Origin of the sequence: Actinomyces dentalis DSM 19115, assembly GCF_000429225.1 — a bacterium.
GTDB classification, from domain to species: Bacteria; Actinomycetota; Actinomycetes; order Actinomycetales; family Actinomycetaceae; genus Actinomyces; species Actinomyces dentalis.
In genome coordinates, this window is record NZ_AUBL01000033.1 from 1 (window position 1) to 50,444 (window position 50,444).

General features: G+C 72.2%; 28 protein-coding genes and 1 pseudogene. 23 read left to right on the forward strand and 6 right to left on the reverse strand.

Annotated features, from left to right (window positions below; translation table 11 throughout):
* Both G446_RS20985 and G446_RS0108450 read left to right on the forward strand, forming a co-directional pair.
* Positions 1-639: pseudogene (locus G446_RS20985) on the forward strand (hypothetical protein); the annotation flags it as partial.
* Positions 639-3,092: an FtsX-like permease family protein gene (locus G446_RS0108450; RefSeq protein WP_026409829.1), complete on the forward strand. Its 2,454-nt coding sequence runs from the start codon at positions 639-641 to the stop codon at positions 3,090-3,092. The pseudogene G446_RS20985 and the gene G446_RS0108450, both read left to right, overlap by 1 nt.
* 929 nt (positions 3,093-4,021) lie before the next feature.
* Here G446_RS0108450 and G446_RS16855 read toward each other — a convergent pair.
* Complete coding sequence (locus G446_RS16855; RefSeq protein WP_084779100.1) at positions 4,022-5,143, reverse strand: DUF418 domain-containing protein; 1,122 nt, start codon at positions 5,141-5,143, stop codon at positions 4,022-4,024.
* A 293-nt stretch (positions 5,144-5,436) separates the two neighbouring features.
* On the reverse strand, positions 5,437-7,923 hold the full coding sequence (locus G446_RS21330; protein ID WP_026409830.1) for an ABC transporter permease: 2,487 nt from the start codon (positions 7,921-7,923) through the stop codon (positions 5,437-5,439).
* A gap of 1,138 nt (positions 7,924-9,061) precedes the next feature.
* Between G446_RS21330 and G446_RS19950 the strand changes: the two genes are divergently transcribed.
* Together G446_RS19950 and G446_RS19290 are read left to right on the forward strand one after the other, a co-directional pair.
* Positions 9,062-9,805, forward strand: coding sequence for a diacylglycerol/polyprenol kinase family protein (locus G446_RS19950; protein WP_156916585.1), 744 nt, complete (start codon positions 9,062-9,064; stop codon positions 9,803-9,805).
* A 42-nt stretch (positions 9,806-9,847) separates the two neighbouring features.
* Positions 9,848-10,486 carry a cation efflux transmembrane domain-containing protein gene (locus G446_RS19290; protein WP_084779101.1) on the forward strand — a complete coding sequence of 213 codons (639 nt, stop codon included), beginning with the start codon at positions 9,848-9,850 and terminating at the stop codon, positions 10,484-10,486.
* A 199-nt stretch (positions 10,487-10,685) separates the two neighbouring features.
* On the opposite strand, the gene G446_RS16870 is transcribed toward G446_RS19290, so the two are convergent.
* From G446_RS16870 to G446_RS0108485, 3 genes are read right to left on the reverse strand one after another with little or no spacing between them, the layout of a single operon-like run.
* A complete protein-coding gene (locus tag G446_RS16870; RefSeq protein ID WP_051285806.1) occupies positions 10,686-11,513 on the reverse strand; it encodes a response regulator transcription factor in 828 nt (275 codons plus the stop codon).
* Positions 11,510-13,132, reverse strand: a complete 1,623-nt coding sequence (locus G446_RS16875; protein WP_051285808.1) for a sensor histidine kinase — start codon at positions 13,130-13,132, stop codon at positions 11,510-11,512. Before G446_RS16875 ends, G446_RS16870 begins: the two co-directional genes overlap by 4 nt.
* Positions 13,133-13,140: 8 nt before the next feature.
* A complete protein-coding gene (locus tag G446_RS0108485; protein WP_026409832.1) occupies positions 13,141-14,352 on the reverse strand; it encodes a Fic family protein in 1,212 nt (403 codons plus the stop codon).
* Positions 14,353-14,561: 209 nt separating this feature from the next.
* Here G446_RS0108485 and G446_RS16880 point away from each other — a divergent pair, with 209 nt between their 5' ends.
* From G446_RS16880 to G446_RS16890, 6 genes are all read left to right on the forward strand, one after another.
* Complete coding sequence (locus tag G446_RS16880; protein WP_084779102.1) at positions 14,562-15,593, forward strand: ABC transporter ATP-binding protein; 1,032 nt, start codon at positions 14,562-14,564, stop codon at positions 15,591-15,593.
* A complete protein-coding gene (locus G446_RS0108495) occupies positions 15,593-18,061 on the forward strand; it encodes an FtsX-like permease family protein (protein WP_026409833.1) in 2,469 nt (822 codons plus the stop codon). Before G446_RS16880 ends, G446_RS0108495 begins: the two co-directional genes overlap by 1 nt.
* Before the next feature lie 279 nt (positions 18,062-18,340).
* A complete protein-coding gene (locus G446_RS16885; protein WP_084779103.1) occupies positions 18,341-20,344 on the forward strand; it encodes a prolyl oligopeptidase family serine peptidase in 2,004 nt (667 codons plus the stop codon).
* A gap of 67 nt (positions 20,345-20,411) precedes the next feature.
* A complete protein-coding gene (locus tag G446_RS0108505; protein WP_156916586.1) occupies positions 20,412-21,011 on the forward strand; it encodes a hypothetical protein in 600 nt (199 codons plus the stop codon).
* Positions 21,012-21,108: 97 nt separating this feature from the next.
* Positions 21,109-21,489: a hypothetical protein gene (locus G446_RS20320; protein WP_026409835.1), complete on the forward strand. Its 381-nt coding sequence runs from the start codon at positions 21,109-21,111 to the stop codon at positions 21,487-21,489.
* Complete coding sequence (locus G446_RS16890; protein ID WP_169721278.1) at positions 21,483-22,781, forward strand: S8 family serine peptidase; 1,299 nt, start codon at positions 21,483-21,485, stop codon at positions 22,779-22,781. The genes G446_RS20320 and G446_RS16890 overlap by 7 nt, the downstream gene beginning before the upstream one ends.
* Before the next feature lie 939 nt (positions 22,782-23,720).
* Here G446_RS16890 and G446_RS0108525 read toward each other — a convergent pair.
* The gene (locus G446_RS0108525; protein ID WP_245574648.1) at positions 23,721-24,344 is read right to left on the reverse strand and encodes a response regulator; all 624 of its coding nucleotides are present in this window, start codon (positions 24,342-24,344) and stop codon (positions 23,721-23,723) included.
* Positions 24,345-24,662: 318 nt separating this feature from the next.
* Here G446_RS0108525 and G446_RS16895 point away from each other — a divergent pair, with 318 nt between their 5' ends.
* The 13 genes from G446_RS16895 to G446_RS18770 form a co-directional block, all read left to right on the forward strand.
* Positions 24,663-25,856, forward strand: coding sequence for a sensor histidine kinase (locus G446_RS16895; RefSeq protein WP_051285810.1), 1,194 nt, complete (start codon positions 24,663-24,665; stop codon positions 25,854-25,856).
* A 425-nt stretch (positions 25,857-26,281) separates the two neighbouring features.
* The gene (locus tag G446_RS0108535; RefSeq protein WP_026409838.1) at positions 26,282-27,466 is read left to right on the forward strand and encodes an AI-2E family transporter; all 1,185 of its coding nucleotides are present in this window, start codon (positions 26,282-26,284) and stop codon (positions 27,464-27,466) included.
* Positions 27,467-27,651: 185 nt separating this feature from the next.
* On the forward strand, positions 27,652-33,780 hold the full coding sequence (locus G446_RS16900; protein WP_156916588.1) for an Ig-like domain-containing protein: 6,129 nt from the start codon (positions 27,652-27,654) through the stop codon (positions 33,778-33,780).
* A 42-nt stretch (positions 33,781-33,822) separates the two neighbouring features.
* Complete coding sequence (locus tag G446_RS0108545) at positions 33,823-34,788, forward strand: AAA family ATPase (RefSeq protein WP_026409839.1); 966 nt, start codon at positions 33,823-33,825, stop codon at positions 34,786-34,788.
* 156 nt (positions 34,789-34,944) lie between these two features.
* Positions 34,945-36,297, forward strand: a complete 1,353-nt coding sequence (locus G446_RS16905; protein ID WP_051285814.1) for a DUF58 domain-containing protein — start codon at positions 34,945-34,947, stop codon at positions 36,295-36,297.
* The gene (locus G446_RS20995; RefSeq protein ID WP_051285816.1) at positions 36,294-38,774 is read left to right on the forward strand and encodes a transglutaminase TgpA family protein; all 2,481 of its coding nucleotides are present in this window, start codon (positions 36,294-36,296) and stop codon (positions 38,772-38,774) included. Before G446_RS16905 ends, G446_RS20995 begins: the two co-directional genes overlap by 4 nt.
* Positions 38,771-40,162, forward strand: coding sequence for an RDD family protein (locus G446_RS0108560; protein WP_026409840.1), 1,392 nt, complete (start codon positions 38,771-38,773; stop codon positions 40,160-40,162). The genes G446_RS20995 and G446_RS0108560 overlap by 4 nt, the downstream gene beginning before the upstream one ends.
* Positions 40,163-40,169: 7 nt before the next feature.
* Positions 40,170-41,093: a PP2C family protein-serine/threonine phosphatase gene (locus G446_RS16915; RefSeq protein WP_051285818.1), complete on the forward strand. Its 924-nt coding sequence runs from the start codon at positions 40,170-40,172 to the stop codon at positions 41,091-41,093.
* Positions 41,090-42,697: an FHA domain-containing protein gene (locus G446_RS19960; RefSeq protein ID WP_026409841.1), complete on the forward strand. Its 1,608-nt coding sequence runs from the start codon at positions 41,090-41,092 to the stop codon at positions 42,695-42,697. The genes G446_RS16915 and G446_RS19960 overlap by 4 nt, the downstream gene beginning before the upstream one ends.
* Positions 42,690-44,351, forward strand: coding sequence for a serine/threonine-protein kinase (locus G446_RS0108575; RefSeq protein ID WP_026409842.1), 1,662 nt, complete (start codon positions 42,690-42,692; stop codon positions 44,349-44,351). The genes G446_RS19960 and G446_RS0108575 overlap by 8 nt, the downstream gene beginning before the upstream one ends.
* Positions 44,348-45,172 (forward strand): FHA domain-containing protein, encoded by an 825-nt coding sequence (locus tag G446_RS16920; protein WP_245574649.1) that lies wholly within the window; start codon positions 44,348-44,350, stop codon positions 45,170-45,172. The genes G446_RS0108575 and G446_RS16920 overlap by 4 nt, the downstream gene beginning before the upstream one ends.
* A complete protein-coding gene (locus G446_RS0108585; RefSeq protein WP_026409843.1) occupies positions 45,169-49,644 on the forward strand; it encodes a type VII secretion EssC family protein in 4,476 nt (1,491 codons plus the stop codon). The genes G446_RS16920 and G446_RS0108585 overlap by 4 nt, the downstream gene beginning before the upstream one ends.
* Positions 49,645-49,815: 171 nt before the next feature.
* Positions 49,816-50,444 (forward strand): hypothetical protein (locus G446_RS18770; protein ID WP_211228274.1); only part of this gene is annotated, 629 nt, incomplete at its 3' end.

A 50,444-nucleotide genomic window follows, 5' to 3' on the forward strand; every position in this document is an offset into this window, starting at 1 on the left:
GCCCTGGGGGCCATGTGCCGCAACCTGGGCCAGACCGTGGTCATGGTCACCCACGACGAGAACGCCGCCGCCGCCACCAACCGCATCATCCGCCTCACAGACGGACGCATCACCACAGACAACCCCACCACCCACACCGCACACCACCACGCAGCCCCGGCCGGCGCCCGCCACGGCGCGCCCGCCGGCCCGGACGCCCCGGCGGCCGCCCCCGGTCCCGACCCCGCCGAGCCCCCGGCGCCGGCGGCCGCCCCCGGTCCCGGCCCGGCCGGGGACTTCCGGGCCACCGTGCCCGTACCCGCGCGCAGACCCGCCGCCCGAGGCGGCCGCACCGCCCAGTCCCCGGCGGCGCCGGGCGCCTTCACCGTGCCCGTGGCCACGACTCCCCCGCGCACCAGCACCGCCCGGCCCCCGGCCGGCCCGGACGGGGGCCCGGTCGGCGGCGCGACCGCGCGACTGGCCCCCGCCCCGCCGGCGCGCACCGCCCCGCCGGTGCGCAGGACCACCCGCGCCCCCGGCGCCACCCACTACCCCGCCGCCCCGGGTCGCCCCGCCACCGCCTCCTACTTCCCGGCCCCCCGGGCCGGCGCCGCAACCACCGGCCCCGCCGGCCCCCTCCAGACCAGGAGGATGCACTGATGCCCTCCCTGCTCGACGCCCGCCGCACCGCCGCCGCCCTGGTGGCGGTGGCCCTGAGCGCGGCCCTGATCGCCTTCGCCTTCATCGTCTCCGACTCCTTCACCACCCAGCTCACCGCCGCCGCCCGCGCCTCGGTGGGCGACGCCGACGTCGTCGTCCTGCCCCAGCGCGGCGAGGACCTGCCCGAGAGCACCGCGCAGAACATCGCCGCCGCACCGGGCGTTAAGAGCGTGCGGCCCTATATCGAGGAGCACGCGTTCCTCGACCGGAACGGCGCCGGCGACGTCCACGTCTTCGTCCTGGACGCGCCGGGCGCGAGCGCGAACGTCACCGAGGGGCGCCTGCCCGCCTCGACCGGCGAGATCGCCATCTCGAGCGCCCTCGCGCAGACGGAGGGCATAAGCGTCGGGGACTCGATACCCCTGAGGTCCCTGGGAACCGATAGGCGGTCCGCCTCCGCCGTCACGGCGAGCGTCGTGGGCGTCATCGCGCCGACGGCGGCCATGACCCGCAACGACCCGCAGGACTCCTACGTCTTCGCCACCGCCGACGAGCGCGCAGCCCTGGGCCTGAACTCGACCCCCGCCGTCCTCTACGTCACCGGCGACGGAACCTCCGCCGCCGGCCTCCTGGACTCGGTGACGAGGGCGGCCGGCGGCGCCCAGGTCTACACCGCCGACGACATCGTCGCCATGCGCGCCGCGAACGGCCAGTCGGGGGTTTCGGCGACATTGACCCTGCTGGGGATCCTCGGTCCGGTGTGCGCGGTGGTGGCTGCCATCGTCATCGCCACGACCTTCACCACCCTGGTGGCCCGCCAGACCCGCACCACCGGCCTGCTGCGCTGCATCGGCGCCTCGCGCCGCCAGGTCATGGGCGCCGTGCTGCGCACCGCCGCCCTCACCGGGGTTCTCGGCTCCATCCTCGGCGCCGGGCTCGGGACCGGGGCCGCCGCGCTCCTTGTGCGCTCCGGCGTCGTCGACGGCCTCGGGTCGCAGTACCTGACCATCACCCCCGCCTCCCTGGCCCTGGCCGTCGGACTGTCCGCCCTGGTCACCCTCATCGCGGTTCTCCGACCGACCCGCCGCGCCGCCCGCGTCTCGCCCCTGGTCGCCCTGACCGGCGTCGTCGCCGACGACCGCACCCTGGGCCGACGCCGCCTCATCACCGCGGTACTCGGCGTCCTCCTCATTCTCGCCGGCGCCGCCCTGACCGGCGTCGCGGTCCTCATAGGGGTGCCCGAGATCACGGCCGTCGGCGCCGTCGTCCTGACCCTGGGCATCCTCGCCGCCCTGCCGCTGCTGGTGGTCGGCGCCTCCCGGCTCATCGGGCGCCTGGCGGGCGCCGAGCGCCACCCCGTCCTCCAGCTCGCGGCCCGCAACCTGGAGCGCAACCCCGGCCGGGCGAGCGCGACCACGGCCGCCCTGCTCGTCTCCGTCGGCGTCGCCACCACGATGGTGGTGGGCATGGCCACCGTGGCGGCCTCCATGAGCGGCTACCTGGCCTCCAGCAACCCCGTCGACATTACCGTTCAGTCCGTTGCTCCCGACGACGACGCGGCCGCGCTCACCAGCAGGATCGAGCAGGTCGACGGCGTCAGGACAGCCGTACTCGTCCCCGAGCTCACCGTCCGGGCCGACTCCTCCGCCGGTTCGGATGACCTGATTCTCCACGCGGTCGACGAGGCGGCCGTCGCCCCCATCATCCGCTCCCACGCGGGCCTGGAGGGGCTGAACGACGGCACCCTCGTCGTCGGCGAGGCCAACGAGCTGCCCGAAGGGAGCCAGGTCACCCTCACCGGACCGGCGGGTGCCGTCACTCTGAGCGTCCACGTCGAGAAGAGCGGTCTCGGCCCGGTCATCACCCCCGCCGTCGCCCACCGGCTCGCGGGGGACGCCCCCACCGCCCGCGCCCTGTGGGCGCGCACCAGCGGCGACGGGTCCGACGCCGCCCCGGCCGCCCGCGTCCGCGAGGCCCTGCGCGGCACAGGCCTCGTCGTCACCGCCTCGGTCGACGGTCGGACGGCCTTCGTCACCCTCATCCATCGCGCTACCCTCATCACCGCCGCGGTCCTCGGCCTGACCCTGCTCATCACCCTGTCCGGTCTGGCCAACACCACCGACGTGTCCGTCCTGGAGCGCACCCGCGAGATCGGGGTCCTGCGCGCCACCGGCACCGGGCGCGCACAGGTGCGGGGCCTGTTCCTCACCGAGGCCGTCCTCACCGCGGTTCTGGGCGGTCTCATCGGCACCGTCCTGGGGGCGGTGGTCGGGATCGCGGGTGTAACCGCTCTTATGGGGCCTGCGGGCGCCTCCAGTCTCGCCCCCGCCATCCCCTGGCTGGAGGTTCTGGGGATCCTCCTGGCCTCCGCCGCCGTCGGCGTCCTCGCCTCCCTGCGACCCGCCGGCCGGGCCGCCGCCATCGCCCCCGTCGCCGCCCTGGCCACCGACTGACGGCCGACTGACCGCCGCCCGGCCCCGGGCCGCCCCGGCGCAGGGATGCGCGCCTCGTATTCGGAGGCGGTTCCGGCCGGGGGCGGTGCGCGCGGTCGGTGGCTCATCGGGTGCGTTCGATGGAGTTCTTGGTCGGGTGGTCGTCGGGGTCGGTTCTCGCGGGTGGGTCGGGGCGGTCGGCGGTCCATCGGGTCCTGATTCTGGCGCTCTGGGAGGATCGTTCCGCCCCGCACCCCGCAGCGTTGGCTACACAACCGCGGAATCATGCGGGAACCGCCGAGCGCATCCGGGGTGCCGACCCGAACGATCCTCCCAGAGCGCCATTTCCCGCCTCGAGCGGTCTCCGCGGGAGTCTTCTCCGCGTCATCGGGTCGCGCGACACCTTCGAGCCGCCAAGCGGGGCGGCTCCTGCGCGTCCGGGGGGGCAGCGCGGACCGGTCCGGGGGCCGGGGTGCTCGCCGTGGCCGCCGTCCGTGCGGGGCCCGCGGCGGCGCAGGTTGTTCAAATCTGCCACAAAGGCCTGGATCTCGCCGGGGCGCCGAAAGAGAAACGTTGATATTCCGCGCTTCTTCTCGCCGCCGATCCCGCCGCGGCGGAGGTGATGGGCTGGTCAAGGTCGCCGACCTCGGGTGAGTCCCTTGGCGTGGGTTGTGCCGCGGGGTCCTGGCCGGCGGCCCCGGGGTCCGCGGAGGGCGCGTCGGGTCGTTTGCTACGCGCCTTCCTGTCCGCTGCGCTCCTTCACCCTCCGCTACGCCTCTTTTTCTCGTACAGTCAAGGAACGTAGCAGAGGAAGAAGGGCGTAGTAGACGCGAGTGCCGCCGGGCCGCCCGCACCCGCATTGCCGCCCGTTGAATAACTTCCGGGCCCGGGATCACCGCAGTGACCCCGGGCCCGGCATCGTATTCGTCGTCGCGCGATTCAGCCTGCGATCAGCCGGCCGTGACGGGTCGGCCGGGCCGCAGCGGGACGGTCGAGTCGCGGGAGGCCGGCCGAGCCGTGACGGGTTGACCGAACCGCGGCGGGACGGCCGAGTCGCGGGAGGCCGGGGTTGCGACGGGCCGGCCGGCCCGCAGCGGGACGATCCGCCACCAGGTCGCGCACCGCCACGCCCACTCCAGGGGACCGTAGGAGAAGCGGGACAGCCACAGGCGGCACGCGATCCACTGGACGGCCAGGACGGCCACGGCGACGACGAGCCCGGGCACCACGTCGAAGGCCGACCTCGACTCCGCGTGAAGCATCATCCCCGCGGGCACCATGACGAACGTCGCGGTGACATAGCAGGTCAGGGCCATGCGCCCCAGGGGCTCGAACGCCGCTCTGAGGACCCGGCGCACAGGAGTGCGCCACAGCAGCGCCAGGAGGCAGACGTACAGGCAGGCCATGACGCCCCCGGCGACCCCGCCGGCCACGAAGAACCTGGGGTCGCCGGGCTCCCCGGCCTGCCAGGGGATCGCGGCCGCGGTGGCCGCGGCGAACAGCAGCGCCGCCGCCCCGACGCGCCGGTCGGCGCGCTCGAGCAGGGCGGGCAGACCGTAGGCCTGGGCGGCCGAACCGAGGAGGAGCAGCCCGGGCAGGGACAGGTTGCCTCCTCCCGCCACGGCGTAGGCGCCGATGGTGGCCGCCAGACCGAGTCCCAGGCGCCAGGAGCGCGGCACTGCGAGGACGACGGGCAGGGCGAGGATTCCCATAATGGCGTACGCGAGCAGGATCTCGTCGGGGTAGAGGATGGAGTTGAGAAGCCCGATGATGACCAGGGCGCCCAGGCGGCGCAGCAGGATCTTCCAACCGGCCTCGCCGCGCCGGACGGCGGAGTCGATGACGAATCCCATGCTCATGCCGAACATGAAGGAGAAGATCGGGACGAAGCGGGTCGCCACGAGGAAGTACAGGGCGTTGGCGGCCGGCGGGATCACGGGGTGGACCAGGACGGGGCCGTGACGCCCCAGATGCATAATGTCGGCGGTATTGACCAGGAGAATGCCCGCAATGGCGAAACCGCGCAGGGCGTCGAGGAAATGGAATCGGATGGGGGCGGTGGAGGTGCTCATGGTGTCGACCGTAGGCGCCGACGGCGTCGGTCACACCGGTCCGGACCGATTTTCCACCCCGGGTTGCAAGGCCGCGGGAGCGTTGCCACCCGAGGGTGGCAACGCCGGGTCCGCCCCGCCCGCGGGCGCGTCACCCGATGGGCGGGCGGCCTTTTCGCCGAGAGGTGCACTTCGCACTCGAGAGCGCGGTTCCAACCGTCATTCTCGAGTGCGAAGTGCACGTCTCGGCGTCGAGGGGCCGCTGCGCGTGGTTCGCCGGGGCGTCCCGGGGCCGGGCGGCGGTCAGTCGGCCGTCAGTCGGTGGCCAGGGCGGCGACGGGGGCGATGGCGGCGGCCCGGCCCGCGGGTCGCAGGGAGGCGAGGACGCCGACGGCGGCGGAGGCCAGGAGGATCCCGATCAGTGCCGGCCAGGGGAGTTGCAGGTTGAGGCCCGAGCCGGCTTGCGTGCCCATGAGGGCGGACACGCCCGCCAGTCCGATGGCCGCCCCCAGGGCGACGCCGATGAGGCCGCCCAGGAGGGCGGTGAGGACGGCCTCGGCGAGGAACAGGCCCCGCACCTGCGCGCGCCCGGTGCCGGTGGCCCGCAGGACGCCGATCTCGCGGGTGCGCTCCAGGACGGACACGTCGGTGGTGTTGGCCAGGCCGGACAGGGTGATGAGCAGGGTCAGACCGAGGACAGCTCCAATGACCACCGTCACCCGCTGGATCTGCTGGGAGAAGGCGGTGCGCCCGTCGGCCGAGCCGCTCACGAGCAGCCCGGTGCCGCGCAGGGCCTCGCGGACGCGGGCGGCCGGGGCGGCGTCGGAGCCGTCGCCGCTGGTGCGCGCCCACAGGGCGCGGGCGGTGGGGGCGTCCCCGACGAGTCGGTGGGCGACGGCGGGGGTGATGACCGGGCCGAAGCCGCCCTCCTCGACGTGGACCGTGAGCTCGGCGCTGCCCGCCGGTCCGGTGAGGGTCGCCTTCGAGCCCTCGGCCAGGTGGTAGATGCCGCCGACGATGAGAGTGCCGTCGTCCAGTCCCTCCAGGCCGTGGTGGGAGCGGATGACGGGGGCCACCGCGGCCTCGTCCACCGCGCTCACGGTGAAGTCGTCATCGCCCCTGGTGTTGGAGTAGGCGTCCTTGTTCTCGGGGGTCAGGCGCAGGCTCAGTTCGGGGACCGCCACGACGGTCTGGACGCCGTCGACGCCCTTGACCTGCGCGGTGAGCGAGTCGATGTCCTGCTGCGCCGTCGTGCCCTGGACGCGGATGTCGATGGGGGCGCCGGAGCTGAGGTAGCTGTCCGTGGAGGCCGCGACGCTGGTCAGGCCGGTGACCATGGTGGCGGCCACGCCCACGGAGACGAGCAGGGCGGCGGTGGTCGCGCTCGCCCGCCCCGGGTTGCGCTCCAGGTTGCGGGTTGCCAGGTGGAGGACGGGGTGGCGCTCGGCGCCCGCCAGGCGCCCGATGAGCCGGGAGGCGCCGACCACCAGCAGCGGCAGGGCGACCAGCACGCCCAGGACGAGCACGACGGCGCCGGCCGCCGTGAACTCCAGAATGCGGGCCCTGACCGCCAGGAACATGACGGCGGAGCCGGCGGCGGCGATGACGGCGCCCGCGATGGCGGCGGCCAGGCGGCGTCGGCCCAGGGTGCGGTCGTCGGCGACGACGCCGGTCAGGGCGACCAGGGGCGAGATGCGGGAGGCGCGGCGGGCGGGCCACAGGGCCGCGATGAGGGTGACCAGGGTGGACGTCCCGACGGCCAGGGCCAGGGAGGCGGGGGTGATGGTCAGGTACTGCGACCCGAGGCCGTCGACGACGCCGGAGCGGATGAGGGCGGCCCCGGCTCCGGCCCCGATCCCGGCGCCGAGAACGGAGCCGAGAACCCCGGTGAGGGCGGCGGTGCGCAGCACGGCGCCCATGACCTGGCGGCGCGAGGCCCCCACGCAGCGAAGCAGTCCGGTGGTGCGGGTCTGGCGGGCCACCAGGGTGGCGAAGGTCGTGGCGATGACGATGGCCGCCACCACCGCGCACACCGGCCCGAGCACACCCAGCAGGAGCAGTGTCGCCGAGGTGCTGCTGCCGCTGTTCGCGGCGCGCATGGTGACGATGTCGTCGGCGGTGTAGACCTGGGCGCCGTCGGCCGCCTTCGTCACCGAGTCCAGGAGGTCGCCGGCGGAGACCCCGTCCCGTGCGGTGACGTACAGGACGACGGGCGTTTCGCTCACGCCCAGGGCGGCGCGCTCGTCGGCGGTGGCGAAGACGTAGGAGTCCTGCGGGCTCTGCCGGGTCGCTTCGGCCCCGGGCTCGATAATGCCCACGATGGTGGCGGTGGTGGGGGAGGCGGCGTCGTCGGTCGGGTCCTTGATGAAGGAGGCCGCGTCGCCGACCCCCAGGTTCTGGTTCTGCGCGAACAACGAGGAGACCGCGACCTCCCCGGCCGCCTCGGGCAGGCGCCCGGCGGTCAGACGGGTGGTACTGGTCAGGGTCGGCGCGTCCAGGACGAAGACGTGCTCGTCGTAGGCGGTGCCGGGCCGATCGAGGTAGGTCATGCCCTCGATGTAGGGGCGCACGCCGGCCACCCCGGACGCGGCGGCGATGTTCTGCGCGGTGCTCTCGGGCAGGTCCTCGCCGCGCTGGGGCAGGACGACGACGTCGGCGTCGCCCACCGAGGCGCGGGCGGCGGCGGTGAGCTGGGTGGTGAAGGAGTCGGAGACGATGAAGGCGAAGGCGATCAGGGCCGCGCTCAGGGCCACCGCCACCAGGGCGGCGGCGGTGCGGCGGGCGTCGAGCAGGGAGGGCATGTCAGCGCACCCCCCTCTGGGCTGGGGCGCGGTGCGCGGGGGCGGGGCGAGGAGCTCGGTTCACGGAAATCTTCTCCCTGTTCGGTCCATTCAACTGATGGCACTCACGGTAGGAGCGGGCCGAGAGCCGGGGGAATGCGCCGAAAGACGGCTTGTCGGCCCCGTCTCCGACTAAAGGGGGACGCCTCGGCCGCGCGGCCGGGACGAGACCGGGTCCGGTCGTGTCGGTCGTGCCGGTCGCACCGTCCGTCTGCGCGTCTGCCCCGGGGGAGTCGGGGCGCGGCCCGGGATCCGATGCGCCATCCGCCGGTGAGCCCCGCCTCGGGGGGCTCGGGCCGTGGCCAGCCGGCGCTGGAAGAGCGTGCCGGTGAGCCCCGCCTCGGGGGCGTCGTCATCCCGGCGGTTCTGCTCGCGGCTGCCTTCCACGATGCCCCCCGCCCTCGGGGTGTCGTTTTGGTGGTGTCAGCTGGGCTCGCATTGTGCGAGGTGGGCCGGCACGGATCGAGCTGGGGTGGATTCCGTCGCGCTGGGCTCGCATGACGCAAGGTGGTGTGGATTCCGTCGCGCTGGGCTCGCATTACGCAAGCCGGGTCGGGCACGTTCCTTAGCGTGGTGGCGATCGCTGCGGGCCCCCGCCCGGCGGCTCTCCCGACGAGTCCACCGCCAACATCAAGTCCTGAATAATCCATTCGCACCGCCTGCGGGAAAGCCCTGCACATATTCGATCGGACAATCACCGCCGTCCTCGCGCTCTACGTGTTCGAAATCACACCCTGAATAACCTTTGTGAACCAACATCACACAATCGTCCCGGCGGGGCCGCGCCGCAGCCCCGCCAATACGCCGAGAACTCCGAACACCGGACAATCCCCGCCGACTTCACCGAGGCCCTTCGGGGTGTTATAGTGAATCGTGGTGGTGAGGATCTTCGATGCCGGATCGGATGACTCAGCACCACCCATCCCGACTCGGACGGACCCTCACCGCCCCGTCAGGGCCCGACGTCTGCAGCCTCATGACGCAAAACGGTTGAGGCGTCCAATCTCGCTCCCTCTGCCAGCGGGCGAGCTATTGGGCCGAGCCGAGCCCGACCGGGCACCACCACCATCGCCAGCAACTCCGATGAGAAGGGTTCAACATGCCAGTCGTGGTCCCCATAAGAATACTGCAGGGTCTGCTCTACGTCGTCGGCGCATATTTTCTGTGCGCTTCATCCGTGCTTTTCATTCGCAAAATAGTCTCAGTGCCTCCAGAAGTGTCCAGGAAGCTTCTGCATCTCTCCGCAATTATTGTTCTAACGGTATGGCTGTACGCTTTCGCCGACTGGAGGATCACGGAAGTTACAATAGTGGTGTTCGCCGTCGCGGCGCACCCGATCCTTCTCCTTCTTCTCTCGATAAAGGATCGGTCCATAAAAGATCGGCCCGCCGCCTCCTCTCTTTCAAATATATCATCTGAAAGAAGTCCCGGAGAACTGCACAAGAGCCTGAGCGCCTCTTACCTCATGTTCATGTTGGCAGTAGGCGTCTGCTGGGGCTGGCTCGGGGACAGGAACCTCGCCCTTGTCAGCATCTTCGCCTGGGGGCCAGGGGACGCGGCCGCCGCGCTGGTCGGGAAACGGTACGGGAAGAATAAGATCGGAAAAATGCGGAGAAAATCCTTGGAGGGCACGCTCGCCATGCTTGTACTCTCCTGGGTGAGCGTTTTCGCGGTTCTTTCATGGAATGACACCTTCTCCTCGGAGCAGGCCCTCCTGGTATCCGCTCTGACGGCGACGGTCACCACGGCCGCCGAGCTGGCAACGTCCAACGGGCTTGATACTTTCTTCTGCCCAGCGGCGGCCATGCTGATTCTGTGTCCGGCGCATCTTCTGTTCCAGTAGCTTTCTTTCGCGTCAATCTCGCAATCTAATTCAGGAGAACTCATGGATCAAGATAAGAAAAGCGGTTACCGAACCCTCCTGACCTCAATGCTGCTGAGCTCACCCGGACCGCTGGTCCTGGGCCTGGGCCTCACTGTTGGTCACAGCTCCACACAACTCTCGGACTTCACCAGGCGAACGGCAGAGTTCTTGGCGCTCATCGTCGCCTTCGCCGTGTACACGGTGACGAACAGACGAAAGATGGACGAGAAGCGGAAACATGCGCTGGAGAGAAGAGGAAACAGTTTCGTCGGAGTGATCATGTGCGTGAGCGGGATGAGCATGATCCTCCTGACAGTCCTGTCAGGCAGGGAGGACAAGGGGAACGTCGTTCCTGCACTTGCGATCGCGATTCTCGGCGCGGCCACCAACATATTCTTCTGGCGCCGGTACGCATTTCTTCACAAAAAGCAGGGAAATTCCATCCTGGGTGTACAGGCGAGGTTGTTCAAAGCAAAATCGGGTGTCGACGTGTGCGTGACCATTGTGCTTGCTGCAATACTGGTATTCCCCGGCTCCGGAATTTCATCCCATCTGGATACCATTGGTTCCGTGCTGGTGTCACTGTACATGCTCAGGAGCGGTATAAAAACGATTTTCGAACAATGTCACCGGAATAACGCCGCGGAGCGGGGCGACTAAAACACTATTCGTCACCAAGGGCGGTCATTCAAAATCACACCGAATAACCTTAAAGGCTCATTGGGCGCATCCCGGCACCTGCCGTCAGCCCGTGGCGGGAGGAGATCCGCACCCGGTCGCGTCGGCCTGGAAATGGGCGGTGCGTCAGCCCGTGGCGGGCGGGACGGGATCCGGGGCGTCGGGACTAGCCGCGCCGAACCTACTGGGATGGGCGGTCCGGATGATCGGTCCCGACCGGGGCTGGCCCCTCGCCCGCGCGCACGAGCCCGCTCTCGTACGCCAGCACAATGAGCTGGGCGCGGTCCCGCAAGTTCAGCTTGCGCAGCATGCGGTTGATGTGGGACTTGATCGTCGATTCGGCCAGGAAGAGGTCGCCGGCTATCTCTCTGTTGTTCATGGCCCGTCCCACCAGGGTGAGGATCTCCTTCTCCCGGTCGGACAGGACTGCGAGGAGGCCGGCTCGTCCGGCCCGCGCGCTGTGCTCTGGGGAGTCGGCGGCCCGCGCGCTGTGCTCTGGGGGGTCGGCGGGGCGCGCGCCGATCCCCGGGGAGTCGATGGGGCGCGCCGCGCCAGCCCCCGGGGAATCGGCGGAGGCGGGCGGCGCGAACCAGCGCTCCAGCAGCCGGCGGGTGGCCGAGGGGGCCACGACCGAGTCGCCCCGCGCCACGGCCCGGATCCCGGCGATCAGCTCGGGGGCCGTGGTGTCCTTGAGCAGGAAGCCCGAGGCCCCGGCCCTCATGGCGGCCACGAGGTAGTCGTCCAGGTCGAAGGTGGTCAGCACGATCACCTTGATCCCGGGATCGGCCTCCAGAACGGCCCGGGTGGCGGCGATGCCGTCCAGGGCGGGCATTCGAATGTCCATGAGCACGACGTCGGGCCGGGTCGTCCTGACCATGGACAGGGCGCCGACGCCGTCGGACGCCTGCCCGACGACGCACATGTCCCTCTGGGCGTCGAGGATCATGCGGAAGCCGGTGCGGACCAGGTCCTGGTCGTCCACCAGCGCGATGCGCAGCGGCCGGCTCACGGCGCCTCATCCCTCAAATGCGCGGCTGCGGCGTCCCGCTCCTCGGGGACCGCGGGGGAAGAGGCGGGCTGCGCGGCGGGTGGCGCCACGGCATTCCGTTCCGCGGGGGAAGAGGCGGGCTGCGCAGTGGACGGCGCCGCAACGTCCCGCTCCGCGGCCGGGGTCGCGGGGACGCGGGCGCGCACGGCGAATCCGCCGCCGGGTTGCGGCCCGGCCTTCAGGTTCCCGCCGACCGCCTCGAGACGACGGCGCAGATTCGCCAGGCCCTGCCCGCCGCGCTCGCCCGACCCCCCGCGGCCGTTCCGTTCGCCGGGGTCGCCCGGACGCCCGCCGCGCGGCGGGCCCTCCGCCGCATCGGCGCGGGGGGCTTCGGCCGGGTCGCCGTCCACGACGGATCGGACGGTGCCCTCCGCCGCATCGGCGCGGGAGACTCCAGCTGCCTCGGCCGCCCCGGCCGCCCCGGGAGACGGCGCGTCGGCGGCGGGGTCGGGGTCAGCGCCGGGGCCGTCGTCGGGACGGTCCGTGACGGTCAGGACGACGTCGTCGTCGCGGTGCTCCACCGTTATATCGACGGAGGCCGGCCCCGCGTGCTTGAGCACATTGGTCAGCGACTCCTGGGCCGTGCGGTAGAGGGCGAGCCCGGCCTGCGTCCCGAGGGCGGGACGGCCCGGCGGCGGGTCGTCGATCCTCAATTCGACCGGCAGCCCGGCGGCGCGGACGTCGTTGACGAGTCGCGGCAGGTCGGAGAGCCCCGGAACCGGGCGCAGCGGCCCGCCCGACTCCGGGGAGGAGGACGAGGAGGTCAGGGTGCGGGTCAGACCGCGGGTGTCGGCCAGGGCCGAGCGGGCGGTCCTCCGTATCGTCCCCAGCGCCTGCGCCGCCTGCTCCAGGCGCTGGGGCGGCGGAAGGTCGATGTCGTCGGAGCTCGACGCCAGGTAGTGGCCCGCCTCGGCCTGGACCGCGATGAGGGCCAGGGCGTGCCCCACGACGTCGTGGACCTCCCGGGCGATCTCGGTGCGCAGGGCCGCGTCGCGCGCCGCGTGCCGCTGCTCCTCCTCCGCCAGGCGGGCCGCCGACTCCGCCTGGCGGGCGCGGGCCTCCGCGGCCAGGGCCTCGGCCTCGACCACGCGGCTGGCGGCCAGTTCCTGGTGCTGCCTCTCCGACCTGCCCAGGCCCCAGGAGATGGCGGATACGCATATGGGTATGGCGAAGTTCGTGAGCAGACTCTGGCGGTAGTAGGTGGGGAAGCCCAGTTTGTCCCGGCTCCAGTCCCAGGAGCCCAGCGCGGCCCCGATGACCACTGCCGCGGTCCACAGGGGCGTGAGCTCCCGCCTGCCCCGTCGTCCCACCGCGTGGAGGGACACGACCATTGGCAGATCGGCGGGCAGGACGGAGTCCGTGACAATGATCTGGACCGCGCACAGGAGGCCGTGGACGCCGAGGACGGCGTCGGCGTGGCGCCCGCACCACCGCAGGGCGATCAGGGCCAGCGCCGCCCCGGCCGTGAGCCCCCAGGAGTGGGTACCCGCCCAGGTGCCGCCGACCGAGACGAGCGCCAGCGCGACGACCCCGAGTATCTTCAGGTACCGGAGTCCGGTGGGTCTGCGCCGCCTGACCATGGCCCCAACTATGGCATTTCTCGGCGCGTTCCGGGTCGCGCCCGGCGTCCCAGAGCGGAGGCGACGTCGTCCATGAGATCGAGGATCTCGGGACTGCGCCACGCCCTCCGGTGCGGGCCGATGAGGTACCCGCGAAGCAGGCCGGCGGCTTCGAGCCGCTCCAGGGAGCGGCGCGCCGCGGCCTCGGAGACCCCGACGGCGGTCGCCGCGGAACCCGCGTCGAGGACCGGTCGGCGGGCGAGCAGCTCAATAATGGCGCGGTCCGGCGTGCCCGCGCGCCCGGGGGAGCGTTCGAGCATGGCCTCCACGGTCCGGCCGATCCGTCGCCCCGCGCTGCGCCCGAGCGCTGCGGCCCGCGCCGCGGCCCCGATGAAGAGCTCGACGATGACGAGCGGCTCGCCGCGGCGGTAGGCGTCCAGGGAGCGGAAGTAGGAGTCGACGTCGGCGAGCAGCACGGCGGACAGGGGCAGCGGGGCGTGCGGGGTCAGCCCCGCCCAGGAGAGCAGGACGTGGATGAGGGCGCGCCCCGTGCGGCCGTTGCCGTCGACGAAGGGGTGGATCGTCTCGAAGTGGGCGTGGGCGATGGCGGTCCTGGTCAGGGGCGGCAGATCCGTGCGGCGGGTGAAGGCGAAGAGGTCCTCCAGCGCTTCGGGCACCCGTTCGTGCCGGGGAGGAACGAAGAGCGCGCCCGCGGGGGAGAGCTCGGATCCGCCGATCCACACGGGCTCGCGGCGCAGCGCCCCGGCGTCGTCGGGGGCGCTGGACTCCAGGAGGGCGCGGTGCATGGACAGCAGGGAGTCGAGGCTCAGCGGCGGGCGGATCGAGGAGGCGGCCGTCATGGCCCGGGTATTGGCGACGACGAGTGCGGCGTTACCGCGGCCCGTCTCGAAGAGCTCGGCCTCCATGAGTCTGCGGGCGGAGACGGTGAGTCGTTCGATCCTCGAGGAGGCGCTGGACTCGCTGCGCAGGAGCAGGGGGGTGAACGGCAGGAGCGCGCTGGCGGCGTCGGAGTCGAAGCGCGAGACCGCGGCGACAGCGTCGGCCTCGGCGGCGGCGAGGCGCGTGGGGAGGGTCAGGGCGGCGTCGGCGATTTCGGGGACGACGGCGGCCTCGTAGGTGGAGGGGAGGAGGGCGCGCTGGCGGGGCGTGAGGAACTCGGCCATGCGCGAGGTCCAGGGCAGCGTCTCGCGGCCCGGCCTCGGCCACTCGTTCTCGCTCATCTGTCACCGGTCCGCTCGGTTCTTGCACTTAATGGGGTCAAGTGTCACTTCTCGAGCGGGCCGGCGGCAAGGGCGGAGGGGCGCCGGCCTTTGGTCGTAGCCGGGGGTCGAAGTGTGGTCTTTGGTCGTATTCCGCCGCTTCGGGGCCGTTCCTAGAGTCAGTGCCATCAAGTCGATGGGTTGAACGGATATGGAAGAAGGAGGACCTCATGAGCGGTGTTCCGGGCGCTGCCGCCGAGTGGTCCCAGACCACTCGCGGTGCCGATGTTGTGGTGGAGGCGCGTGATGTGGTGCGGGTGTACGGGTCGGGTGAGGCTCGGGTGGTGGCTCTGGGCGGGGTGAGTCTGAGCGTGGAGCGGGGTCAGTTCGTGGCGGTGATGGGCCCGTCGGGGTCGGGCAAGTCGACTCTGCTGCACTGCCTGGCCGGTCTGGACACTCCCACCTCGGGGTCAGTGCTCATCGCGGGTGAGGACCTGGCGGGCATGAACGACGCTCAGCTGACCCGGGTGCGGCGCGACAGGCTGGGGTTCGTGTTCCAGGCCTTCAACCTCCTGCCCACCCTGAGCGCCGAGGAGAACATCCTGCTCCCGCTGCGCCTGGCCCGCCGCAGGCCCGATGAGCAGTGGTACCGGGCGGTCATCGACGCCCTGGGCATCGCCGACCGCCTGGACCACCGCCCCAGCCAGCTGTCGGGCGGCCAGCAGCAGAGGGTGGCCGTGGCCCGCGCCCTGGCCGGGCGCCCCGAGGTCGTCTTCGCCGACGAGCCCACCGGCGCCCTGGACACCGCCTCGGCCGCCTCGCTGCTTCAGGCCCTGGGGGCCATGTGCCGCAACCTGGGCCAGACCGTGGTCATGGTCACCCACGACGAGAACGCCGCCGCCGCCACCAACCGCATCATCCGCCTCACAGACGGACACATCACCACAGACAACCCCACCACCCACCACCACGGTGCGGCCCCACACCACCACGCCGCACCCGCCGGCCCGGCCGCCCGCCACGGCGCGCCCGCCGGCCCGGACGCCCCGGCGGCCGCCCCCGGTCCCGACCCCGCCGAGCCCCCGGCCGGGGACTTCCGGGCCACCGTGCCCGTGCCCACGCGCAGACCCACCCGCACTCCTGGCGTCACCCGCCACCCCGCCGCACCCGGCCGCCCCGCCGCCTCCTACTTCCCGGCCCCCCGGGCCGGCGCCGCGACCACAGGCCCCGCCGGCCCCCTCCAGACCAGGAGGATGCACTGATGCCCTCCCTGCTTGACGTCCGCCGCACCGCCGCCGCCCTGATCGCCGTGGCCCTGAGCGCCGCCCTGATCGCCTTCGCCTTCATCGTCTCCGACTCCTACACCACCAGGATGCGGGCCGATGCCCGCCTGTCTATCAAAGGCGCCGATGTGGTGGTCACGGCGGTGGATCTGCATGATGATGGTGAGGTACTGGATGACAATCTGATCTCGCAACTGGAGGCTGTTGACGGCGTGGCCTCGGTGCGCGGTGAGCACTGGGATGTCCTTCGACTGGATCTGCCCGAACAACTCACTCGTGCGGTGGGGGCCACGATCCTGGCTCAGGATGTACCTGCATTGAGTGAGCACACGACCCTGACGGCCGGACGACTACCGCAGGCCGACGGGGAGGTCGCCGTCAACACTCGCCTGGCCGAGCAGCAGGGCCTGGGCGTGGGGGACACCATTCGCTTGACTGATCACGACCGCACTGTGCGCACCAGTTCGACTGTGGTGGGCATTGTTTCCCCGGGGGCGGATACCACACTCGATCCCAGCGACGTCATGGTCTACGCCACGCCCAAGCAATTGGCTGCTATGGGGGCGACCACTGCCTACCACTGCCTGTACGTGAATGCGAAGCCGGGGGTGAGTACCGGCACCCTCGTGAGCGAGGTCGAACGGGTGGTGCACGCCGTTCAGCCCGGCGCCTCCGTGATGGACGCCGACACTGCTGTAGTCCAGCGTGCTGTCTCCAGTACGTCGGGCGGGGCGACTATGTCTACGATGCTCAATCTGCTGGCGCCGGTATGTGCATTAGTATCCGCTATTGTCATCACCACGACCTTCACCGCCCTGGTGGCCCGACAGACCCGCACCACCGGACTGCTGCGCTGCATCGGCGCCTCGCGCCGCCAGATCATGGGCGCCGTGCTGCGCACCGCCGCCCTCACCGGATTGATCGGATCCGTGGCCGGAGCCGGACTCGGAGCTGTGGCCGGGGCCGTTCTCATCCGCTCCGGCGTCATCGAGGATCTGGGCGCCGACCAGCTCACCATCACCCCCGCCTCCCTGGCCGTCACCATCGTCCTGGGTGCCGCAGTTACCCTCATCGCCGTCCTGCGTCCGGCGCGCAGGGCCTCCCGCATCTCTCCCCTGGTGGCCATCACCGGGCAGACCGCTGGCGTCAACCGGACCAGGAAGCGGCCCTGGGCTGCTGTCAGCGGGCTCGTTCTCATCCTGACTGGCGGCGTCCTCCTCGTGTCGGGGATGACCGGGCACAACCTCTACATAGTGGCTGGCGGCGCCGCCCTCATCGCCCTGGGAATCCTGGCGGCTCTGCCCCTGCTGATAGTCCTCATCGTCAGCATCACCGGACGGGTCGGGGCTAAGGGCCGGTATCCTCTCCTTCATCTGGCCGCTCGCAACCTAGTTCGCAACCCCGGTCGTTCCACTGCTACCGCCGCCACCCTTCTCATCGGGGTCATGATCGGCTCGACCTTGTTCGTGGGCCTGTTCTCCTTCAGCTCGTCCTTTCAAAACATCCTGAACCAGGCCTCGCCCACCGACATCACGATCTTCGGGGTAACGCCGCAGACCGACAGTGCTGCCCTGACCTCCACCATCAGGAGCATTGACGGCGTGCAGGGCACCGTCCTCGTCCCCATCCTCGACCTGACCCAGACCGTGAACGGCAAGACCGAACGGACCGACGTCGCCTCCATCGACACCGCCACCATTTCCCCCATTGTTCGCTCCACCGAGGGCCTGGAGGACTTCGACGACAACACCCTTATCGTCGGCGAAATCTATGACATTCCCGACGGCGCCGCGGTCACCCTCACCGGGCCGGCCGGCAGCGCCACCCTGACCGCCCGCGTCAGGGAGGGCTGGGGCGCTGCCATCACCCCCGCCGCCGCCGAGCGCCTCAACGGCACCGCTCCCGCCAACGCCATGATGTGGGTGCGCGCCAAGGGCGAAGGACCCACTCAAGCGCTCGAGAGCGCCGTGCGTCAGGCCACCCGTGGCCAGGATCTCATGGTCAATGACAGTGCCCAGGGACGCGACGCCTTCAGCGATGCGCTCAACCAGATAATGCTCCTCACCTGCCTGGTCATGGGAGCCGCTCTTATCATCTCTCTGACCGGCCTGGCCAATATCACCGACGTCTCCGTCCTGGAGCGCACCCGCGAGATCGGCGTCCTGCGCGCCACCGGCGCCGACCGTTCGCAAATCCGCCGCCTCATCATCACAGAGACCATCCTCCTGGCCGTCATAGGCGGAACCCTCGGCATTATCGCTGGAACCGCTCTCGGGGCGGCTGGTTCACTAGCGGTATTGGGCAACGGCGGACTTGAAGTCGCCATCCCCTGGCTCCCACTGGCCGGACTCCTGGCCATCGCGCTCCTGGTCGGCGCCACCGCCTCGCTAAGGCCTGCCAGACGAGCCGCCGCCATGATGCCGATCACTGCTTTGGCCGCCGACTGACACAACAGAATTTTCCAAGCTTCCCCATCCGGGGAAGGTGCGCGGAGACCTCCGCACACCACACAATCCCGGGCGGGACCCGTCTGGAGCACAGAGAAGGACACATCCAATGGATAACCAGTTCATCCGTCGCAGCAACAGCCTGACCGACGTCAACCGCAGCTATCGCATGGAGGACGGCCGGCTCACGCCCATGCGCTCCCTCCGCTCCTCCCGATTCCTCCGGTCGCCGCGTCCTCCCCGGTCCCCCGCTCTGACCGGGGCGGAAGGACGGCCGTCATGACGCAAGAGCTCCGGACGGTCCGGGAGGCCCAGGCGGCGGATCCCTCGCCCCGGCGGCTGCGAAGCGGCCTGAACGCCATGAATGTCCGTATGTTCGTGCACCCCGGCAGCGGCGCGCGGGCCGTGCTCGAGGCACCCGTGTACCGCACCTTCCCCCGGGCCCGCATGGACCTGCTCAGGTACCGGGCAGTCGCCTATGACCGCCTCGTCGGCGACATCGTCCCCTCCGTGGTGCCGTTCGGATACCTGGGGGTCGTCGAGGACGGGGATCCCGTTCTCCTCACGGATCGCGCCGCCGGTCCGCCCGTTCCCCGCGGAGCGCGCGGCTGGGTCTTCGCCCATGTGGAGGACGACGGCCGCGTCGCCGTCGACTCGTGCCGGGCGGCCGGTGCTGACCGGACGCGGTGGGGGACGAGCACGCGGTCCCTGCTCGGACTCCGACCGGATCCTCTTGAAGGCGCTCGCCTGTGGTCGCTCGGAGACCGCGCGGTGTGGCTCCGCCAGGAGCACGGGCACCGCCGCACCGTCCCCCTGCGCCGCGACGACGCCGAGCCGTGGCCGCGGGCCCTGGTGGAGGACCTCTTCTTCTCCGCCCTGTGCACCCTCATGCTCGATGACGCGCCCGTTCCCGGCCTGCCCCCCGGCGCCGTCGTCCACCTCGACGCGGGGGAGTCGCTCATCGTCGGCCTGGCGGCGACGCCGGAGGAGCTCGCCGCCTTCCTCCGCGAGGACCACGTCGCCCACCACCTGCTCGCCCCGGCCGGTGCGCAGGCCCCCCCGCGGGTCTCGAAGGTGGGCGACCTTCCACGGGGCTCGGTCGCCCACCGGGTGCTCGACGGGCGTTCCACGCCGGTGTACACCGAGCGGCTGGCGGACAGGACCACCTCCTACGCGGTCGAGGACGGATCGATCATCGCCGTCGTCGACGACGGCGTCGATCACTACACGGGCGTGCCCGGCCGGAGCGGCGCGTGGGTGGAGCGCGGGCGGCCGCGCCTCCTGCGGTGGGAGGGCGGCTCGTGGGAGGCCGACGGCGTCATCGAGAGCCTTCGCCCCGGTGGCGGCGCGGGCGGCGTCGAGGTCATCACCGCCGCCGGTCCCGCGGCGGTCCCCCTCGCCGAGGCTCCCCCCGGCCCCGAGCCCGATCCCGATTCCGACCCCGCCGCCGATGCGTCCCGCCCCCAGGACCGCGTCCTCTGGTGCCCGACGGCGGACGACCCCGTCTCCGGGCGATCCGCCTTCACCGCCACCCGGGTTCTTTCGGGGCATGTCGTCGAACTCGTCCTCACCGAGTCGGTGCTGGGCGCCGCCCCGCTGGTCTGGTTCGATTCCTCCCGGACGCTGCCGATTCAACTCATCGGGTTGGCCGGCGTCGACCTCGGATCCCGCTTCCCCGGCGGTGTCGAGTGGTGCCACGCGACCTCGCGCCCGGTGGTGCGGGTCGGCATCGATTACGAGGCGCTGTCGCACGCGGATGTCGAGGGACTCCTCGCGCAGTTGCACCGGGCGTGGAACACCGCTCTGGATGTCATCGCCGAAGAGCTTCCGGAGTCGTCCGCCGCGCCCTTCCTCGGCGGGCACAGTTTCGGGGCGGCGCTGGCCGCCGTGGCCGTGCTCCGCCGTGCGGCCTCGCCGACCGGGGTGCTGCTGCGGAGCGGGGCGTATGACAGGTACACCACGCCGGGGGGATTCGAGCACGACAATCGCACCGTGGCCTCCGCCCCCGATCTGTACGGCGCCATGACCGTTCTCCCCCAGGCCCATGCGCATCGGGGGATCCCGTTCCTGATCACGTGCGGGGATTCCGATGAGAACTCCGCCACGACGCCGCAGCAGTCGCTGACCCTCTACGAGAACCTCGTGCTGTGCGGCGCGGACGCCACCTTGGCGGTCTTCCCCGGCGAGGGGCATTCCTTCGAGTCACGGCGGGCGATCCTGGAGCGTCGCGACCTCGAGGACGAGTGGATGTTCGCGCGGAGCGGAGGTGGGATGAAAAGGTGATGATGAACGTTTGATGAATTAAATATAACAATTTCACCGATTCGTGTCTCTCCGGAAAGTTCGGGTCATGTCAATCTCAACCTTTTCTCCTGTTATTCTTCATGAAGCATCCTATGTCGACGAGGTGACGCGGTTCGTCGCTCACCGGTACGCCACCAGCGGGTACAAGAAGGTCGACGATGCTGACGCCCTCCTGCAAGCGCTTGAGAATGAAGACAGGCTATTGGCCCCATTGTCGACGATTGCCACCATGAATGACGACTCCGGGCGCCTGCTGTGCACCGCCCGTGTCATCATTCGGACAAACGCGGAGCATGTCCTTCTCCCTGTTGAACGGGTTTTCGGTTATCGTGCCCCTCTGGCCGACGGGAGCAGATTGATTGAGATCGCGAGACTGGCCTCCGTGGCGGGCGGCGGGTTCCTCTCGATGCAGGAACTGATGATCGCCTTATACGAGCATGTTGATCCTGACTCGACGAAGGATGTTGTCGTCGCCTGCCTGGATCACTCCCTGTACAAGAAGATCAGTATGGCGGGGTGGCCCGTGCGCGCGATCGGGGAGCCGTTGTTCTATTTCGGTTCTGAAACCATTCCAGTAAGGGTCGACCTGAACTCCTTCGAGTCGCTTGTGTTCGAATCGAAACAGGTGAGGTTCGCGATGAAGTAACAGAATTGCTCGACGGTCGCGTGCCGGACATGCAATTGATTTGCGATCCGACGAGAAGTAGTTAACGATTCCTCTTCTGTAGATTAAGGACACGATCATGAACCGCTCCATGCGCAGCGACCTCAGGAAATCGGTGCGAACCGTCCTGTCCTCCCGCGAGGGAGGGATGGATGAGTGGATCCCGCGCCGAGTGGAACCGGACTCCCGGGAGTCCGACGAGCAGGTCGAGGCCGTGCTGCTTCAGCTGCGCGGTCTGCTGGCCAGGGAGGGGGGCGCCCTCACCGGCGATGTGGAGAAGGACGCCGCCGTTGTCCTGGCCGCCCGGCGCCGGGGGCACTGCGTCGACCTGGTCGTCGGCAGGGAGCGGGCGCCCTACGGCGAGGAGGCCGGCTTCCTGTCCTGGGTCGAGCACAACGGCTCGGTCCTGCTGACAACGGCGCCCGTGCGCCGGCTCTACGAGGAGGTGGCGCGGTGGTGAGGACCTGGGGCCCCGAGGATCCCGGGACCGCCTGCGGACGGTCGACTCCCCCGGTCGTCGCGGTCGTGCTCGCGCTGGCTCTGACGTTCCTCGCGCCCCCGACGGCCGCGGCCGCCGACACGTCCCCGGGCCCGGACCCCCTCGGGCCCCAGCAGTGGTACCTGTCCTGGAAGGAGGGCGGCACCTCGCCGGAGGACGGGAGGGGAACGGTCGTGGGGGTCATCGATACCGGGATCGACTCCACCCATCCCGATCTGGATGACGCCTACGACGCCGCCCTCAGCCGCTCGTTCGTCGAGGACCGGTGCAGCCGGGACCCGTACTGCACCGATCCCGGCCGCGACCTGCTCGGTCACGGCACCGCGGTCGCGGGCATTATCGCGGCGGCGCTCGACGGTCACGGCATCGGCGGGGCGGCGCCCGGCGCGGACCTCGTCAGCCTGAAGGCCGGCGACGCCTCCGGCTACTTCTCCGCCGACGCGGTCAGCCGGGCGATCCGGTACGGCGCCGACGCCGGCCTGGACGTCCTCGTCATGAGCTTCACGGTCGATCCGTGGTTCCGCTACTGCGACAACGCCCCGGGGGACACCGATGAGGAGCGGGCCCGGCAGCGGGAGGATCGCGCGAAGATCGAGTCGGCCCTGCAGTACGCCTCCGACAGGGGCGTGGTCATGGTCGCGGCGGCCGGGAACGAGAGCTACGACCTCGACGGCGGCACGACGGACGGTTACAGCGCGGGCCACGCGAGAAGCAGTGGGCGGAGCGTCGACGGCAGCTGCGTCACTCTGCCGGCGCAGTCGGAGCACGTCATCACGGTCGGGTCGCTGGACGCGTCCGGCGTCCGCGCCGACTACTCGAACGTCGGAACCGCCATTGACATCGCGGCCCCCGGCGGCGAGCCCGTCTGGTACGACCAGGGCAATGCTCCCCACGGCCTCGATTCCGCAATACTCACAACAGTCCCCGCAGAGCTCCTTCGAGATTTCGGGATGCTTGCCGATGACGGGACCCCCCTGGCCCCCGGAATCCAGTCGGACTGCTCCGAGGGCGTCGATCTGTGCCGGTACTACTGGTACGAGAGCGGGACGTCGTACGCGGCCCCGCAGGTGGCGGCCGCCGCCACGATCCTTCTGGCCCGGGGCGTGCCCCCCAGTCGGGTGGGGCAGGAGCTGACGGCACTCGCGTCCCCCGTCCAGTGCCCCGCTGAGAACGCGAAACTCCCCTGTGCGACGACGTCGACGGGGACGAACACCTGGTACGGTCACGGGGCGCTCAGGCTCCCGCGCGGATGATGCCGATCCGTCCGTCGTATGCCCTGGCGGGGCCGGGCCGGTTACGGATGTGACTATGACGCCCTGAAATCTGCTGCTCCTGCTCCGACTCGTCAGCCCGTGCCCGCACTGATGGATGAACGGAAGTGGGTGTGGATGTTGTTCTTCCGTCGTAGAAGAGAGCCGAAGCGTCATCTTCCGTCGTATTCCCTCTGATTCGGATCCGTCACTACAATAAAGGTCATCAGGCCCCATCATCTTTTCAACGCGGTCCCACGGCTCACCCGCCGCGCCGCCCGCATCATCCCCTCGTCGTCCTGATCGGCGAGAGGACCGGCCTCAAGCGGGCCGAACGCGGGCGGCGCCGAGCCATCGGGATCATCGACGCCGTCTCCGCCTCCCAGACTCAATCCGTCTGAGAACAAGAACTGCCGTTACCGAGGTTATTCCGGCGGCTACTGCGCCTGGAGGATTGTTTGCCGCTGCTACTGATTCCGGTCGGCGGTGAGCCTTTCTGCCAGGAAGTCCCCCGGATCCGCGGGGGACCGTGTCGGGTCGTCTACTGCGCCTTTTCCGTCTGATGCGCTCTTTCAACCTCCGCTACGCTCCTTTTTCTCGTGCAGTGGAGGGTCAAGAGGCGTAGCAGAGTAAAAAGGGCGTAGTAGACGCGGGTGCGGGCGGACCTGTGGGCAGCGTGGTCCGGCGACTCGGAAAGGCGGCTGGCGCGCATCTTCCCCTTCCGCCCCGCGGCCCTCATCATCATCGCACTCCAGCATGAACCCTGATGAGGAAGACTCGGTGCTCGGGTTCGGCTCCGCATGCTGCATCGGTGCGGGGCCGCCCCCTTCTCCTCCTCATCGAGACGTGCACTTCGCAATCGAAGACAATGGTCAGAACTGGCCGATCGAGAGCGAAGTGCACGTCTCGATGAGGAGGACGCGCCCCTGGCAGGCGCTAGGGTCAGGAGGGTCCCCCTTGCTTATAGACCATGACGACGAGTTCGAGGCGGGAGGATGCTCCGTACTTCTTCAGAAGGTGCGACACGTGGACTTTGACCGTGGATTCCGAGACGGTGAGGGATGCAGCTATATCAGCATTGGACAGGCCGTCGCACAGCAGGTTCAGGACTTTCTCCTCCGTCTCGGTCAGGTCTGATCCGGCGCCGCTCCGCGGCGGACGCAGGTGCTGGGAGATCAGACGCGAGGCGGAGACCGGTGAGATCGTGGTTCCACCCCTGTGAGCGGCGATGACGGCACGAACCACTTCGTCGGGTGAGGCGTCCTTGAGGAGGAAGCCGCTGGCGTGCTGCGCGAGGGCGTTCAGCATTGTGGAGTCGTCATCGAATGAGGTCAGTACGATCACGGCGACGTCAGGCGATTCCTTCTTCACCCGGGTGAGAAGCTCGAGTCCGTTAATGCCGGGCATGCGCATATCTGTAATCAGTACGTCGTGCCGCATTCGTCTGAGGAACGGAAGCACATCCGAAGCCGATGTGAATGTGCTGAGCACCTCGATCCGCGGTGAAGAATCCAGGTAGGATCTCAGCATGCGCAAGGCGAATGGGTCATCGTCGACGATGGACACGCGAATAGGGCGCTCATCCGCTCCGTCAGGGGGGAGGTCGGTATCGAGAGGCATAGGAGCAATCCTAGCGAGTCCGGTTGCGCGGGGACACTGGGACGATGGAGTGGTCATCTGATCTCGGCCCGGTTGGGACCGTGCGCCTCGGCGGCGGCTGGGACTTTGGTCCACCTTCACCGTTCCGCGTGGAGTGGGGTACCCTACTGACCGCCGGGGCGCTCAGTCGGTCCGCGAGGGCGGGGCCGCCCTGGGCCCGAGGCTGGAGTCGCCCCCACTGACGCTACGTCACTTCGCCCTGCCGCTTCAGCGAGAGCCGCTGTCATGTTCCTCAACCTCCTCAACCGTTTCCACGTCGCTTCCCGCGCCAGCACCTTCAAGACATGGGTGCCGACTCGTCGCACGCACCTGCTGCACGTCGGCGTCGCCCTGTTCCTGGGCTTCATCTCATTCACCAGCACGTCGACTCCGCGGGAGGCGCCCGCGGTCATTGCGACCGCACTCGCCCTGGTGTGCCTTCCCCTCACCTCCTTCCTGCCGATTGCCGGTGCGATCGCGAGTTTCATTGTCACGTGGGGTGCGCAACTCGTTCCGTATGATGTGGGTGCGATCGCTCCGTCCGCCTGCTGGGGTGTGGTAGCGATTCTCCTGACTCGCGGCCTGCCCCGTTATGTGGTGTACTCATTCTCCTGCGCAGTGCTGCTGCTCGGATTATATGATTCCACCTGGATCGTTGCTTTGACTTGGCCCGTATTAGTGGGATCGCCCTGTATGGTGCTCGGCGAAGCGATCCGTTACCATCGTGAGCAGACGGATTCCCTTCTGCGGCAACGCGAGCAGAACTTCGAGCGTCAGCGCCGTCTCATCACTTCGGAGCTTCACGACACCGTGGTGCGGGACCTCACCCATGCGGTCATGGCCGCTCAGTACGCGAAGACCGCTCACTCGGACGACGGGGTTTCGGTTCACGAGCTCGACGCTATTATCACCCAGGTGCGCAGATCGGTTGGACAACTGCGAAGGGCTCTGATCATGATCGGCGAATCCAATGGCGATGAGGGGATTCCCCTCCGTATTTCCGAGCCGCGACCGGTTCAGGAGGTTGTCGAAGAGGCCCGCCGCTCACTCGAGGAGCGAGGGGGTCGGATTCAGGTGGAGGGTATAGATATTCTTGCGGGGGAGGATATTATTGCGGGGACGCGCCAGCAGGCCGTCAGGGTCTTCGAAGAGCTCATCGTCAATGCGGTCAAGTACGTCTCCGTCCCGGGGGATGTTACGGTTTTCCTGGAGATCGATGCCGCCGTGCTCCGATGCCTGATCACCAACTCGATCGATGACGACCCCCCGGCGGCGGATACGGCGCTCAGTTCGGGAATGGGGCTGAAGGGCGTGCGCCGTCGGATCGAATTGCTGGGCGGATCCTTCATGTCAAGACGGAAGGACAACAGGTGGATATCGATTTTCACCATACCGCTTCAGGAGCGGACGGCCGAACAGTCCGTCCCAGAAGTGCCCTGAGGCGCCTCATCTCGCCCCTCGGAGGACGTAGGCGATTCTATACTTTCGTTGGATACCCCTTCTACCCGGCGCGGTGCATAATTGTCAGTGGTTGGAACCTCATCGAAGGAGAATCATGATCCTCCCGCCCCGCTCATCGGCGCTGCTCCTGTGCGGCGCCCTGCTCCTGTGTCTGATGCCCGCCCCGGCGTCGCCGCCCGTCGCCGAGCACCGGGCCGCCCTGGTCGCGCATCAGTTGCCGGCACGGCGGTCTCCGTGCTTCAATTACGGCGGTCTACTTATAGGGGTGTGTTGGTAGAGTCGTGCGCGCCCCCGCGGCGACCGGCGCCGTCGGAGAGCATCCTCCACCCGGGCGCCGCGCGCCCCCCGCCCTCGCCGGGAGGGGCGGCGCGCGGCGCCCGGCCGGCCCGTGACAGGATGGGCGCATGAGCGAAACCCCCGTCCACAGGCCCGACCGTCAGCGGACCCAGGGTGAGACGATCACCCTGACGGTGGCGGCGATCGTCATCGGCTGCGCGGGCATCTACATGCTGCACGATCTTCTGGCCCCCGCCTTCTTCGCCCTCACGCTCGTCATCACCGTGCGCCCGATCGTGGCCCTGGCCTCGCGCCACCACGTGCCCCGGCCCGTCTCCGCCGTCGGGGCCATCATCCTCATCTACGCCTTCATCATCGGCCTGTTCGTGGCCCTGGGCGTGGCCATCGCCCAGCTCGTCGAGACCCTCCCGGACTACAGCGGGAAATTCGAGGCCATCTGGACGCAGCTCCAGACGCTGCTGGGCCGCTTCGGGGTCGACCAGTCCACGCTCATGAGCCAGGTCTCCAGGATGCTCGACACCTCCAGGATCGTGATGCTGGCCCAGGGGATGCTCTCCCAGGTGACCTCCTTCGGGTCGGTCCTCATGATCATGGCGCTGACCGTCGTCTTCCTCATGTTCGACATGTCCCGCATCGAGCTGCGCGCCCGGGCCCTGACGGCCCTCAAGCCGGAGATCGCCGCGGCGCTGGCGGGCTTCGCCAGGGCGGTGCGCTCCTACTGGCTGGTCTCCACCATCTTCGGCCTCATCGTCGCGGTCCTGGACGTCGTCGCGCTGGGGATCCTGGGGGTGCCGATGGCGGTGACCTGGGGGGTGCTGTCCTTCATCACGAACTACATCCCCAATATCGGCTTCTTCATCGGCCTCATCCCGCCGGCCCTGCTGGCCCTGGTGGACAGCGGGCCGTGGACCGCGCTGTGGGTCGTCGTCGCCTACGCGGCCCTCAACTTCGTCATCCAGACCCTCATCCAGCCCAAGTTCACGGGGGACGCCGTGGGGCTGAACACGACGACGACCTTCCTGTCCCTCCTGTTCTGGGCCGAGGTCATCGGCGCCCTGGGCACCATCCTCGCCATCCCGCTCACCCTGTTCGTCAAGGCCCTGCTCATCGACTCCGACCCGCGCTCGCGCTGGGTGAGCATCTTCCTGTCGGCCGGCGACACCCCGGTGCGCGCGCCGGACGAGATCGAGCCCGAGGTCCTCGAGGAGATGGATCTGGACGGCGACGGCGTGGGCGCGGCCGATCCCGAGCACGACGTGCGCGCCGTGAAGGACGCGGGGCACCGAGGTTGAGGCCGCCACTGCCGCGATGGCGGCCCCGCGGGCGGCCGGGCCCCGGGGCGCGGCCGAAGGGTTGCGAAACTGTGACCTGGACCGGGTAACGGCGCAATACCGGGGTTTTCCGGGCCTTGACGGAGGTTCTTGTCTCAATTGTGAGACAGGGACGATTGTTGCCGAATCGTCGGGCGGCTGCGATCATGACTGCGTCTCCAACCCAGGAGACGACCCGCATCTCGACCATCACGGTGTCCCCGCACCGGTTGGACCCTCGTCAGGAGCTGCCCGTGCGCCTGTTCTCCATGCGTACCGCCGTCAGCGGTCTCGCCGGGCTGCTCTCGGTGACCGCCATGGTGCTGGCGCTCATCCACCCGGGCGTGGTGACGCAGGAGGTCGACCTCAACGACGGCGGGGTCTGGGTCACCAACGAGAACCTCCACATCATCGCCCACCTCAACTACCCCGCCCAGACCCTCGACGGCTACATCCGCGCCGGCAGCGCCCAGTTCGACGTCGACCAGAGCGCCGGGACGGTCTTCGTCTCCGACACCCCCTCCGACACCTACACGCGGATCGACGTCGCGCAGTACTCCATGCTCACCCCCCTCAGCGCGGCCTCCGCCATGGAGCTGGGCGGCGACCGCGTGGGCGTGGTCGACCCCGAGGCCGGCAGCGTGTGGGCCATGGCGGCCGAGGACTACGGCGCCTTCTCCGCCCAGACCACCAGGCCCGTCCTCCGGGACGAGAAGGGCGCGGTCCTGGCCATGGGCACCGACGGCTCGGTCCACGTCGCCTCGGCCGCCACCGGGCGCATGACCACCGTGACGCGCGCCGGCAGCATGGACGACGCCGTCACCACCGAGCTGCCCGCGCTCGGCGACGCCCCCGACCTGCAGGTCTCGGCGGTCGGGGACAAGACGGTCGTCCTCGACCGGGCCTCCGGCACCCTCGTGCTCCCCGACGGCTCCCCCGTCGCCCTGAGCGGCCGGCAGCTGAACCTCCAGGTCCCCGGGCCCGAGGCCGACGAGGTCCTGGTCGCCTCCGCCGACGCCCTGCTGCGCGTGAGCCTGCGCGGGCAGGTGACCGAAGTGGCGAAGAAGACCCCCGGCGGGGCCCCGTCCCGGCCCGCCCAGCACGCCGGCTGCGCCTACGCGGCGTGGAGCGGCGCCGGCGGCTACCTCATCGACTGCGCCGACGCCTCCCGGGACGTCAACGAGGACTTCCCGGCCCTCGACTCCGCCTCCAGGGCCGTGTTCCGCATCAACCGCAAGGTCATCGTCCTCAACAACCCGGAGGACGGCGGCCTGTGGCTGCCCGACGAGGACATGGTCCAGGTGGACAACTGGGACCAGATCAACTCCGATCTGGAGAAGGAGGAGACGGAGGAGGACGACACCACCAGGAACGCCGACGAGACCCAGGCCGAGCGCTCCGAGAACAACACCCCGCCCGACGCCGTCGACGACTCCTTCGGGGTGCGCCCCGGCCGCTCCGCCTCGCTGCCCGTCATCGCCAACGACACCGATCCGGACGGGGACGTCCTCGTGGCCTCCCCGACCTCGCAGCCCGACCTGGGCGAGGTCGTGGCGGTCGGCGACGGCGCCGCCCTCCAGGTCAGGATCCGCGACGGCGCCGCCGGCTCGTCCACCTTCACCTACGAGCTCGACGACGGCACCGCCACGGACACGGCCGGCGTCACGCTCACCGTGCACCCGTGGGAGACCAACGCCGGCCCCGAGCAGCTGCGCACCTCGACCCTCATCCTCGGCCAGGGCGCCCGCTCCACCCTCAACGTCTCCGGCGACTGGCACGACCCCGACGGCGACTCGGTCTACCTGGAGTCGGTGGCCTTCCCCGCCGGGCTCGACGTCACCTGGCGCGCCGACGGCACGATCGCCGTCCAGGACCTCGGCCAGGGCGCCGGGGTCCAGGAGCTGGCCGTCACCTACTCCGACGGCCGGGAGTCCACCGAGGGGGTCCTGCGCGTGGACGTGCGCGGGGCGGAGAACATCGCGCCGGTGGCGGGCGGCGACCACGTCGTCGTCCCGGAGGGGCAGACCGTCCAGCTCGACCCGCGCGTCAACGACACCGACGCCAACGGGGACTCGCTGCGCGTGTCCGCCATCGGCGAGGTCCCCTCCGGCATCGGCGCCGAGCTCGACCCCGGCTCGTCGGTGGTCTCCGTGACCGGCCGGACCGCCGGCACCTCCTACCTGGAGTACACGCTCACCGACGGACCCGCCTCGGTCACCGGCGTCATCCGGGTCGACGTCATCGCCGCGGACTCCACGAGCCCGCCGGTCGCCCAGGACGACGTCGCCACCCTACCGGCCGGCGGGGAGGCCCTCGTCAACGTCCTGGACAACGACGACGACCCCGGCGGCGGGGTCCTGGTGGTCCAGTCGGTGCGCACGGGCGAGGGGTCGCCGCTCGTCGTCGCCCTGCTCGAGCACCACATCCTGCGCATCACCGCGCCCGGCGGCCTGACGGCGACGGAGGAGATCACCTACACGGTGGCCAATGCGACCGGCACCGCCGAGGGGCGCGTCACCGTCATCCCGGCGCCCGCCACCTCCACCTCCGACCCGCCGGTGCTCGCCGACGACACGCTCGTCGTGCGCGCCGGCGACGTCGGCGGCGTGCGCGTCCTGGGCAACGACCGCTCCCCGGCCGGGCTGAGCATGACGGTGGACGACCGCCTCCAGCACGAGATGGACCCCGCCACCGCCACGCCCTTCGTCTCCGACGACGTCGTGCGCGTGCGCGCCGGCGACCGGCCCGGCTCCGGCACCCTGGTCTACACGGTGCACGACGCCGCCGGGAACGTCGCCTCGGCGAGCGTGGCGGTCAACGTCGTCGCCCTGGACGAGACCACGAACACGGCCCCGCACCCCCAGGACCTGACCGGCTGGACGGTGGCGGGGCAGAAGACGACGATCGCGGTGCCGCTGGACGGCATCGACGCGGAGGGCGACTCGGTGACCCTCGTCGGCCCGGGCTCCTCCCCCCGCCTGGGCACCGTCGAGACGGGCCCGAGCGCGCTGACCTACACGGCCGGCGCCACCGCCTCGGGCACCGACGTCTTCACCTACACGGTCCGCGACCGCCTGGGCAAGACGGCCACGGCGACGGTGCGGGTGGGCGTGGCCCCCGCCGCGACCTCGAACCAGCGGCCCGTGGCCGTGCCCGACCAGGTCAACATCCGCCCGGGCACGCTCGTGTCCATCCCCGTGCTGGACAACGACGTCGACCCCGACGGCGACGACCTCGACCTCGTCGCCGACATGGTGGGCGCCGTCGACCCCGCCATCGAGGTGGAGTCCAAAGGCTCCAGGATCCGGCTGCGCACCCCCGAGACCGAGGGCACCTACACCGTCGAGTACGGGGTGAGCGACTCGCGCTCCGACCCCGTCACCGGCCTGGCCACGGTGGTCGTCTCCGCCGCGGCGCCGCTGCAGGCGCCCATCGCCCGCGACGACGCCGTGCCCGCCGCCGAGGCCCTGGACCACTCGAGCGCGAGCGTCGACGTCCTGGACAACGACTCCGACCCCGACGGCGACGTCGACTCCGACACCGTGACGAGCCAGGACCCCGGGGTGAGGGTCGGCGACGACGGCGAGCTGACCGTCGACGTCTCCGAGTCGCCCCGCTACGTCCTGTACACGCTGACCGACCCCGACGGCCTGACCTCCTCCGCGGTGGTGCGCGTGCCCGGATCCGTGCTCGCCGAGCCCGAGGTCGACCCGAGCGCGGCCGGCTCCCTGCAGGTCAGGGCCGGCCAGACCCTGACCATCCCCATCAACGACTACGTGCGCACCCGCCCCGGGCGCACCGTCCAGATCACTGACGCCGCCAGGGCCTCGGCCTCTCTGGGCTGGGACGGGTCGGCGCTGGTGCACGACCCGACGACGCTCACCTTCGGGGCCGCGGCCGACTACTCCGGCCCCAGCTCGGTGACCTTCGAGGTGACCGACGGGACGGACCTGAACGACTCCGAGGGCCGCGTGGCGACCCTGACCCTGCCGATCACCGTGCTGCCCGGCGCGAACCGGCCGCCGACCCTGACCCCCACGGAGATCGAGGTGGCCGCCGGCGAGAAGGCCGTGGACGTGGACCTGGCCCGGTGGGTGAGCGACCCCGACGGCGACGACCCCTCCGCCATGACCTACTCGGCCGCCCCGAGCCTGACGGGGGTCTCGGCCTCCGTGAGCGGCTCGCGCCTGTCCGTGTCGGCGCAGGCGGGCACGGCGTCGGGGGCGGCCGGCCAGGTGGAGGTCACGGTGACCGACCCCTCCGGCGCCACCGCCACGGCCGCGGTGGCGGTGAGGGTCGTGACCTCCACGCGCGAGCGCATCCAGGTCGCGCCCATCTCCGTGTCGACCGGCGCCGGGCGGGCGGTGAGCGTGGACCTGGCCTCCTACGCCACCAACCCCTTCCCGGACGAGCCGCTGCACGTGGTGGGCGCGCCGTCGGCCTCCGACTCCTCCTCGGTGAGCGTGTCGGGGACGACCCTGACCATCACCCCGCCGGCGGGCGTCAGCGGCACGAGCACCGTGTCCTTCCGCCTGGGCGACAAGACCAACGACGCCTCCCGGGAGGTCGAGGGGACCGTCCAGGTCGCCGTCAAGGACCGCCCGGCGCCGCCCACCGGCGTGTCCGCCGCCTCCAACAGCGCCTCGACGGCGTCGGTGTCGTGGACCGCCGGCCCGGCCAACGGCGACCCCGTCACGGGATTCACCGTGGTCGATGAGACCCAGGGCGACTCCAAGAGCTGCGGGCTGGTGACGACCTGCCTGTTCGAGGGCCGCACGAACGGCGTGGACCACACCTTCCACGTGGTGGCGACCAACGGGGTGGGGGACTCGGCGGCCTCCGCCTCGGCGACGACGAATATCGACGTCGTCCCCGGACAGGTGCCCCAGCCCACGGGCTCGCCGGGCAACGGGGAGGCGACCTTCACCTGGTCCGCCCCCGCCAACGAGGGCTCCGCCATCACCGGCTACACCGTCTACCTGTCGGGCCCGGGCGGCTCCCAGCAGCAGACGGTGACGGGCACGAGCGCGACCTTCAGGGGCCTGTCCAACGGCGGCGCCTACACGGCCACGGTCGTGGCGGCCAATGCGAAGGGCAGTTCGCAGTCCCAGTCCGCGCCCTCGGCGCCGGTGGTGCCCTACGGCGCGCCGGGGGCCGTGACCATCACCGATGTGAGCCAGGCCAACCGCGGCGCCTCCGGCAGCAGCGACTCGGTGCGCGTGAGCTGGACCCCCGGCGACGACAACGGCCGGGCGGTGGAGTACTACACGGTCACGGTCGGCGGCGCCTCCAAGCGGGTGAGCGCCGCCGAGGGGACCTCGACGGTCATGGAGTCGGTGGCCACCTCCAACTCCATGGTCCCGGTCTCCGTGACGGCGGTCAATGACTCGGCCGGCCCCTCGGGGCACACCTCGCCGGCCGCGTCGTCCTCCCTGTGGGTCCTGGGCAAGCCGGTGACGCCCACCGGAACCCTGTCGCTGCGGGCGACGGGCGCCTCGGGCGAGTTCACGATCTCCGGGCTGTCGACGGTCGAGGGCAACGGGTGGCCGACCTCCTCCCAGAGCCTCCAGTGGAGCACGGACCAGATATCGTGGTCCTCGACCTCCGGCACGCAGAACCTCGGGGCGAACGGCCAGACGACGATCTACGTGCGCTCCGCGGCCTCCAAGGGCGACGGCACGACCGCCTACTCGGACATGGTCTCCGGAGCCGTGGCGCCCTTCGGACCGCCGACGGCGCCCACCGTGAGCTGCGGGGCGAACGGGACGAGGGTGACGTGCACGTGGCAGGGCGGCGCGTCGGGCGGCCGCGACACGACCTTCAGCCTGAGCGGCCAGGAGAACATCGACGTCGCCGACCACGGCGAGCGCTCCTGGGACGTCGGCGAGGGGGCGACCGTGGGGGTCTGCACCAAGGCGGTCCAGCACTCCGCGGAGATCGGCGACCGCGGGGCGGGGGGCAACTGCGTGTCGGTCACGACGGTGCGCTACGAGCGCAGGCACGCGACCTCGCGCTCGGATTCCGCATTCACGTGCACGATCGGATCGTGCGCGGGGCAGACCGCCTACCGCCCGGCCTTCACGCTGACCGGCTGGCCGCCCAACGCCAATGTCCAGTGCCGGGGCGACTTCAACGCGAAACCGGTCGAGGGGCGCTTCACCGTGGACGGGGCGGGGAACTGGAGCGGCGTGCCCGATAAGTGGAACTGGAATGGCAGGGATGTGCCTATTGGTGCGCTCGATCACTACAGCAACTGGGACGGAATACTCGAACCGATGACCTGCAGCCAGTACTGACCGATCCCGCTCCACGAACCTGTCCCGAGAAAGGCCCATGCCATGCCCATGACCCAGGAGAATGCGACCTGGTTCGCCGACACCTTCTCCAAGATTGTCGAGAACGTCGGCCTGGCCCTGCTGGGCAAGGAGGAGGTCATCCGGCTGGCGCTGACGGCCATGCTGGCCGAGGGGCATCTGCTGCTGGAGGACGCGCCGGGCACGGGCAAGACGGCGCTGGCCCGGGCGCTGGCGGCCAGTGTGCAGGGCACGCATTCGCGCATCCAGTTCACCCCGGACCTGCTGCCCAGCGACATCACCGGGGTGACCGTGTTCGATCAGAAGAGCGGGTCGTGGGAGTTCCACCCCGGACCCGTCTTCGCCTCGATCGTCCTGGCCGATGAGATCAACCGGGCCAGCCCCAAGACCCAGTCGGCCCTGCTGGAGGTCATGGAGGAGTCCAAGGTGACCGTCGACGGCGTGCGCCACGAGGCCGGACGCCCCTTCATGGTCATCGCCACCCAGAACCCGGTGGAGCAGGCCGGCACCTACCGGCTGCCCGAGGCCCAGCTCGACCGCTTCCTCATGAAGACATCCGTGGGCTACCCCGAGGACGAGATCCTCGTCGACGTCCTGGAGGGCTCGGCCTGCCCGGACCGGTCCAAGAGCCTGTCCGCCGTCATCGCCTCCACCGCGGTGGCCTCCATGGCCGACCTCGCCGCCACCAACCACGTCGAGCGCGCCGTCCTGTCCTACATCGGCGCCCTGGCCCGCGCCACCCGCGAGTCGTCCGACACGCGCCTGGGGGTGTCCACCCGCGGCGCCATCGCCATGACCCGGGCGGTGCGGGTGTGGGCGGCCGCGCAGGGGCGCCCCTACGTGCTCCCGGCCGACGTTCAGGACCTGGCGGAGGTGGTCTGGGCCCACCGCCTGGTCATGGACCCCGACGCCGAGTTCACCGGCGCCACCGCCGCGGACGTCATCACCCGCGCCCTGGCCGACGCCCCCGTCCCCTCCACCCGCTCCTGAGCCGCCATGCCCCTCCTCCGCGCGCCCCGACGCCGCCCTGCCCCCCGCCCGGCGCCACCGCCCCCGCCTCCGCCCGGTGCGCCACCGCCCCCGCCCGGCGCAGCGGCGCCCCCTCCGCCCGGTGCGCCGCCGCCTCCCCCGCCCCGGCGGCGGCCGGTGCGCCGCCCGTCCCTGCGCCGCCTGCTGCGGTCCCGCCTGCTCCGGGGCCTTCCCTCCGTGCGCCGCCCGTCCCTGCGCCCGGCCGCCCTGCTCGCGTCCTCGCGCAAGCGGCTGGCGTCCGCCCGCCTCGCCGCCGCCGGGGCCGCCCGGCGCCTCGAGGGCGCGCCCGTCCTGGGCCCACTCCTGCGGGGCTGCGCCCGCGTGGCCGACGCCGTCACGCCGCTGGGCCGGGCGAGCGCCGTCGGACTGGTCCTGGCCCTGGCCTGCGCCGCCGCCCTCCACTGGCTCGAGGCCTGGGGCGCCGCCCTCGTCCTGGCCGCACTGCTGGCCATGGGCGCCCTGGCCGCGGTGGGGCTCACCACCTACCGGGTGAGCGTCGAGCTCGCCTCCACGCGCGTGACCGTGGGCGACGCCGCCCTCGGCCAGGTCGTCCTGACCAACCCCTCCGCCCGCCGCGTGGGCGCCTCCACCGTCGAGCTGCCCGTGGGGGAGGGCCTGGCCGCCTTCCGGGTGCCCCGCCTGGGGGCCGGGGAGAGCCACGAGGAGCCCTTCACCATCCCCACGCGCCGGCGCGGCGTCGTCGTCGTCGGGCCGGTCACCTCCATCCGCGGCGACTGGCTGGGCATCGTCCGCCGCAGGCAGCGCTGGAACGAGCCCGTCGACCTCTACGTCCACCCGCGCACCACCGCCCTGGACTCCGACGCCATCGGCTTCATCCGCGACGTCGAGGGCGCCGTCACCCAGGAGCTGTCCAGCTCCGACGTCGCCTTCCACGCCCTGCGCGACTACGTCCCCGGCGACGACCGCCGCAACGTCCACTGGCGCTCCACGGCCCGCACCGGACGCCTCATGGTCCGCCAGTTCGAGGAGACCCGCCGCGCCCACCTGCTCGTCATCCTCGACCTCGACGAGGCCGCCTACGGGACCGACGAGGAGCTGGAGACGGCCGTCTCCTGCGCCGCCTCCCTCATCATCGCCACCATGCGCGAGGGCCGGGAGGTCAGCCTCGTCACCCAGACCGGCGCGCCCCCGCTGACCACGGCGGTGCGCGCCCTGGACGCCCTGACCACGCTCAAGGCGGTCGCCGACCAGGAGAACCTCGCCCGCCTGACCCGCCGCGCCGTCGCCGCCGTCCCCCAGGCCTCCGTCACCGCCCTGCTCACCGGCTCGCGCACCCCCGCCGAGCGCATCCACCGCGCCCGCGTCGAGCTGCCGGTGTCCACCCAGCCCCTCGCGCTGCGCGTCGACGCCGCCGCGAGCCTGCACTCGACGCCGATCGCCGGCCTCAGGGTCCTCACGGTGCCCCGGCTCGACGCCCTCCCGCGGGCCATGAGGAGGGCCGTCCGATGAATCGCCCCGCCGCTCCGCCCCCGCCCGCTCCTTCGGCCCCGTCGCCGCCGGCCTCCCCGGCCTCGTCCGCCTCCCCGGCGTCGCCGCCGGCCACCTCGGCTCCGTCGCCCAAGCCGCCCCCGCGCCGCCTGCGCCTCGACGACCTCCTCGCCGTCACCGCCCTCCTCCTGCTGGCCGGGGCCGCCCACGGGGCGGTCTTCGGCAACGCCGGCGGATACATCGCCGCCGGCGGCGGGGTGGGCCTGGGCCTGCTCGTCGCCGCGGCGGGCGCGCGCTGGCGCTGGAACGCCGCGGAGACCCTGATCGGCTCCGTCGTCGTCTACCTCGCATTCGGCGGCGCCCTCGCCCTGCCCACGACGACGGCGCACCGCGTCCTGCCCACCATCGCCACCCTTCAGGGTCTCGTCATCGGCGCCGTCGAGTCCTGGAAGGACCTGCTCACCCTCGCCCCGCCCGCGGGGGCCTTCGTGGGCCCGACCATTGTGCCGCTCCTGTCCGGGCTGCTGTGCTCGGTGGCCGCCCTGACCATCGCCCTGCGCGCCCGCACCCCGGCGTGGGCCCTGGTGCCGGTCCTGGCCCTGGCCGCCTCCGGCATCGCCTGGGGCTCCCAGAACGCGCCCCTGGCCCGCTACCTGGGCGCCGCCCTCGCCGCCGGGTGCGTGCTGTGGGGCGCCCGGCTGGCCGCCCGGCGCCGCCGCGGCGCCGCCACCGGAATCGTCGGCGCCCCCGCCCGGCGCCGCGCCGTCGGCGTGGCGGGCGGGGCCGGCATGATCGCCGCGGCGCTCGCGCTGGCCGTCGCCGCCGCCCCGGCCCTCCAGGGCGCCGGTCACCGCGACGTCCTGCGCGACCACGTCGACCCGCCCCTGGACATCACCGAGTACGCCTCGCCGCTGACCAGCTACCAGTACTGGATGGACGACCAGAAGGACACCGTGCTGTTCACCGTCACCGGCCTGGCCGAGGGCCAGCGCATCCGCCTGGCCACCCTCGACACCTACGACGGCGTCGTCATGCGCGTGGGCGCCGACGCCGACGGCGAGGGCTTCGTGCGCGCCGGCGCCACGGTGACCGACACGCCGCCGGCGCCGGGGGAGACGACCACCACCCTGGGCGTCACCATCGACGGCTACACGGGCTACTGGATCCCCGGCGGCGGGGACCTGCGCTCCTTCCGGGTCGCCGACGGCGACCGGGCCGTCGCCGACACCCTCTACTACTCCTCCCAGCTGCAGACGGCCCTGACCACCCGGGGGCTGACCCGCGGCGACTCCTACACGGTCACCGCCACCACCGTGAGGACCTGGACGGACGCCCAGCTGTCCGACAAGCCGTTCAGCCGGATCACCCTGCCCACCGACACCGCCGTCCCCGAGGAGGTCGGCGCGCGCCTGCCCGAGTTCATCGCCGGGGCCGACGGCGGCGTCGAGACCGTCCGCGCCCTCACCCAGGCCCTGACGACCCTGGGCTACTACTCCGACGGAACCGACGGCCAGAGCCTGTCGGGGCACTCGGCCTGGCGCATCTCCAGGTTCCTGGACCCCGACGCCCTCATGGTCGGCGACGACGAGCAGTACGCCGTCGCCATGGCCCTCATGCTCCGCCACGCCGGGTGCCCCGCGCGCGTCGTCGTCGGCTTCTACCCCGAGCAGTACACGGGCGGGGCCCAGCAGATCACCGGCACCGACGCCCACGCCTGGGTGGAGGTCGGCTTCGAGGGGGCCGGCTGGGTCGCCTTCGACCCCACCCCGCCGCGCGACAAGATCCCCCAGACGGAGATCCCCAAGCCCAAGCCCAATCCCAGGCCCCAGGTCATCCAGCCGCCGGTGCCCCCGCAGGACCCCGCCGACCTGGCCCCCGATATCGACGACGACGACCAGGACGAGCGCAATGAGCCGAGCCGCTGGCTGTCCTGGCTCCTCCTGGCCCTGAAGATCCTCGGCGGCGCCCTCATCGTCCTGGCGCCCTTCATCCTCGTCGTCGTCATCAAGGCGCTGCGCCGGCGCCGACGACGCCGCGCCGCGGAGCCGCTCGACCGGGTCATCGGCTCGTGGGACGAGCTCGTCGACCGGGCCACCGACCTGCGCCTGGAGGTCCCCCTGGCCGCCGCCCGCGACGAGCAGGCGCGCATTATGAGCGCCCCCGGTCCGCAGGGGCCGGCCCCCCGCGTCTTCGGGGCCCGGGCGCAGGTCGGCGGCATCGAGGCCCTGGCGCGGATGGTCGACGGATCCGTCTTCGGCGGGGGCCGCATCGCCCCCGAGACCGCCGACGCCGCCTGGGCGGGCTCGGGGCGGGCCCTGGCCGAGCTCGGTGGGCGCGCCACCCGCCGCCGGCGCCTGCGCGCCTCGATCTCCCTGACCTCCCTGCGACGGCGCCGGGCCCAGGCCCGCGCCGCCTCGCGCCACAGCCGCGCCGCCGTCCGGGCGGGGCGGAGGCAGTCCGCCGCCCGTGCGGCCCGCACCCGAGGAGAACAGCGATGACGACCACCCCCGCACCGATGTCCCCGGCGCCCCCGCTCCCGGACGGGGTCGTGCCCGCCCCGGGCGCCAGGCGCCTGGGCGCGTTCCTCATCGACGCCGTCCTCATCACCGTCGCGTACTACGGCATCACCGCCGTCGCCCTGGCCATGGGGCTCTCCTCGGGCTCCATCGACACGCTGATGACCATGACGACCGTCTCCGGCCTGATCATCATCGCCCTCGCCGCGGCCATGACGGCCTGGCTGTGGACCCGCGGCTATACGCCCGGCCACCGCCTGCTCGGCCTGCGCTGGGCGGCGTGGGACGGGGCGGGGCCCGCCGGCGCCCGCAGCGTCGGCTGGTACGCCCTGGCCGGCCTCGTCGGGACCCCCACCCTCGGCGTCGTCCCGATCATCACCCTCCTGGTCACGGATCCGCAGGGGCGCAACTGGATCGACCGCGTCTGCGGCACCGTCGTGGTGATCGCCGGCCCGGCCGGGCCCGCGGCCCCGCGGTCCGGCCCGGTCGCGGTCCCGGGGACGGCGGGGATGTCGAGAGCCCCGGGGGCGGCGGGCCCGGTGCCCGCCTTCGTCGAGGACACGCAGGAGCAGCCGGCCCTGACCGCATCCCAGCTGCGGGACCGGCTCGGCGCGGCGGCCACCGCCGGGGCCGCCAGCGGGCCCTTCGCCGCCCCCGCTTCCGCCGCCGCCCCCGCGCCGGAGCCGATCGGGGACGGCCCCCTGTTCGCCCCGCCCCCGGCGCCGACCGGCCCGGCCGCGGCGCTCGGCGCCGGCGCGGGCTCGCCCCCGGCGCCCGCCGTCGGCGCGGGCTTCATCAGCTCGGTTCCGTGGGAGACCGGGGGCCCGGCCGCGTCCCCCGCCCCGGCCGCGTCCGCGCCGTCGGCGCCCGGCGCCATGCCCCCTGTTCCGCCGCCGCCCGCCGCCCGCCGCCTCGACCGCGACCGGGCCGCCATGCCCCCCGTCCCGCCGCCCCCGGCCGCCCCGGCGGCCGCTGCCGCCGCTGCTCCCGCCGCCGCCATCGACGAGGGCCCGACCGTCGCCCGCACGGCGCTGCCGCGGGCGGGCGCGACCCTGGTCATGGACACCGGCCAGCGCATCGCCCTGGTGGCGCCGCGCACTCTCCTGGGTCGCGCCCCCGTTGCCGTCTCCCCGTGGGAGGAGGCCGATACTGTGCCCGTGACCGATCCCGACCGTTCCATCTCCAAGACCCACCTCGCCGTCCTCCTCGACGGCGACCGGCTCAGCGTGCGCGAGCTCGGATCGACCAACGGCTCGGCCGTGGTCGCCGCGGACGGCGCGCGCACGACCCTGCTCATGGGGCAGGACGTCGCCGTGCCCGACGGCGCGCGCGTAGAGCTGGGCGACCGCTCCTTCACGGTGGAGCGCTGAGGCCGCCATGGGCAGGCACAGCTACGACCCCGGACAGGAGCCCCGGCCGACCCCCCGGCTCCGCGTCGCCCACGGCGGACTGACCGACATCGGCCTGCTGCGGGCCGTCAACGAGGACGCCTTCCTCGCCGAGCCGCCCGTCTTCCTCGTCGCCGACGGCATGGGCGGGCACCGCGCCGGCGACCTCGCCGCCCGCGCCGCCCTCGACGCCTTCACCGACCTGGTCGGCCAGGAGTTCGTCACCTCCGCCCAGCTCGACGCCGCACTGGCGCGGGCCGCCGCCGACGTGGCCCGGCTCGGCGACGACGTCGGCGCCCCCGGCTGCACCCTGACCGGGCTGGTCCTGTCCCTCCAGGGGGACCTGCCCTGCCTGCACGTGGTCAATGTGGGGGACTCGCGCACCTACCACTTCGCCCAGGACACCTTCTCGCTGGTCACCCGCGATCATTCCGAGGTCCAGGAGCTCATCGACGCCGGCCGCCTCACCCTGAGCCAGGCCCGCACGAGCGCGCGGCGCAATGTCATCACCCGGGCGCTGGGCGCGGGCGCGGGCCCGGTCGTGCCCGTGGACCGCTTCCTCCTGCCCGCCCACGCGGGGGACCGCTTCGTCATCTGCTCGGACGGGCTGAGCGCCCTCGTGTCCGAGCCGGTCATCGAGTCCGTCGTGCGCTCCGCCCGCCCTCCCCGGCAGGTCGCCCGGGAGCTGGTCGATCGGGCCCTGGCCGCCGGCGGAACGGACAATGTGACGGTGCTCATCGTCGATATCATCGATGTGCGCCCCGTCTGGGAGCGCACCGACGTCGACGACGAGACCCTGCCGCCTCAGCGCCGCGCCTCGGAGGACACCCTGCCGCGCCAGCGCCTCATCATCGACGGGAGCGCGGTGCTGCGCCCGACCCGCCCCGCCCCCCGTGTGAAGGATCCCTCATGAACCCCGTCCCGCAGTGGAGCCCCGGCCGGATCCCGGTCGCCGTGAGCGGGGGCGGCGTCATCGCCCTGGACGACGAGCCCGCCCTCGTCGTGCGGCTGTGGGAGGCGATGGAGGCGGGCGCCCCCCTCGCCGACCTCCTGCGCGAACTCGCCGGGGCGCACGGCGGCGACGTCTTCTCCCTGCCCGACTTCCTCGCCGCCGTGCACGAGCCCGACGGGCTGCGGGTGGCGGCCCGCGGGCGCTTCCGGCTCGTGGCGCACGGACCGGCGGGCCGCGACGTCGTGCACGCCCCCGGCGCCATCGCCTGGGAGGAGACGGTCCTGCGGGCCGACGCCGTCGAGCTCCTCCTCGACGACGACGCCGGCGCCCCGGGCGGCGAGCGCCTGCCGCTGCGCTCGGGCGTGGTCAGGGCCGGCGCGCTCCACTGGTCCGCCGTCCCCGGCTCCGCGCCCGCGCCCTCCTGCGGGCCGGCCCGGACGGCGCCGGAGACCGATGAGCCGGCCGGTCCCGACGGGCCGGCCGGGCCGGCGGAGCCCGACGCACCGGTCGCCGCCGCATCCCCTGCCGCCGTGCCGGAGCCGGCCGGGCCCGCCGCGCCGCGCCCCGCCGCGCCGCGCTCCGCCGGGTCGGCCGCGTCCCCGGCTGAGTCCGCCGCCTCCCCGGACGCGCCCGCGTCCCCGGCCCCGGTCCCGGGCGGCGCGCTCACCCTGGGCCCCGAGGACCTCGACGCCGTCCTCGACGCGCCCCCCGAGCCGCCATCGCCCGATCCCGCCCGTCCCGGCCCCGGCGCGGCCGGGGCGGCACCAGGCGCGGCCGGGGCGGACGACTCCCCCTCGCTCGCCGACGCGCAGGCCGAGTTCGGCCACCACTTCCTCTCCCGTCCCGGGGGACCGCCGTCCCCCGCCGAGCCGGGCGGGCCCGTCGGGGCCGACCCCGCCCCGTCCGCCCCCGGCCTCATCCGCGAGGTCCCCGCCCCCGATCTCATCCTCGAGGTGCCCTCGCCGTCTCCCGCCCCGACGCCGGCCCCGCGGGCCGAGGACGCCGAGGACTGGGTGCACGACGGGCGCACCGTCTCCCCCGCCCAGCTGCGCGCCATGCGCGAGGCGGCTGGCGCGGGGGCCGGGCGCGCCCCCGCCGACGGGGCCGACACCGTCCTGGCCGTCCTGTGCGACCAGGGTCACCCCAACGCCGTCCACGCGGTCTCCTGCCGCCGCTGCGGCGGACGGCTCCAGACGGACTCACTGCGCGTGCCCCGCCCGCTCCTGGGGCGCCTGCGCGCCTCGACGGGGGCCGTCGTGGACCTGCGCCACGACGTCGTCGTCGGCCGCGCCCCGGCCGCCACCCCCCGCCCCGGCAGGCCCTCGCCCGAACTGCTCATCATCACCGACGCCGACAAGTCGGCCTCCAAGGTCCACTGCGCCGTGCGCGTGGAGGACTGGGACCTGGCCGTGGAGGACCTGGGCTCCAGCAACGGGACCTTCCTCCTGCGCCCCGGCCGGGCCCCCCGCCGCCTCGCCCCGCACTCGCCCGAACCCCTCGCCGTCGGCGACGTCATCAGCCTCGCCGACGCCGCGACCCTCACCGTGGAGGACGCCGATGAATGACGACGACGCGCCCGCGCCCCCGAGCATCCGCGGCGCCTCCTACCAGCGCTTCATAGGCAGGGGCGGCTTCTCCCACGTCTACCTCTTCCGCCAGCGCCAGCTGGGCCGCGGCGTGGCCGTCAAGGTCCTCGACCGCGAGGTCGACGACCGGGCCCGCCGGCGCTTCGAGGCGGAGACGAGCCTCATGGCCCGCATGTCGCCGCACCCCTCGGTCGTCTCCGTCATCGACGCCGGGCGCGCCGAGGACGGGCGCGAGTACATCGTCATGGAGTACTGCCCGCCGCCCGACCTGGGCAGGATCGCCCGCTCCGAGCCGCTGAGCGTCGAGCAGGCGCTCAAGTACGCCATCCAGGTCGCCGGCGCCGTCGAGACCATCCACCGCGCCGGCTACCTGCACCGGGACATCAAGCCCTCCAACATCCTGCTCACCGAGTACCGCCGCCCCGTCCTGACCGACTTCGGCATCGCCACCCCCATCGAGGCCCAGGACGTGGAGGACGAGTCCGGCGGGGCCTCCCCGCCCTGGGCCCCGCCCGAGCAGCTGCGCGGCGAGGAGGCCCTGACCCTGGCCGCCGACGTCTACGGCCTGGCCGCGACCGTCTACACCATGCTCACCGGCCACGCCCCCCACACCGACCGCGCCCCCGACGGGCGCAACGACCTGCTGTCAATGCTCCAGCGCGCCCAGGCCGGGCGGATCCCGCCGATCACGCGCCCGGACGCGCCCGAGCAGCTGCGCCGCGTCCTGCGCACCGCCATGGCGCCGCGCCCCGAGAACCGCTTCGCCACCGTCCTCGCCTTCGCCCGCGAGCTCCAGCAGGTCCAGCGCAGCCTCGGCCAGGCCCCCACCGAGCTCGACGTCATGGCCGAGCAGCCCGACGTCGGCGCCCGGGGGGCGGACGCCGCCCCGGACGCCACCGTGCTGCGCCCGGTCACGGCGATCGACCCCTACAGCCCCGCCGCGGACTCGGCCGCCGCGGACGCCACCCGCTTCAAGCCCCGCGTCATCACCCCCCTGCCCGAGGGCCGGGACCGCACCGAGGAGCGCACCGTGCTGCGCGGCGAGCTGGACCGGGTCGACACCGCGCCCGGGCCCCGCTTCGACCCCGCGCCGCTCGCGCCGTCCTCCCCGCCCGCGCCCGGGTCCGGCGGGTCCGGATCCGCCGCGCCCGGGTTCGGCGGGCCCCGGACCGGACGGGACCTGCCCGCGCCGGACGCCGTCGGCGCCCGGCGCCCCACCCGCCGGGGCGTGGCCGTCGCCCTGGCGGCGCTGGTCGTCCTGGCCCTCATCGGCTCGGTCGCCTGGTGGTCGCTGCTGCGCGACGAGGGCCACTCCACGGTGGTCGACCGCGCCTCCTCGCCCGCCCCCGACGTCGTCGGACCCCGCAACGGCCTCGTCTCCGACTCCGGCGTGAAGGACCTGACGCTCACCGCCGCCGACGGGCAGGTGAGGGCCACCTGGACCTACGACGGCGAGGCCGCCGGCTTCCTGTACGCCGTCGTCGACCCCGGCGCCCAGAAGGTCGTCCAGGAGACGAAGGAGCCCGCGGTCACCGTCCCCGCCCTGCCGGGGCGCACCTGCCTGGAGGTCGTCGTCCGCTTCGCCGACGGCTCCTCCTCCGACCCCGTCACCGCCTGCACGGACACGCCATGAGCGCCGACAACGCCGAGAGCACCGAGAACGCCGCGAGCGCCACCGCCACCGCCCCCGCCGCCGGGGACGCGCCCGCCGCCGGGGACGCCCCCCTGGTCATTGACTTCTCCGGAGACGTCTTCGAGGTCCGCCCCGGCACGGCCTTCCGGGTGGGCCGCGAGGGCGACCTCGCCCTGGACGACAACCCCTTCCTGCACCGCCACTTCCTCGTCCTGGAGCACGACGCCGGACTGTGGTGGCTGGCCAATGCCGGCACCCGCCTGGGGGCCTCGGTCGCCGAGAGCACGGGGGTCTCCTACTCCCTCGTGGCGCCCGGCACCCGCGTCCCCCTCGTCTTCCCCCGGATGAGCGTCGTCTTCTCCGCGGGCAGGACCACCTACGAGTTGCGGCTGCGGGTCCCCTGCCCCGCCTACGAGCCGACCGTCGATGTGAGCCGCAGCGTCGACTCCGAGACGACCATCGGCCGGATCACCCTCACCGCCAGCCAGCGCCTGCTCATCCTGGCCATCGCCGAGCCCTGGCTGCGCCGGGCCGGGGCCGGCCCCGTGGACCTGCCGCGCAACGTCGACGCCGCCGCCCGCCTGGGGTGGACCCTCACCCGCTTCAACCGCAAGCTCGACAACGTCTGCGACAAGCTCGACGCCGCCGGCGTCAAGGGGGTGCGCGGGGGCTCTCGCGCTCACGCCTCCTTCCGCCGCATGGTGCTCGTCGACTACGCGCTCGCGGCGCGCCTGGTCACCGCCGAGGACCTGCCCCTGCTGGACGGGGCCGCGGCCGCCGGACCCGCCCACTCGACCCGCGCCCCGGAGGAACGCCCATGAAGCTGCGCCTGTCCGTCACCGCCCCCAATGGGATGACGAAGAACCTGCGGATCACCGCGGACGCCACCGCCACGGTCGGCGACGTCGCCGCGGGCCTGGCCGGCGCCGGGCCCGTGCGCGCCGCCGAGCCGGTCGACCCCCGCTCCCGGACCCTGGAGGTGCTCGCCCCCGGCGGCCCGCTCGGCGCCACCCGGCGCACGGGCGCCTCGCTGGGGGGCGGCTCGGGCCGCCTGCTCGACCCGGACCTGCACCTGAACGAGTCCGGTCTGCGCTCGGGGGCGGTGGTGGGGGTGCGCGCCGTGGCGGCGACGCGGGAGAACAACGCCGAGGAGGGCGCCGTCGTCCTCGTGCTGAGCGGGCCCCACGCCGGGGAGAGCTACTCCGTCCCGCTGGGGGCCACCGAGATCGGGCGCTCCTCCCAGTGCGGGATCAGCCTGTCGCGCGACCCCCTGGTCTCCAAGCACCACCTGCGCCTGACGGTGGGCGCCCAGGTCGAGGTCACCGACCTCAACTCCGCCAACGGCCTGCTCATCGGCGACGAGCGGGTGACCAAGCAGACCGTCACCTCCGCCGACGTGGTGACGGTGGGCGATTCCACGCTGCGGATCACGCGCCTGGTGGGGGCCTCCGAGATGCCCGGCGTGACCGACACCACCGACGTCGGCCATATCCGCTCCCCGCGGGTCGTGCCCCGCACGCCCGAGGTCAAGGTGACCCTGCCCGCCGCCCCCCAGCAGGAGGAGAAGGCCCGCTTCCCGCTCCTGGCCCTGGTCGCCCCGCTGGTCATGGGGGCGTTCATGTACCTCATGACGAGGAACGTCATGAGCATCGTCTTCGTGGCCCTGAGCCCCCTGATCATGATCGGCACCTGGGTCGACCAGCGCATCCGCCGGCGCCGGATGCTCAAGCACTCCACCGGGGTCTTCATGACCGCGCTCGCCAAGGCGCGCTCGGACATCAAGGCCGCGCACGCCCGCGAGCGCGTGGCCAGGCTCGCCCAGTACCCCTCCACCGAGGAGGTCCTGACCGACGCCGAGTCCCTGGGCCCGCGCCTGTGGTCGCGCCGCCCCGAGCACCCCGAGTTCCTCCAACTGCGCCTGGGCATCGGCTCGGAGGTGCCGCGCACCGAGGTGGAGGGCATGGATGACGCCACCGCCCTGCCGGTCCACCAGGAGATGATCCAGGAGGTCCGGGCCGTCAACGACCGGATCGTCTCGGTGCCGGTCGTGGCCAATCTGCGCGAGGACGGCTCCCTGGGCGTGGCGGGGCGCCGCGACCGGCTCGACGGCGTGTCGCGGGCCCTGGTCGCCCAGCTCATCGCGCTGCACTCGCCGGCCGAGCTGGCGCTGGTGTGCCTGACCGACCGGGGCGGGCGCGATCGGTGGTCCTGGCTGGAGTGGATCCCGCACACCGCCTCCCCGCACTCGCCCATCGGCCCCATGCAGCTGGCCTGCGACACCCGCACCGGGACCCTGCTGGTCGCCCGCCTGGAGGAGCTCATCGCCCAGCGGGGCCGCGACGGGGCGCCGGGGCTGCGGGGCCCGGCCGAGCACGAGGGCGACGACGAGGGCGACGAGCCCACGGTGCCGGCCGTCGTCGTCCTCGTCGACGGCACCGGGGCGGACCGGGCGCGGCTGACCCGCATCGTCGAGCAGGGGCCGGACGTGGGCGTGCACGTCATCTGGGTCGCCGATCACGTCGAGTCCCTGCCCGCGGCCTGCCGCACCTTCGTCGAGGTCGGCGAGAGCGCCTGCCGCGTCGGGTTCGTGCGCCGCTCGATGACCAGTGACATCGTCGTCGTCGAGACTCTCGAGGCGCAGCGCGCCGCGGGCCTCGGGCGGCTCCTGGCCCCCGTCGTCGACGCCGGCGTCCCGGTCGACGACGAGTCCGACCTGCCCGGCTCCATCTCCTACATCGGGCTGACCGGGGCCGAGCTCGCCGACGACCCCGACGCCCAGGTCGTGCGGTGGAGGGCGAGCCACTCGGTCATTGACCGGGCCGCCGTCGCCCCCCTCAAGCGGCCGGTGAGCCTGGCGGCCCTGGTCGGCCAGGGGGCGGAGGGGCCCCTGGCCCTGGACCTGCGGGTCCACGGCCCGCACGCCCTGGTGGGCGGGACCACGGGCGCCGGCAAGTCCGAGTTCCTCCAGTCCTGGGTCCTGGGCATGGCCCAGGCGCTGTCGCCCGACCGCGTCACCTTCCTCTTCGTCGACTACAAGGGCGGGTCGGCCTTCGCCCGGTGCACGGATCTGCCGCATTCGGTGGGGATCGTCACCGACCTGTCCCCGGCCATGGTGCGCCGGGCGCTGACCTCGCTGCGGGCCGAGCTGCGCCACCGCGAGCACCTGCTCAACGACAAGGGCGCCAAGGACCTGGTCACCCTGGAGAAGAAGGGCGACCCGCAGTGCCCGCCGAGCCTGGTCATCGTCGTCGACGAGTTCGCCGCCCTGGTCAGCGAGGTCCCCGAGTTCGTCGACGGCGTCGTCGACGTCGCCCAGCGCGGGCGCTCCCTGGGCCTGCACCTCATCCTGGCCACCCAGCGCCCGGCGGGCGTCATCAAGGACAATCTGCGCGCCAACACGAACCTGCGCGTGGCCCTGCGCATGGCTGACGAGACCGACTCCCAGGACGTCCTGGGCGAGAAGACCGCCGCCCACTTCCCGCCGGAGATCCCCGGCCGCGCCGCCGCCAAGACCGGTCCCGGGCGCATCACCCAGTTCCAGTCCGCCTACCCCGGGGCGCGCACCTCGGCGCAGACCTCCGCCGCGCAGGTGGCGGTGGAGGAGATGACCTTCGGGCTGCCCCGCCCCTGGCAGGTCCCGCGCCGCGAGGTCGACACGGGCAATGTCAGGCAGGACATCGACCGCGTCGTCGACACCATGGCCCGGGCGGCCGAGCTCGCCGGCATCCAGGAGCCGCGCAAGCCGTGGCTGCCCGAGCTCGCGGCCTGCTACGACCTCAACCACCTCACTCAGAAGCGCGACACCGACATCGTCCTGGGGATCGTCGACGACCCGGACAACCAGGACCAGCACCCCGAGTACTTCCACCCCGACGACAAGGGCAATATCGTCTTCTACGGCGCCTCCGGCTCGGGCAAGTCCACCGCCCTGCGCTCGCTGGCCATCGCCGCCGCGATCACGCCCGAGTCCGGCCCGGTGGACGTCTACGCCATCGACGCCGGCGGCGGCTCCCTGGGCATGCTCGAGGCCCTGCCGCACGTGGGGGCCGTCATCGACTCCGACGACGTCGAGCGCGTCCAGCGGCTCCTGACCCGGCTCGCGCGGATCGTCGACGAGCGCTCCGAGCGCTACTCGGCGGCCCGCGCGGGCACGCTCACCGAGTACCGGCAGATCAGCGACGGCGCGCAGGAGCCGCGCATCCTCCTGCTGGTCGACGGCATCGGGGCCTGGCGCGAGGCCTGCGAGCGCAGCTCCGACGGCCAGGACCTCCTGGACGTCTTCACCCGCCTGCTGGTGGACGGCCGCGCCGTGGGCGTGCACGTGGCCGCCTCCGCGGAGCGGCCCCAGTCCGTGCCCTCGTCCATGACCAGCTCCTTCCTGCACAAGGTGGTGCTGCGTCAGAGCGACGAGGAGGGCTACCTGTACTTCGGGCTGCCCAAGGACGTTCTGAGCCCGACGAGCCCGCCGGGCCGGTGCATGCAGGTGGGCAGCGGCCAGGAGCTCCAGCTGGCGGTCTTCGGCGGCGACGGCAACGTCCTGGCCCAGGCGCGCAAGATCGAGGAGTTCGCGCACTACCTGGAGGCGAACGGGCGCCGTCGCCCCGAGCCGGTGGGCTTCCTGCCGGCCGAACTGTCCCCCCGGGACCTGGCCCGCACCGTGGACGGCCTGCCGGTCATCGGCATGGGCGCGGAGTCGCTCGGCCCGGTGGGCTTCGAGCCGACCGGGACGCTGCTGGTGGCCGGTCCGCCCCAGTCGGGGACCACCAACGCGCTGCGCTGGATCGCCACGTCCATCAAGGAGTGGGACGGCGGGGTGGTCCTGGTGCGCATCGCCCCGCGCCGCAGCCCGCTGGACGGGGTCCAGGACCTGTGGGAGAGCACGGCCTCCACCGAGGAGGGGATCCGCGAGATCCTGGACCTGCTGGACCCGAGCCTGGTCGTGCCGGCGGAGCCGGGGCGCCCCACGATCGCCCTGTTCATCGAGGGGTGCCAGGACATCATCCAGACGCCCCTGGAGACCCCCGTGACCGACGCCGTCAGCAAGATCAAGCGCAACGGCCATCTCGTGGTCGCCGAGGGCGACATCTCGGCCTGGAACTCCATGTGGTCGCTGCCCGCGGAGATGCGCGCCGCGCGCACGGGCCTGCTGCTCCAGCCCGACTCCTCCGACGGCTCCATGATCCTGCGCACGGACACGCCGCGGGTGCGCCAGGGGGAGATGCCGATCGGCCGAGGCTTCTGGATCCACGCCTCGAAGGCCACGAAGGTGCAGGTGCCGTTCATGGACACCTGACCGCCCCGCCGGCCCCGCGGCGCGCCCGCATCCGGCCCGCCCGGCCGGCCCGCCGCCCGCGCCCGGCCCGCCCGCGGGGGTTGATCCCCATCGACTTCCCGCGGACCCGCCCCCTACCGTGGGGGCGACCCGCAACCCCACCCGCTCACGACCACTCCAGGAGGTGCCACGATGTCGGAGCTGAGTCTCCTGCTCATCCACGACGACTACGTCCAGGCCATCGCCTCGCTCAAGCGCATCGAGTCCGGCCTCGACTCCATGACCAACACGAAGGACTCCGTGGCCGACGCCGTCGGGCACTCCGGCCTGGCGGGCGCCTACCGGGACTTCAACGGGGACTGGCGCGCCAAGCGCCGCAAGCTGACCGAGGCGGTTCAGAAGCTGCGCCAGAACTTCGAGGCCAGCAAGGACACCTTCGACCGGATCGACAAAGAGATCGCCGACGCCTACAACGAGAGTCACAAGGGCGATCAGGGCGGCGGCCAGGACGGCGGCGGCGGTCAGGGCGGCCAGAGCCCGAGCCCCGCCCCCGCCGCTCCCGGTGGAGGCGGGGGCGGGGGCGGCGGAGGCGGCCTTGAGGACCCCCGGACCCCCGGCTACACCGCCCCCAGCCAGCTGACGAACCCGGGCTCCGGGGCCGCCCTGGACGACACCACCACCGGCCCGGCCAAGGATCCCTCCCAGGTCACCGGCAAGGGCGGGAACGCCGCCCTGGACGACACCACCACCGATCCGACGAAGGATCCCTCCCAGGTCACCGGCAAGGGCGGGAACGCCGCCCTGGACGACACCACCACCGA

What these genes read in the sequence shown, in the direction of transcription:
- G446_RS19960 (WP_026409841.1), top strand. Translation starts at nt 41,090, where the DNA reads ATGAACCCCGTCCCGCAGTGGAGCCCCGGCCGGATCCCGGTCGCCGTG.
- G446_RS16875 (WP_051285808.1), bottom strand. Translation starts at nt 13,132, where the DNA reads ATGGTCAGGCGGCGCAGACCCACCGGACTCCGGTACCTGAAGATACTC.
- G446_RS16920 (WP_245574649.1), top strand. Translation starts at nt 44,348, where the DNA reads ATGAGCGCCGACAACGCCGAGAGCACCGAGAACGCCGCGAGCGCCACC.
- G446_RS20995 (WP_051285816.1), top strand. Translation starts at nt 36,294, where the DNA reads ATGAATCGCCCCGCCGCTCCGCCCCCGCCCGCTCCTTCGGCCCCGTCG.
- G446_RS0108505 (WP_156916586.1), top strand. Translation starts at nt 20,412, where the DNA reads ATGTCAATCTCAACCTTTTCTCCTGTTATTCTTCATGAAGCATCCTAT.
- G446_RS16895 (WP_051285810.1), top strand. Translation starts at nt 24,663, where the DNA reads ATGTTCCTCAACCTCCTCAACCGTTTCCACGTCGCTTCCCGCGCCAGC.
- G446_RS0108585 (WP_026409843.1), top strand. Translation starts at nt 45,169, where the DNA reads ATGAAGCTGCGCCTGTCCGTCACCGCCCCCAATGGGATGACGAAGAAC.
- G446_RS16915 (WP_051285818.1), top strand. Translation starts at nt 40,170, where the DNA reads ATGGGCAGGCACAGCTACGACCCCGGACAGGAGCCCCGGCCGACCCCC.
- G446_RS0108485 (WP_026409832.1), bottom strand. Translation starts at nt 14,352, where the DNA reads ATGAGCGAGAACGAGTGGCCGAGGCCGGGCCGCGAGACGCTGCCCTGG.
- G446_RS16885 (WP_084779103.1), top strand. Translation starts at nt 18,341, where the DNA reads ATGACGCAAGAGCTCCGGACGGTCCGGGAGGCCCAGGCGGCGGATCCC.
- G446_RS0108545 (WP_026409839.1), top strand. Translation starts at nt 33,823, where the DNA reads ATGCCCATGACCCAGGAGAATGCGACCTGGTTCGCCGACACCTTCTCC.
- G446_RS0108575 (WP_026409842.1), top strand. Translation starts at nt 42,690, where the DNA reads ATGAATGACGACGACGCGCCCGCGCCCCCGAGCATCCGCGGCGCCTCC.
- G446_RS21330 (WP_026409830.1), bottom strand. Translation starts at nt 7,923, where the DNA reads ATGCCCTCCCTGCTCGACGCCCGCCGCACCGCCGCCGCCCTGGTGGCG.
- G446_RS16900 (WP_156916588.1), top strand. Translation starts at nt 27,652, where the DNA reads ATGACTGCGTCTCCAACCCAGGAGACGACCCGCATCTCGACCATCACG.
- G446_RS19290 (WP_084779101.1), top strand. Translation starts at nt 9,848, where the DNA reads ATGGATCAAGATAAGAAAAGCGGTTACCGAACCCTCCTGACCTCAATG.
- G446_RS0108535 (WP_026409838.1), top strand. Translation starts at nt 26,282, where the DNA reads ATGAGCGAAACCCCCGTCCACAGGCCCGACCGTCAGCGGACCCAGGGT.
- G446_RS0108560 (WP_026409840.1), top strand. Translation starts at nt 38,771, where the DNA reads ATGACGACCACCCCCGCACCGATGTCCCCGGCGCCCCCGCTCCCGGAC.
- G446_RS16855 (WP_084779100.1), bottom strand. Translation starts at nt 5,143, where the DNA reads ATGAGCACCTCCACCGCCCCCATCCGATTCCATTTCCTCGACGCCCTG.
- G446_RS0108495 (WP_026409833.1), top strand. Translation starts at nt 15,593, where the DNA reads ATGCCCTCCCTGCTTGACGTCCGCCGCACCGCCGCCGCCCTGATCGCC.
- G446_RS19950 (WP_156916585.1), top strand. Translation starts at nt 9,062, where the DNA reads ATGCCAGTCGTGGTCCCCATAAGAATACTGCAGGGTCTGCTCTACGTC.
- G446_RS20320 (WP_026409835.1), top strand. Translation starts at nt 21,109, where the DNA reads ATGAACCGCTCCATGCGCAGCGACCTCAGGAAATCGGTGCGAACCGTC.
- G446_RS16880 (WP_084779102.1), top strand. Translation starts at nt 14,562, where the DNA reads ATGAGCGGTGTTCCGGGCGCTGCCGCCGAGTGGTCCCAGACCACTCGC.
- G446_RS0108450 (WP_026409829.1), top strand. Translation starts at nt 639, where the DNA reads ATGCCCTCCCTGCTCGACGCCCGCCGCACCGCCGCCGCCCTGGTGGCG.